This window comes from Terribacillus saccharophilus (genome assembly GCF_046592595.1).
GTDB classification, from domain to species: Bacteria; Bacillota; Bacilli; order Bacillales; family Amphibacillaceae; genus Terribacillus; species Terribacillus saccharophilus_C.
Window position 1 is genome coordinate 230,686 of the sequence record NZ_JAWVPF010000007.1, and the last position, 45,747, is coordinate 276,432.

Sequence of the window (45,747 nt, forward strand, 5' to 3'; positions counted from 1 at the left end):
TTAATAAGAACGAATCCTTCTTTGATCGTTGGACGCTCAACTAGTATTGGCATTAAATCTTTAGCTTCACATTTTTCCACCAATTTAATGGCCATCATTTGTTTTTGTTTCATATTCTTAATGCCTACTTTCTTTTTTAGCTTCTACGGAAATTTGATAGTTCTTGACTTAAATTATCTAAGATACGTTCAAGATAAAAGTTACTCCTTTTTTTTATTTAAGTGCCAGTTTTTGATAGATGCTAATCTATCTTTAAATCTTTTTTCTGATCCTTGTTCAGTCGGTTTGTAATATTCTCGACCAATAAGTGAATCCGGCATGGACTGCATGTTAGTAATCTTGTCTTTATAATCTTGCGCATGTTGGTATTCTTTACCGTATCCAAGGTCTTTCATTAGTCTTGTTGGTGCATTCCGTAGTTGCAAAGGTACAGGTTCGTTGACAGAATGTAATGCATCCTTTTGAGCTTTTTTATAGGCTGCATAGACAGAGTCAGATTTAGGAGCAAGTGATAGGTAAATTACTGCCTGTGTTAGATGTACATCGCATTCCGGCATACCAAGAAATTGACATGCTTGAAATACACTCACACTTAATTCTAGCGCTCGACTATCCGCTACACCGATATCCTCACTTGCAAATCTTACTAGACGTCTGGCTATATAAATAGGGTCTTCTCCTGATTCAAGCATTCTGGAAAGCCAATAGATCGCAGCTTGCACGTCACTATTTCGCATGGACTTATGAAGAGCGGATATGATGTTGTAATGTTCCTCGCCGTTCTTATCGTAAAAGAGGGCTTTTCTTGTAATAAGCTGCTTTATAACATCTTCATTAATCTTTACATGTTCTCCATCCCTCTCTGCATTCAACACACACATTTCTAAAGTATTTAATGCAATTCGAGCATCTCCATTAGCAAATTTTGAAATGGTCATCAACATATCGTCGCTGATTTCGACTGTTTCTGTAAAACCTTTTTGAATGGAATTCTTTAAGAGTTTTACAATATCCTTAACGTCTAAAGGGTTTAATACAAAGACCTTACTTCTCGATAATAAGGCGGAATTCACCTCAAATGATGGATTTTCGGTCGTGGCACCTATCATGATGATACTACCTTTCTCAACATAAGGTAAAAAAGCATCTTGTTGAGCTTTATTAAACCGGTGGATTTCATCTACGAAAACAATAGTCTTTTCACCGAATTGACGATTGTACTCCGACTCATCCATTACTTGCCGTATTTCTTTTATTCCGCTTCTTACTGCACTAAAAGTAATAAATTCAGCCTTTGTTTTGTTTGCGATAATCTTAGCAAGGGTTGTCTTCCCAACACCTGGAGGTCCCCAAAATATCATGGATGATACCTGATCGTTTTCAATTAATTCACGTAGAATCTTTCCCTTTCCCAATAGATGTTTCTGACCAATGAACTCGTCAAGATTTTGTGGTCGCATTCTACTAGCCAAAGGTCTGCTTTTATCATTGTCGTCTTCAAAAATTGAGCCTTGTTTCATTAGAGTACTCTCCTTCCTCGTTTGTACCTTATCAATCACTTTTTCAACTACATTAATCTCATCCTCTTGATAAACAAGTTTAATGAGTTTTATGTTATACAGTACCCGTTATAGTCTTCTTCGAGAATACCGACTTCAATCTAAAGTTCAAAAATCGTATTCAGTGTTTTGTTACAAGATGCTATTATGTCTCCAAATCTCCCAACTTCTGCTTCTGCTTCTTACTCATCTTATTAAGTTGAATTGTGAATCGTAAAATTTAGCAAATTTAATGATTCCTTGTCTTGTAATTTTTTACGAACTGTTTTGAATGTCTGCCTTATATTAAATGACTACATTCCATTATTTTTGACTATTGCTTTAAATATAATTATGAATTGTACTGTTGATGTTTTAACCAAAAACAGGACGGGTAGCAACATTATACAATAACTACCTAACGTTAGGTAGTTATATCATATATAAGGAGGAATAGTAAATGAATGTCCGAGATATGTTTGATTTAACCAATAAAGTAGCCGTCGTCACCGGTTCAGGGAGTGGATTAGGGGCGCAGTTATCAATAGCGATGGCTGAAGCTGGTGCAGATGTTGTTTGTGGCGATGTGAACGAAAAAGGGAACCAAGAAACTGTTCAGAAAATCAAAGCAATGGGTCGTAAAGCATTATCGGTTCTATGTGATGTCTCTGACGAAGAACAGGTTGCTAAATTGATCCAAGTAACTGAAAAGGAATTTGGACAGCTTGATATTGCTATTGCTGCAGCTGGTATATCTGACCCTAATTCCGTATTAACCGATGAATATACCACTGATGGTTGGAAAAAAACATTAGATATAAATCTTAGTGGTGTGTTCTATACTAACCGAGAAGCATTAAAAATAATGAAAAAACAAAAAAGTGGTAAAATCATCAATATCTCTTCTATGTGGGGATTGGCAGGTACGTCTGGAGTATTTCCTGGTACAGCGTATAGTGCAACTAAAGGTGCAGTTATAAATCTCACAAGGGAACTTGCGCTTCAATATGCTCCATTTAATATTCAGGTTAACGCGATATGTCCTGGTTACTTCAGTACTAATATAGGAAACGGTCTTTTTGATGATCAAGAGTTCATCAAGCAGGGAGAAAAAGTTATACCTATGAATCGTATTGCTAATGCCGAAGAAATCAAAGGGACTGGACTATATCTTGCTTCATCAGCATCCGATTATACTACCGGTCTTATGCTAGTTACTGATGGCGGTTACTTAGCACAATAGCATTATTATAATGATGGATAGAGATTTGAAAAATGGGGGATATGATTTATGACGGGAACGAAATTAGTTGAGGCAGCTTTAATGCAGTTTGCCCTTCATGGCTATGAGGGAGCCTCTTTATCTTCAATTGCTGGAGAGGTAGGTATTAAGAAAGAATCAATATATTCTCATTTCAAAAGTAAAGAGCATCTCTTTAAAAGTGCTTTTGACTATTCTATATCGAAAGAGATTGAGTTCATAGATAATTTCTTTTCTCGTGCGGAAAATGGTACTCTTATTGAAAAACTCAGAAATTTTATGACTGAGTATATTGACAGGTATGAAAAAACAACTAATACACGTTTTCTGATTAGAAACGCATTCTACCCTCCAGCAAATATTAAGGAAGAAATTATTCTAAAATCCTATGACTTAACTGAAAAATTAGAGAGTATGTTATTAAATGAAGTAGAGTTAATAATCCATAAGATAAGTAACAAATTACAGCCTGAAGAAGTTGTAATGACTTATATAACTATACTAGATGGTCTATTTGTAGAAATGTTGTACGGCGGAAAATCTGAGCGCCTTTCAAAGAGAAGGCATTCATCTTGGAAAGTTTTTGTTGAAGGAATTGGATACAAACACTAAAAATTTTAATATGGAGTCGATTACTAATGGAGAACAGACAAGAGGCTATAAACTATTGTAAGAAATATAAAGATGTTTATGAAGACGAACCATTTCGAGACGATAATTGGACACTTATTAGACATAAGGATAATGATAAAACATTTGCTTGGATATTTGAGAGGGAGAACAAGATCTGGATTAATGTAAAAAACGAACCTGGTATGAATGAACAACTTAGAAATGAATACGACTCAATAGTACCCGCTTACCACTTAAATAAAGAACATTGGAACTCTATAATATTAGATGGTTCTGTTCCTGAAAAAGAAATCCAAGAATTAATTAGAACAAGCTATGATTTAACAAAAGATAAGTAATGTAAGAAAGACCCTTTGGGATAAAGGGTCTTTTTGAGCATTTGGGTTTCATATCAATCAGGCAGACCTATTATAAAAGCTTTCAACTTATTAGCATATACTTAAAAAATGCAGGAACTCCAGAAGGTGCTAGCGGACGCATTGCTATGGCCGTTGCTGGTGATAATGTAAAATAAACAAATAATCATGGATGTAGTGAACCAGATTGGTTTTGATACTGTTGATGGCGGTTCTTTAAGTGATTCCTGGAGACAACAGCCAGGAACTCCCGCATACTGTACAGAGCTAACACAATATGAACTAACGAAAGCATTGGAAAGGGCAAATAAAGAAAGAGCAACACTATTACGTGATAAGGTAATAGAGATGTTATCAGTTTCTAACCCAAAACTTCTCTCCAAAAAAGATATTGTGAATATGAACAGGGAAATATATAATTCCTAAAACAAAAGATGCACTCATTTAGATTGCCTCTTTCAGTTCCTCCATGTCTTAATAAAGTATGGAGAAACGATCTTTTGTTATAATTCTCTGTATCCTTTTAGAAACAGTAAGTTGTACTTTATCGAACAATCTTGGTATATGAATTATGACATTCAATAACAAAGTTATTCTATGGCAAAACAATGTTGATTCTTTCTAAATCAAGTAACCAGGCTTTTCTTTGGATACCCTCTCCAAAGCCCCCTTAGCCTCAATCGCTCTGGACATGGAATAATTAATAGCTCCATTGGATCTCGCTACAGCACGATATACTGTTGGGCTGCTACAAGAACTTCCAATTCTTTATAACTTTTGGTACGATCCCGGGAAAAAAGCTTGAAACTCTTATGATCCAAGGATTCCAAGCTTTTTTAGTTAGTGATTCCGACTGGACTTGAACCAGCGACCCCTACCCTGTCAATTTTGTTATAAGCGTAAATAGCGTATTTTAAGGGGTTTTTCTGTCCATATAGTCTATTAATTCCGTTAAAATCAGCTCAAAAAAATAATTTCGTTAGCATTGACGTTAGCAAATGGTGATTAATTCATCTGTATTAGTAATTTATAAAAAACAAAACTAATACAGAGATCAAACACTTCATCGCTACATCTAAATAAGGCGGCTAGTGTATCTCTCCTCTGAAGGCAGCCAATTTATTGGACGCCTCCGCCTTTTATAAATTCAACTACTGCCTCATTTTTTGTACAATTAATTTACTATTTTCTTCCTCATCCTCATATGGATTAATACCTAACTTCTCCTCTACATAAAATATTCCTCGCTGAGTTAGACTGACATAGTTTAAAGGGTATGCGGTTGTCTTAGTATAGTGAACTTTACTGAAATTTCGACTCAACAATGACAGGTTCAATTTTCAGTTGTACACTAACTAATAAATTATCTATCACAGTTGCTTGCTCCGAGTGCGCCTTCGCTGAAAGGATCGCGCTCTAAAAGGCTGTCCATTAATAGAATTTCTGAATCAGGAAATAATACACTCCTATCTGTTTTTTAAAAATACTACAGTGTTTAGACCTACCATCTAGAGTAACTCATCATCTCGTTTATTTATTCATCCTTTTTCATTTTATAAAATATACTTCTCAAATTAAAAACCGACCTATTAATTTGTCAAGGTCGGTTTTCAATCATTTAAAAGCCTTCACGTTCCCCTTCAACTGGCATATTAGAATAATGAACGTGAATAAGAACCCATTGAGATTCTTCATTTCGAATATATACTTGTGATTCTCTGCCTTCTGTTCTTAACTGATCTCCATCTTTAAAAGTTGCATCAAATTGCCAATAAAATTCAGTGATTACAGTATCTCCAAATACTTGAATAGAAATATTATATATATTTAATTTTCTTTTAATAAACCAATTATCCATTGTTTCCCCATAGAAGTTCTTTTTTATCTCTTCCCATCCATGCTCATGTCCTCTCGGATGAATAAATGAGACTTCAGGAGATTTCAGCCAGATTTGTGATGCTAAATTTATATCTGAAGCGTTGTCAATAGATTGTGCGTATTTCGAAATTAAATTTTTAATCTCTTTTTCTATATCCTCTTGATTGTGCTTATTTAGGCTCATTTGTGTTACCTCCGATTTTACTTGATTTAGAATAAATAAGTTATATTAACTCAATCCTTTATCAGTTTTTCCTTTAATAAGAATTCTCTTGCTACTGATTCAGGACTCTTATCTTCTACAGCCACATCGTAGTTCATCTTTCTCATTTCATCGTCGGTTACTTGTCCAGCCAGCTTATTTAGTGCTGAGACGATTTCTGGGTGTTTTTTTACAGTTGCATCTCTTAACAGCGGAGCTCCTTGATATGGTGGGAAAAAGTGCTTGTCATCTTTAAGTACTTTCATATTATATTTCTCTAATTCACTATCTGTGGAATAAGCATCAACTAAGTTAATCTCGCCAGAATTGGCGGCATTATATCTAATAGTAGGCTCCATTGTAACCAAAGAGTTGAATTTCAGACCATATGTTTCCGTCAAACCTGGATAACCGTCTTCTCTGTCAGTAAACTCACGGGTAAAGCCGGCTTTTACTTTATCTTGCACAGCAACTAAATCAGTCATGCTTTCTAATTTATACTGTTCTGCAAAATCTTTTGTAACAGCCAATGTATAGGTATTGTTATATTGCATAGGTTCTAATAGTGCCATATTAAATTTCTCTTCCATACCTTGTTTTGCTTGTTCATAAACCTTACGGCTATCTGTACTAACCGGAGTTTCTTTCACGAATTCTGCTAGTACCGTTCCTGTGAATTCAGGGTATATGTCAATATCGCCGGAATTTAAAGCGTTATAAACAAATGACGTACCTCCGAGACCAGGTTCTAAATCAACCTTTAATGAAGTTTCTTCTTCTATCAGAATTTTGTACATATTAATTAGAATCTCAGGTTCTGTACCCATTTTTCCACCAATGATAATATGTTCGCTATTCCCTGCTCTGCTTAACAAAGGAGCAGCCAATATCAGCATAGCAATTATTACAAATACTGTAGAAGACACAATCACTTTTTTGAAAGAAATCTTTTCAAGCTGGCGAAGCAATATATCAAATAATAAGGCCAAAAGTGCTGCTGGTATTGCTCCGATTATAATAAGCGCATAGTCGTTTCTATCAATACCTAAGAGAATTATATCCCCTAATCCACCAGCGCCTATAAGGGCTGCAATTGTTGCAGTACCTATTATAAGTACTGTTGCTGTCCTTACACCCGCCATAATAATTGGCATTGCTAAAGGAAGCTCTACTCTTAAAAGTCTTTTCTTGCTGTTCATTCCCATTGCTTCAGCCGCTTCTAATAGTGATGGATCTAGCTCCTTAATTCCTGTGTACGTATTTCGTAATAGCGGAAGCAACGCGTATGCTACTAATGCAATAATTGCTGGTACTTCTCCAATACCAAATAGCGGTATCAATACGCCCAAAAGTGCTAATGAAGGGATTGTCTGTAATATTCCAGTGAACCCTATATAATACTCTGCAGCTCGTTGTTTTCGAGTCAAGTAAATCCCTACCGGCACTGCAATAATCACTGCAAAAAATAGTGCAATTATTGATATTTGAATATGTTCTAAAGTAGCGCTGAAGAGCTCTGCTTTTCTTTCCACAAGTACATTAAATAAATTATCCAAGGAGTTTTCCTCCGTCCTTTAATGATTGAGCGATATATTGTAAAACATCTTGTCTGCTTAATAATCCAAGTATTTTACCGTTTTCTTCTACTGGTAAGGAATCTTCAGAAGAAAGTTGCTCTAAAACTTCATATAAAGGAGTGGATAAACTTAGCGGATTTTTTTCTGGATTAGAAGTTTCTATTTTTATAAGTGGAATATCTAAATCCTTCAATCTTTTCTCCGCATGATGGGTTTTACCGAAGAAGTCCTGTACAAATTCGTTAGCAGGTGAATACAACAATTCTTCAGGGGTGCCTATTTGTACGATTTCCCCTTCATTCATGACACATATCCGATCTCCCAATTTGAGTGCTTCTTGCATATCATGTGTAACGAATACAATCGTTTTCTTTATTTTTTGCTGCAATTCCAACAAATCGTCCTGCAAACTTTCTCTACTGAAAGGATCGAGAGCGCTAAAAGGCTCGTCCATTAAAAGAATTTCCGGATCGGCAGCTAACGCCCGTAAAACACCTACTCGTTGCTGCTGTCCACCAGATAATTCATTTGGTTTTCTGTTCTTATATACTTCAGGATCCAGACCAACCATCTGGAGTAATTCATCAATACGTTTATCTATTTTATCCTTCTTCCAACTTCTTAGTTCAGGTACAATTGCGATATTTTCTGCTATTGTCATGTGAGGAAAAAGAGCTATCTGTTGAAGTACATATCCAATGTTCCAACGAAGTTCGTTAATATCGTATTCATTGATTTTCTTATCATTAATCAGTACTGTTCCCTCTGTCAGGCTAATAAGCCTATTTATCATTTTAAGCGTCGTAGTCTTTCCTGACCCACTTGGACCAATAAGTACCAGGAATTCACCTTTTTTTATTTCCAAATTTAAGGACTGAACTGCAAAAGTACCATTTGGAAATATTTTCGCAACCTGTTCAAACTTAATCATCTTTATTTCTCCTCATGAAGGCGGGTAAGATAACTTGCCAGTTCTTCTGGTTTTTGGTTTGTAGTTTTTTGATAATCATCAGTTACTTCACCCATCAAATCTTTTTCTGCAGCCACATAAAGAGAAACCAATACTTCGCCAAACCCTTTTGGTTCATCGTAGGTAGCGGCAAATTCCTCTACGCTCATTGGATCATATTTAATTTCTGAATCACTTACATTACTGAGGATTGCTGCTAATTCTGGCATGGAGTACGCTTTTTCACCTGTAAGTGTATATCTTCCACCATGCAGTTCGGGTCTTACTGCAATCTGAATAACTGATCTGGCAATATCATCTCTTGAGATGAATGATATTTTCCCCTCACCGACAGGATAAAGGAGCCGGCCTCTTTTTATTAATTCAGGTAGATATGGAACTAGTGGATCAGCATACATTGCATTACGCACTAGTGTGTATTCTAAGTTGCTGGAAGCTAGTCTCCTTGCAGCATAACCAAAGAATGGGCTCATTTTAAAAGGGTTATTTTCTTGGTCGGCGACAAAACCTATAAAAATAACATGTTTAACGTTCGCTTTTTCAGCAGCTTGAACAGAATTTTCAAATTCAGCGATTCTAACTGTACTCGGAAAAGAAATACTTGGGATGTAAATCAAAACATCTGTTTCCTTAAAAGCCTCAACAAGTTCTTCGAAATTATTGTAATCTGCTTTTCTTGCTGTGATACCTTGTTCTATAAAGGCCGAGGCTTTGTGGGGATTGCGTACCGTTATTGCTATATTTTCTGGTGATATATTTTTCAAGGCTTCTTTTGTTATCTTAATTCCTAGATGTCCTGTTGCTCCTGTGATATTTATCTTCATTCAATACTCTCTCCTTTGCTTTATCTACAGTTATCCTTATTAATGCATTTTGTATTACTTTTTTTAGCTCGCGTTAGTAATAAGCTTTTTTTTAAAACTTTTAGTCAACTTCTTTCATGCTACACATTAATACATTAATAGTAACCAAGTCTATTACAGGTAATCGAATTGATTACAAGTACCGAGTATAGATACAGTTCTTCTATTAGTCAAGTCAAAAATCAAAACAAATTTACAGCAAAAATAAAAAACGCATTGATCAATGCGTTTTAATTAATATTGCTTATCCCTTCTTTTTTTATAATATCTAGTACTACATCTTCAATTGTGACGTTTTCTAAAGCTTTCTCTAATGCCACTTGTACAATAGAGAACAACGGAAGAATTGTATCTTGGATATTTCTCCCTACTGGACAATCTGGATTTGGATTGTTGTGTACGCTAAATAATTCATTTTCTTGAACAACATTAACTGCTTTATAGACATCCAATAAGGAAATCTCAGATAAATCCCTTGCTGGTTCTGCGCCCGCAATTCCCGGTCTTACTTTTACTAAGTCGGCGTTTTTAAGCATTCCGGTAATTTTTCTGATTACTGCAGGATTAGTATTGACACTGGAGGCAATATATTCGGAAGAATTAACGCCTTCTTTATTTATCTCAAGGAGTGTAAGGATATGGATTCCTACAGCAAAGCGACTACTGATCGACATATTTTATCACCTACTTTCTTAACAATGAATGATACACAATACTTCACATTATAGCTTAAAAAATATCATTTTTTTAAATTTATGTTTGACAAATCGCTCCTTGTAACTTAAATTATTACATGTAACCACTAAAATTACAAGTGGTGCAAATTATCTTATTGGGAGGTTTTAATATGAAAATCGGTATAATTGGTGCAAGTGGTAAAGCAGGTAGCCTTATTCTTAAGGAGGCTACCACTAGAGGACACGAAGTAACAGCTCTAGTAAGAAATAGAGCTAAAATTCAAGAACAAAACGTGGAAGTTGTTGAAATGGACATTTTCAATATCACTGCAGAAGACATCAATAAATTTGATGTTATTGTTAATGCTTTTAATGCTGCTCCTGGTGAAGAACATCACCATATAGAAGCTGGAAGGATTTTAAACGATGCTTTAAAAAATGCGACTAATACTAAGCTACTTGTTGTAGGCGGAGCTGGCAGCTTATATGTGGATGAAGAAAAAACAATTCAAGTAAAAGATACACCAGACTTTCCAGACGCATTTCTCCCTACAGCTACAAACATGGGAAAAGCTCTAGAAGAATTACAAAATACATCAGACTTCCAATGGACATATATAAGCCCTGCAGGAATGTTCGATCCTGAAGGAAAACGTACAGGTTCTTATAAAAAAGGTAAAGATCAATTGATTTTGAACTCAAAAGGTGAAAGCTACATCAGCTATGCCGATTATGCAATCGCTGTACTAGATGAAATTGAGAATCCCCAACACCTTAACGAACGTTTTTCTGTAGTAGGTGAAGCAGAATAATAGAGCTTCGATTTGAAGCATAATCTACTTAAGCATACCTATAGCTATAGGTATGCTTTACATATAAGGAGGAAATGAATATGTCTCAATTACGTTTAGAGAATTACAGCTCTTTTATAAATCTAATGAAAGAATACAAACCGTCTACCTTATTTCTAAATCGTAAAGAGGAAATCGTTGATAGACTTTTACTAGATTTAGATCAAGAAAGCGGAGATATGGATTATAAGAAAATACCAAGAGATTATATTACCAAAAGAAATATTCTTCGCGGATCGCTCAATCAGAGGGATACTAAACCATTAGATGAGCATTTCTTAAAAAGATTGGATTCTCTTCTGCAAACAGAACTTGAGGAGAATGGTATTACTGAAATTAATAGCCTAAAATCTGTTTCTGAAGAATTTCCTGAAAATAATCTTGATCAGTCAAATAAGTTAGTTCTTTGGCATGGCGATATAACTCTATTAAATGCTGATGCAATCGTTAATGCTGCTAATAAGCAAATGCTTGGATGTTTCTTACCTCTTCACAAGTGCATAGATAATGCGATACATTCCGCTGCAGGTCCACAACTAAGGGAAGATTGCAATACAATTATGTCACTTCAAGGCGAACCAGAGCAAACAGGGCTAGCAAAAATCACACGAGCCTACAATTTACCCTCTCGCTTTGTTTTGCACACAGTCGGTCCCATTGTACCGAAAGGAACTACACTTACAGAGTTACAAAAAAAACAACTCAAAAATAGTTATATATCATGTTTAGAATTGGCAAATAAAATAGACGTTATTAAATCTATTGCATTCTGTGCTATTTCTACAGGCGTTTTTGGTTTTCCAAAAGACGAAGCAGCATATATAGCAATAAGTACAGTCAACGAATGGTTGTCTAATCACAATAATCATTTCGAAAAGATCGTTTTTAATGTATTTACCGAAGCAGATAAAAATGAATATATTAACGCAATAAAAACCTTGCATTAAGGAGGCAGCAGTAAATGAAAACTAGTTTAAGTTTTCGTCTGGACAAAGCCGCTGAAGCAATAAATGAAGCGGATTATGTTTTACTAGGTGGTGGAGCAGGTCTATCGGCCGCCGCTGGGATTGAGTACAGTGGTGATAGGTTTACAGATAATTTTCAGCCTTTTATAGAAAAATACGGATTAACTGATATGTACACATCAGGATTCTATCCTTTCCCTACTCAGGAAGAGAAATGGGCGTATTGGGCAAAACATATAAGCATGAATCGGTATGCGGTTGGTGCTACCAAACTCTACATGGATCTATTTCAACTCTTGAGAGACAAGAATCATTTCGTTATTACAACAAATGTTGATAGTCAGTTTGTTAAATCGGGATTCTCGAAAGAAAAGGTGTTCGAAGTCCAAGGTAACTATGGGTACTTACAATGTGCGAAGGGCTGCCATGATAGACTTTACAATAATGAAACGTTGGTAAAAGAAATGGTAGAGGAAACCGTTGATTGTATGATACCTTCTGAGTTGGTGCCTTCTTGTCCAGTATGCGGCGGTAAAATGGAAGTCAATGTACGAATAAATCAGTACTTTGTACAAGATGATACATGGCACCGTCTGAATCAATCTCTTACTAAATTTATTAAAAAAATACAGGATAGTAAAGTTGTATACCTAGAGCTCGGTGTAGGGTACAATACTCCTGGTATTATACGTTATCCATTTGAGAAGTGGACTTACAATAATCAAAATGCAAAATTAATCCGTTTTAATAGAGACAATCCTGACGGACCGAAAGAAACGAAGAATCAATCAATTTCATTTATCGAAAATATGCAAGATATAACTTCAACACTACTCAATAAATAAAAAAGAAGAGCTTGCTTTTCAGCAAACTCTTTTTTTATAAAAACATTCAGATCCATCTCAATAGAGTCTGTAACCTTCTTTAACCAATTTTCAGGATTGGTTTCAATGCAACTCCTGCCTTCGAATCAGCAAATGCTTCATTGATTTTATCGAACTCATAGAATTTGATGAGCTTATCAAATGGAAATAAGCCTTTTTTATAGTATTCAATTAATTTTGGAATGAATAGTTTCGGTACTGCGTCACCCTCAATGACACCAATCATTGCTTTTCCCTCTGCCATAATATCATTATGCACATCAATTTCCATTGTAGGTGTTACTCCTACCACGGCACTTACACCCAGTGGGCGAAGTGAGTGCAACGATTGGCGTACTACTGGTGGAACACCAGTAGTATCGATTGCATAATTTGTACCGCCTTTAGTAATGGCTTTGATTTCTTTTACCACATCGACTTTTGTACCGTTGTACACATCGGTTGCTCCTAATTCTTTGGCTAACTCCAACCGGCTGTCATGTACATCGACAGCAATTATACGTTCACAGCCAGCTATTTTAGCAGCCATTATAGCACTTAGACCGACTGCTCCACAACCAAAGATGGCGATGGTTGAACCAAATTCTGGTTTCAATTTATTAAAAACGGTACCGCTGCCTGTTTGAATACCGCAACCAAGCGGTCCAAGTAGTGCCAAGTCAACGTCTTTATCTACTTTAACAACATTACGCTCATTAACGATGGCATATGTACTAAAGGAAGATTGACCGAAGAATGTAGAAACCTCATGATCATGCTGATGTAATCTATGCGTATGATCCTCCATTTTTCCGTCAAAATTCAATTCGTTAAATCGAACACAAGCAGCTGGATGGGCTGAAAGACAATTTGCACATTCTCCACAGGATGCAAATGATAAAACTACATGATCTCATGCTTCGATAGTGTTCACACCCTTGCCTACTTTTTCAATTATACCGGACCCCTCATGTCCCAATACTACTGGAAAAGGAGACAATCCTGCATCTCTTGCCACTGCATCTGTATGACATACACCTGTAGCTATAATTTTGATTAATACTTCATTTGCTTTTGGTTCCTGCAAATTCACCTCTTCAATTTTAAAATCTTCTCCCTGTCCGTGTGTAACTGCAGCTGTGATTTTCATAAAAAAGCCCCCTAAACTTTCAAATATTGAAACACCTAAAGTAATATATGATAAAAAAGCATTATAACCTGTAACAGAATTAATTACAATATTGATATATTTTTTCAGATTATGGTAGCATCTCCTATCTTACCGGGTATACACCTGGGCAATTCAATCTATCTATATTTGTACAACGCGTAGAATGTGGATGGTAGTCAATAATTCTCCAATAATTTACCGCCAGATAAAACAAGCGCAACAGTCTTTCCTCCGAATTTCTCTCTATTAAAAAAACTGCAGCACAGCTAGCTAATTTAGTACTTCTATTTGCTCAGCAATAAAGCTAACTGGTCTGGCAAGAGATTCTTCTAATACAGCATAAAGTCATCGACGTATTTTGGGCTCTCATTGTTGAGCTTCCCCCGTCACTATTAAGAGCGTAGCAAATTGGTTTGTCTTAAATAGATTTTTACTTTTTCCAGACCTTCTTTGTCCGCTTTCCTAGAGAAGCCTTTTAGATTAGTCACTCTCTCCTACTAAATGGTCTTCTACATAAAAATAGATTTAGTTTGAATTTCTGCATAGTTACTCGCAATCTCTTCATATGAATATCCGGATTCGTGCAAATGGAACATTAATTCAGGTGTTATATTGGTAGCTAATATAGTGGAGGTTAAGTTAATATCTTTTATACTTGCTTCCTGCTTATCAACGGCTTCTTTTAGAATACCTTTTATAATTTCTTTAACAGATGTGTAAAAACAAGAGTTATACATTGCCCTACTAGATTCTTCAAGGTTCCCGGAAATAGTCAATATCCTCATCCAATCTAAGGATTCCCCTATCATAAGGTTTGTTTTTATTAGTACATGCTTTAATCTTTTATTAGTATTTAGCTCCCTTATTTCTGCTAAGTCCTCCTTTAGATTTTTTATGAATTCATTATATTGTTTCTCCATTAATGCCATGCATAATGCGCTTTTATTGGAATAACGGCGATACAATGTTCCTTGTCCTACTTCAGCAGTTTTAGCAATCCGGTGCATACTTACGTTCTCAATACCAAACTCATTAAAAAGTGCTCGAGCAACAGTTAATATTCGTTCATTCACTTGATCCTCGTCTTTCTTTATCATCACTATTCTTTTATCCTTTCGCTATTTATTTTCGTCCATTACTTTATCATAAAAAGCAACTTTCACGGTCTATTATACATATATTTGACAGAACGGACAATTGTCCGATATTATAAGGACAATTGTCCGTTCTAATTGGATAATCTAAATAAGGAAAGTGGGGATATTACTATGAAAGCACTTGTATTGGAAAAACCAGGTAGCATTGATGGTCTGAAAATCGTATATGATCGGGCAATACCAGAACCTAAGGAAGACGAAATTCGTGTGAAAGTTCACGCTGCTGCATTAAATCCTTCAGATTATCAAGTAGCTTCTCATCCAGATTTACCGTCTGATGAAAAACGAGTTTTAGGTCTAGATATATCAGGAGTAGTAGATGCAGTTGGTAGCAAAGTTTTAGATTTCAAAGTTGGAGACCGAGTGTATTATATTCGTAGTATTACAAATACAAATGGTGGTTTTGCAGAATATGCTTGTACACCAGCTCATACTGTAAGTAAACTTCCTTCTTCCATACCTTTTACAACTGCAGCCGCTGTGCCCGGAGCTGGATTTACAGCGTATCAAGCTATCATAGACAAACTAAGGCCTCAAAAAGGAAAAACTATACTTATACATGGAGGAGCTGGTGGTGTAGGAAGTTATGCTATTCAGCTAGCAAAAATGAGTGGCTTAACAGTTTTAACTACATGTTTAGGTAAGGATTTTGAATATGTAAAGAGTCTTGGCGCAGATAAAGCTATTGATTTTCAGAATGAAGATGCTCACAAAAGAGTACTGGAATTAACGAATAATAGAGGAGTTGACTATGTCCTAAATACTGTAGGTTCAGAGATTGCAACAAAGGACATTGACATACTTGCTTTTGGAGGAGAACTGGTAGTAACTGCAGGATTCCCTGATTTTAATCGTCTTCGTTTCTATGAAAAAGGACTTTCCTTGCACGAAATAGCATTTGGTGCTGTCTTTACTGAAGGAGATTACTACGCGCAAGAAAATATTTCAAAGATAGGTTACAAATTTGCTCAATTAATCGCTGACAGCAAAATTTCTTCACCAAAAATTACGATTATAAAATTAGAAGATATTCCTGAATATCTATATAAATTGAGGGATGGGCAAATATCGGGAAAAGTCATTGCTCATATAAAATAATTAATATTTTTTCAACTTAGATTATACCATTAATATGGAATCACTGGTTTTGAGCTCTGTCATATTAAATCAACCCTAGCGAAATAACCGCTAGGGTTGATTTGTATACCTAATGGGGTCTTCTCTAACTACAAGCCAATGGAGAACTGATGATGAAACACATTTTTAACGATAGACCGCTATGTTAATTAATATTTTTTATAATTACGATTAGTGTATTTAGTCTAAACTTTCTCCGTTGCTAGCAATAACTTTTTTATACCAATGGAAGGATTTCTTCTTGATTCGGCGCTTAGTACCTCTTCCCATATCATCTTGATCTACGTAGATATAACCGTATCGTTTACTCATTTGATTAGTAGATGCACTTATCATATCAATACAGCCCCAGCTAGTATAACCAAAGACATCTACACCATCTTTGATAGCTTCTTTAATTTGCTCTATATGGTCTCTTAAATAAGATATTCTATAATCATCTTGAATGATATCTCCTTCTTCCAACTTATCAACAGCACCTAACCCATTTTCAGCTATAAATAATGGTTTTTGATAGCGATCATACAGTTGATTTAGAGCCGTACGCAAGCCCTTAGGATCTATTTGCCAACCCCAATCACTTGTAGGTAAATAAGGATTTTTAATTCCTCCTGTAAGAAGGTTCCCTACTGCTCCCTCCAGCTTTTCGGGATATGCACTTATGGCACTAGACATATAATAGCTAAATGAAACAAAATCTACCGGGTATTCTCTGAGTATATGTTCATCTTCAGGCTGAGTTTCTAACACTACATTTTTTTCCTCAAACATACGCGCTGTATAAGCTGGATAGTATCCCCTTGCTTGTACATCACTAAAAAACAAAGAAGTACGTTGATTATCTACTGTAGCTTGGATATCATCTGGATTACAGCTGTATGGAACAAGAAGCTGGTAACTAATCATACAGCCTACCTTGGCGTCTGGGTTCCATACTTTGCATTCCTTTGTAGCAAGTGCGCTTGCAACAAATTGATGATGGGCCCCTTGATACTTTGCTTGTTCAATATGGGGATGTCCTTCTTCAATCACCCCTAAACTAACATAAGGATGATGTTTAACACAGTTTATCTCGTTGAAAGTCATCCAGTAATTAACCTTATCTTTGTAACGTTCAAAAACAGTAGTAGCGAACCGTACATAAAAGTCTATTACTTTTCTATTAACCCATCCGCCATATTTTTTACATAAGTGAAGTGGCATTTCATAATGGGATAGTGAAACAATAGGTTCAATACCATGCTTATTTAGCTCATCGAATACGCGATCATAAAACGCCAATCCTTCTTCATTGGGTTCTACTTCATCTCCATTTGGGAATATGCGAGTCCATGCAAGAGACATTCGATAGCACTTAAAGCCCATTTCTGCAAATAAAGAAATATCTTCCTTGTAATGATGGTAAAAATCAATACCATTTCTTTTAGGATAGTACCTACTAATGGTAGGATCCATAGCTTCTTCCACTTGTTTATGAGTCATCATATGCCATTGGTCAGTCCAATGTTCTTTTGGGATGTTTTCATCAAATACATAAACATCTGATAGTGAAAGTCCCTTTCCACCTACATCACTTGCCCCTTCAAGTTGATTTGCTGCTGTTGCTCCTCCCCATAAAAAGTCTTTTGGAAAAGTAGTTTGTAATTTAAACATATTAGTAACCTCCATTTTTTTAATAACTTCACAGAATTTTTTAACTTGAAATTAGACAATTAGTGATATTAATTCTTGTTTTTGTACTACCTGTTTTTGATCAGTAGGAAAGACATCTAAGAATTTATCTGAATTGGTTACCACTATTGGTGTCGTTATGTCATAGCCAAGATCTTTCAATTTTTGTATATCGAATTCAGCAATTAAATCGCCTTTTCGGACCTTTGCTCCCTCCTTCACATGACATACAAAGCCTTCTCCGTTTAATTGAACTGTATCTAGCCCAATGTGTACCAATAACTCTGCACCAGCCTCTGATGTGAACCCGTATGCATGTTTTGTTGCAAAAACTAGAGTGACATTCCCGTCTATTGGGGATACTAACTTTCCTTCTTCAGGAACAATGGCTATGCCTTTACCCATGGCACCTCCTGCAAAAACAGGGTCGTTAGTTTCTGACAAAGCTATAGCTTTCCCTAACAATGGACTGCAGATTTTTTCATGTGTAACTAATGACTTTTCAGCCGCAATCTCTTTTCTTGAGGAGGAGTGTCTGTTTTCATTCTTTTCTTCATTCTCCTCTTTAAATCCAATTAGAATAGTTAAAATGCATGCAGAAATTAAAGCGAAGAAATACGCAATAATGTAGCCTATCATGCCATGCGCAACGACTGGAATAGTTAAGATACTTTTTTGTACTTGTGCTATGGCAGCAGAACCAAAACCACCAACAATACCACCTCCAATAGCACCTACAGTACAAGCAATTATAAATGGTGTTTTTAACTTTAATGTAACACCATAAACAGCGGGCTCTGTAATACCCATTAATCCCGAAAGAAAGGCAGATAAAGATAAACTTTTCATTTTTTTATTTTTGGTCTTAAAGAATACTCCGAGAGCTGCACCAGATTGAGCAGCAACGGATGGACCATTCATGGCTGTAATTGGATCTCGTCCATATATAGAAATATTATTAAGCATAATCGGAACAAATCCCCAATGCAGGCCAAAGATAACTAGTATCTGCCATAGTGCGCCAATAATAACCCCTGTAATAATCGGACTTAGATTATAAACAAACAGAGAGGCAGAAGCTATGATAGAACTTGAATATGTTGCTAAAGGTCCGATTATAATCAATGTTAATGGCAACATAATGAGCAGAACAAAGAATGGTGACAATAAGTTTCTGATACTTTCATGAAGTCTCTTCATGAAAAATCCTTCAATGTACTTTAATACCCATACTGCTAGGATAATTGGTATGACAGTACTACTATACTTTGCTAAAACAACAGGAATACCCAAGAAAGTAAGAGACTCACTTGCGTTTAGTGCATTTACTAAATCTGGATAAATTAATCCACCCGCCAAAGCTACTGCAATAAACTGGTTTGTTTTAAATTTCCTGGATGCCGTAATAGCAAGTATCAACGGCATGAAGTAATAGAAACTATCACCTGCTGCAGCTATAATTCTATAAGTCCCACCTTCTGTATCAAGGACTTCGTAATTACCTAAAACAAAATTCAGACCTTTAATTAATCCTGAAGCTGCCAATAAGCCTAAAATAGGGCTGAATATACCAGAAATCAAATCAATAAATTTCGAGAACAAATTTCCTTTAGATGCTCCATTATCATTATTGTTCTCTGATGTACTTGAGGATTCTATTCCAGTCTGTTCTATTATCGCATCGTGTACACGAGCTACGTTATTTCCAATGACAACTTGGAACATTCCTCCGCCCTTTGTGACTGTAATAACACCATCTAAATTTTCAATTGCGCTCTTGTTTGCTCTTTCATCATTTTTTAAAGTGAAACGCAAACGAGTTGCGCAGTGATATAAGTCAGCTATATTTTCTTTTCCACCAATATTCTCTACAATATCTTTACCAAGATTTTGAAATTCCATTTAAAACACCCCCTAATAATAAAAAAGACTCGGCTATAACTGATATAATTGTCCATGACAACCTTTCAGTTATATCCAAGTCTAGCCTCCCGAAGAGTAACAAGTTTGAATGCAATATTTAATTATCTTTTCTTTCCATTAACCGCTGAATATGAATAGTCAGGTAAGTTGCTTCCGTATCAGATATCTCGTAAGCATACTGTGTGATGATATGTTGCTTTATATTTTGCGTTATTTCAAATGCCTTAGAATATCTCTTCCTTACCATATCGAATAGAACTGGATCATCAACACTTTCATTCATTTCATTGGAAAAGATTCTATTAGCAAAGAATTTTAAATGCGTAATAAATCGAAATACATTCAAGGATTCTTGATTGATTGGTGTTCTAAGACGGTAAGTTACAATATTAAGAATCTCTTTTGTGAAATCAGTTATTTTTGTAACCGTATTCATATGTCCGCCTAACTGAGCGTTTACGAAATGAAAAGCTATGAAGCCCGCTTCATCTTCTCCAAGCCCAACTTTAAATCTCTTATTAATCATTTCCACAGCCTTTACTGCGACAGAATATTCTTCTTTATACAGCTTTTTTATTTCCCAAAGTAACCCATTCTTAACGTTAAGTCCTTCTCTAATTCTCTTAATTGCCAAGTTAATATGATCCGGCAGTGATATATATATACTTTCATTTAAATCTTTTTTCAGGTCTTTCCTAGCTAAGCTAATTATGTCATCAGCTACATTTATTTCTTCCATAGATACTTCTTGCAATAACTTTTTGAATTTCGAATACAATCCTTTATCCTCTACGTAGAATTTTTTCTCTATTCTCTTGGAGTCGACTTCATCGCCTTTCTTTTTGTTAAATGCTAACCCCTTGCCAATAAGAATTATTTCATCTCCTTGGGAATCTATACTTATGGCAATGTTATTGTTAATAACCTGATGTATCACCATATATTACATCCCCTTTCTTCTAAAAACTAAAAAGGCAAAACTCCAACAAAACATAAAATGAATAACATTTCATGTTTAGTTGAAGTCTTGCCTGATTACCAGTAACAATCTTCAAAAAGATATTTATTTTATACTTATAATACATTAAAGCCCCAAAAATGTAAACCCTTTCTTAAGAATAATAACAAGCGGTCCTAGACGGTTTGAAATTGATTTTTCAGTCAAGCACTGTAATTATCGAAAGTATCAACTGAATTTTATAAACGAAGTATAACTCCAAGTATTAGTGCTTATTTATGTATTAGACAGCAACTATTTATTTTAAGAGCTGTTGGAGCAATGGTATTAGTGTTTAACTAAGAATTATTCTAGCTACAATACAAGTTATAAAGGCTATGTATTAATTCGGTAATATGAGCAACAGAAATTTTCAAATTCGGCAATACAAGTGTCTTAGAATAGCTGAGGATATTCCAACAGCTGTTGCAGAAGTGCGGCCACATAAAAATAAAAAAGTACCCGTTGCACGAGTGGTTACTAGAGAACCTATCGAAGTTTCTTGCTTTGTTAATATGACATTCTTTAATATAAATTCACTCAGAGAACAAATTATTTAAATGAAGAGTTCTCTAATCCAATCGATGAAGATATTAAGTATCTCGATTATCTTCCCACTCAATATGTATCAGCTTGCAAAGAATCTAGGAATTGAGGGATTCGCTACAGTAGCTCACTAGAAAAAGGATTTAATATCCGTATTTTTGCTAAGGATAAAGTGGATTTAGTGATAGCGGCTTAGCTAAAGTCTCATCTGTTAATTTATCGATTAAGAAGCCTGAACTTTTTGATATATAAAATTATACAACTTCGATTCTTACAACCTTAAAAAGAAGGCAGATTAGCAACAGCTTCTCCGCCCATTAACTATCTATACTCTCTAAATTAGAAACGCTAAATTTAATTTCAAGATAAATTATATTCAAATCTTTTACCGCTATACATATTCTTAACTAGATACTGATTATATATAATTCTTCACCAAGAATAATTGTCTTTAAAACATTAATTCATACCTACAATTTAAATTATAGTTACAGCAAATGAATAACTAAAAATACGATAGGAGGAACTATTAACGATGGTAGAAGATTTATTGTATTGAACTTCTTAATTCCTAATATCCCAAAACCAGCTGCCATTATTAGTATACCTCCTACAATAGTAACCTCATTTAGAAGATCATTATTTATAGAATTCTCCAGCAAAATCGCAATTAAAAATATTGAACTTTGCCAAAAAAATAATACTACTCCAGCAACTGCTATTCCAATGCCAAATGTGGATGCTAATACAATTGAAGTAATTCCATCTAAGATACCATTCGCATAGAGATACGTATGATCCCCCTTTAGTGCAGCTTCTACAGGACCTAATATAGATAAAGATCCAATACAGAATAATAAGATGGCCGTTGATAATCCCTCAGCTAAATTACCTTTTGAATATCTATTCACTAAAGAGTTGAATTTAGATTCCAAATTAAGTCTTTGGCCAAGCAATCCTCCGGCAGCTAAACTTACAATAAAAAGCACCGGATATTTGCTCAATGGTAAATGTTGAACCACTGCATTTATCCCTAATGAAATAGCGACTAATCCCATAGATTGCATTAAGATGTTGTGATATTGTTCTTTGATTCCTTTTTTTAAAAAACTCCCCACAATGCTCCCAATAATTATCATCATTGTATTAAATATTATTCCTAACATAATCAACCTCCTTAGACAGTTCTTAATCAAAAATATAGACCCTCCAGTAAGGGGAGGGTCAATACTTTATTGGTATTTGGATTTCTGTCAGGTGGTCTTCTTCTTTTTCAGAGATATAATGGTTAATTATTGTTCTTTCAATTGAGTCTCCATTTACTTGAAGGCCATTATTTTGAATGTAATCAAGTGCGGCTTTGTAATAAAGGGGTGAATCGCTGTGACTTCCATTATAAGATACACATACATATTCACCTTCAGAAAGAGTGGTTCCAAAAGTACTTTGATTCTCTTCTTCATATAAGATAAATATTGAGTTATATTCGTCGAACTTTCTATCCTTAAGATTCTCTATGCTAACCGTAAGTCCTACGCCGCCAATAAAAATGGAAGAAGTCATTTGAGACAAGTTCTCTAACTGCTTCAAAGAAATTTCCAGCTCAGGCTCAGAAGTGATCTTATACATTAGCCTTACTATCTTTCTTTCTTTCACAAACCTTATTTTTGGGACTCCTAAGTCCTCCAATTGTCGTGCTGAGTTGATGTCCTCAATCCTATTCTGAAACCTGAGTTTTATTTGTTCTAATTCGTTAATTTTTATTTCTGTTAATTGTTTTTGTTTCTCTAACAAGTTTAGAAAACCATCTATATCTCTATGTTCTAAATGTCTCATAATTTGCTTTAAAGAAAAACCTAACTCTTTTAGATAGTGTATAGTGTTAAGTTGTTCAAATTGTTCCGTTGAATAATACCTATATCCGTTATTTGGGTCAACTTCAACAGGCTTCAGTAATCCAATCTCATCATAGTACCTTAATGTTTTTATCGTTGTATTATGGAGCTTTGCCATTTCACCTATAGATAATTTATTCTTCATTTCTATCTTCCCTTTAAAATCCGCATTTTCTCAAAAATACTTCATTTCCTTTCTCTTGTTAAACTTATCCCCACATAAACAAAAGTTTATTTATTACATATTCATTTGTCTGCCCTCCCTAAGACACAGTACTTGCTCCTGTCATCTCATACAGCATCAAGTACTGTCTCTTAGCCCATAAACGAATATTCGCAAATGAGACTGTTCTCTAATATTATGTTAGCAAGATGTTAGCATTTGCCTCTCCACCGCCCTTAGATCATCTTGTATCAGAAAAACCAAAAAGCCTGAAACCCTTATATACCAAGGGTTCCAAGCTTTTTTAGTTAGTGATTCCGACTGGACTTGAACCAGCGACCCCTACCCTGTCAAGTATTCGGTCTATCCTCCGATACCCTAAACGGAAAGTCAGTCGTCAATTCATGCGGAAAAACAACGCAGTATGTAATTTTCGCTCGCTCCGATAGGACAAGTATACGATATAGCACCGCAACCCCGCAAGCATGATTCAGCAATACCCAACATTAATCCGCCACTGATATAAGTATGAGCGCTTTCTCTTCTTCGGCCATCTTTCGGAGCTTCTTCGCCCGTGTCTCCGATATAGTCACGTAGTGAACTGCCGGAGGTTCCTTCGATCCCTGTCGGTGTAAATGCTGCAGAAGGGCGTATGCTTTCAGCTTCTCGCGATTGACCGTCATTCTCTGCGTTCGATCTATCTCGACGAAGTGATGCCGAATATTATCCGTATACATAGCATCGGGTACTATCCGATATCTTGCGAACTTTATCGGTTGCTCTACCTGCCAGCTTGCCGGTCGCCCCAGGTCTAGCCACGCCTGCCCCCGAAGTAAGATATGATGTACGTACGGCTCCCTCGAGTGCTTCAAATCGTCTATTCCGATCATGCCCGCCCCTTTCTTCGTGAGCGTATAGACTTTCTTTTCTCGCCGAAATGATCGTATGAGATTATCGGATTCTAGTCGGCCGAGTATCCGGTTTGCATTGCGTTCCCCGCCGAGATTAAGCGCATCTTGCATCATTGGTCGCGTAGCATATTCGAACCTAGCCAAACGTAATAATATCTCCTCCGTCCGCTTGCGGAATCTCTCTGACTGGACGTTCATATTCGATAACCCCTTTCGGCAGCTTCAATCGCTGGATCATTTCATCATCGGATATATACGGCGCCTGCGCTTCGATCCGTTCGTGTGTCCGATAAATCATGCGCCCTGGCTGCGTCAGCTTCTCCGCGCCCTGCTCGTCGATAGCAACCCGCGAAGCTATTTCGGTCGGCAATCGGAAGGATATCTTAGCATCGCTATTCTGCTTTATTTGCCGAGGAAGTACGTCGGCTGTCGGGTATTGAGTGGCGTAAATAAGCCGGTATCCGAGCGCTCCTGCTACCCGCGTGACCTCCGATAAGATATCGATGCACGATTGCTTCAGTGCCTTTATTTCGGATCCATCGCTCTTATCCGGTGCTAGCTGCGCAGCTTCATCGACGATAATAAACTTCCGTTCCTTAACGGTTGTCTCCACGATATTCGTATAACCTAGTCGTCGGAATCGCTTTAAATCCGCTTCGAATTGGCCCTGCAATGCGGTCAGAAGGTAATAAGCCTCGAAGACGTCTGACGCCACGGATTCGCAGTTATTCAATGGCGATAACTTGCCGAACTCGAGCCCGCCCTTCATGTCGATAAGATATAGCCGGGCGCTGTCTCCATACTGTTCGGTGAGGTAAGTTATAACGGACTTTAGGAATACCGTTTTACCCTGACGAGTTGCCCCGGCGACCGTCATATGCGGTGTCTTATCGAAGTCATGCGTTACAGCGCCGTCGAGCGACATACCGATCGGTACTGAATAGCCTTCGCATGGCTGCGCCATATCGGAATATGTTACCTTATTCGGAATCGTCTCCCGATAAAAGCGTATTACTAGCTGTCCTTCTGATCGGGTTACTAGCGTAGTCTCTGCGAAAGCCTGCTCGATACTACTGGCGAGCTTTTCCGTTACCGTCAGTCCTAACGGAATTGTATAACGATACTCTTCGAATCGATCCGTCTTTTCTTTGCCGCGATATGCCGGCAGGAATATGGACTTGCCTACATGCCTTACGAAGTTGTTCCGCCGAAATATAACGTTCAGCTTACGGCGACGAGCCATCGGCAGATAATGCGCTGCTTGTATGACCGAGGTCGCCAGCATTGCTGCGCCGATCTCTGCGATCATCGTACATGCTCCTTTCGTATAGTCTCCGGATTATTCGGATGTGTCTTCCGAAGGAGAATACACGAACAGTATATTCAGTTTCGCGTCATTGTTTCGTTATTTCGTCATTTCGTTACTGCTGTTTCTTCGTTACACTTATCTATAAGTACCCCTTTACTTTCCACTTCTCTTTCCCCCTCTTCGGCGCAGCGTTGGAAACAAAAAAGAGACCCGCATTATCGCGGGTCTCTTTTTTCGATTTTTATTGTAACTTTGTAACGCATTATTAAATGCCAAATAGCAGATGATACTACGTTAGTCACAATCGCAAGTAGAACTGCCGACATATTAACCTCCAGTCAGTCCTCTATACGTAAGCATCTCTTCTTCTGTATGGTGATCTGAGAAGATACTGTTATTCTAATAATATTGTAACATTCTGTCAGAAACTTATCAATAAACAAAAAAAGAGGCGAAGCAGCCGTAGCCACCTCGCCTTATATTCCGATAATTTCTTTTTTCTTAACGGTAAACTCTTCCTCGGTAATTACTCCGGAGTCCCTTAGCGCGACCCATTTCGCTAACTCATCTGCATCACTAGTCGCTGCTACAGCTACTTTAGATTCGCTCGGCGCGTTCATATATTCTTGAATAACCCGTTTACATTCCAGAAAATCCTTATAATACTTCTTCGAAATCATAAGCGAGTTTTCGTTTTTTGCCGCATCTATAGCTTTCCGTCCGCCAGCTTCAGTTCCTCCACTAAAAAGAATGGAAATATGCCCGGCTATAAGTCGCCCTGGCTCTTTTAATTCAATGCCACTTATAGACTTAATTTGGATATCTTTTTGTTTACCCCCGTGATATGTGCCCTTCTTATGCTGAATTGTAACCGTCGTCGGAGTAATCGTTATGCTGCCTGTTCCACACTCGAAATAATGATCTGACATCGCGTATCTCCTCCATTTTCTTTTAATATAAATATATCTTATTTTTAAATTACATAATATACGAATATGTAATAGGAAGGGTTTCCCCTTCCATAAAATTAATATCTATCTATCTTTCTTCGATCCCAGGCATTATTTTGATTCACATATGTTCTTATACCTTCTCTTGCCATTGCAGAACGGTATTCTCTATCCATTTTCTTCATAACATAAGCTGACATTTTATCCATCTCTTCTCTTGTGGCCGGACCATGATATTCGATAGGAACTGTAATATTGACTGATCCGCCCCCAACGATAGTCTGCCCATTTACTGCCGCAGCCCTCGACCTAGCAAGACTCATACTGCCCTCGTACCCATTAACATTCGGCATACCTAGTGCAGCCGCAGATGTAATTCTAGAAGCCATGTTTTTAGCTGTTTTAATAGCTGTTCCAGTGGCATCCACCATACCGTCTGCAATACCTAACGGTAGCCATTTACCAACGTCTTTGTTCATAACGCGAGATGGCGAGTTGATATCGAAGAATCCAGTAAACCCATCTTTAATACTTTTTCCGATACCTTTAACCGCATCCCAAACGGCTCCACCCATACTGGAAATACCGCTGATAAGTCCATTAATAATGTCTTTACCGATTTGTAACAAGTCAATCCCTTCAAAGGTTGAAACGATGTTACCCATGATGTCCTCTACGATGCCCATTACTGCATTAAATGCTGCGTCCCAATCGCCCTGGAATACTGCAGCGAATGTTTGGACTAATCCAGAAATAACATCTATTACAGAGGTAATTATCGTCTTAATAAGCGCGAATGAAACTTGTACTAAACCGGATACAATCGGCATAACAGCTTGGAATAATCCGCTTATAAACTGTAGGCCGCCTCTAATGATGTTCATTACTAGCTGCATAACCGACTGGATTGTCGTCGAAATGTATTGGAACGCAGCACTTACAACCGCCATTATCGTCGACCCGTTTGTTTCCCAGAACGCTTGTATTTTCGATAGAACTGCCTGGATGACTGATGCAGCAGCGTTAATGTAAGTCGTGATATACCCTTTAATGGAATTGTATATTGTCATTACATGAGACATAATAGCCGCACCGTGAGTCGCCCACAATTGTTGTGCATACGTTAGAATTTGTTGAATATACGTATTAACGAAAGATAGAACGGTCTGTACGGCTGTACTTATTGCATTTAGAGCTGTCGTCCAAATCGTTTGTATCGATGCCCATGCCGCGTTCACGAAGTCCCTGAACCAACCAACTTTGTTGTATGCAACTACTAAAGCTATTCCTATGCCGGCTATTGCCGCTACCCATAGACCGATGGTTAGAAGGCCGGCCATTAGTGCCGCAGATGTTGTCCCTAAAATAGCAGCAAATGCTCCGAACCCTGCGACAATCCCCGGAAGGAACGATAACAGAATTAAGAATCCGGATCCCAACAATCCAATCAATGGAGCCGCAATTAATGTCACTGAAATAAGCGTCTGGATTCCGCTAGGTAACGAGCTAAACCATTCACCTAATGTCTGCATCTTCTGCGACATAGCCGCAAAAGCATCCGATAAAGGTTGGAATATCGGAGTTGCAATCGCAGATGCGAATATTTGAAAGTTTTCCTTCAAGTTCTGAAGCCTTCCGCTGAATGTATCAGCTTGGGCAGCCGCTTGACCCCCGAAGGTTTCATCGAACCCTTTTTGTAGGGCCGGTAGCGCATCATCGGCTAAAAGCTTGCCCTCTTCGGCCATCTTCATTAATTGCCCCGGAGTCTTGTCCATCTGATCACCGAGAAGTTTCCACGCTGGAATACCTCGCTCGGCAAGCTGGTTCATTTCTTCCGCCGATATTTTCCCTTTCGCCTGTATCTGACCTAATGCCGTTACTACCCCGTCAAGTTCCGCCGTTCCTCCGCCAGTGGCTGCCACAGCATCTGCAACTGATTTCACGAACCCTGTTGCCTCGTCTGCTTCCATTCCCATCGCTGCTAGTCGTCGAGTACCGTCGAGCATGGACGGAAAATCGAACGGTGTTTTTGTTGCAAAAGATTGTAGGTCTGACATGATTGACTTCGTTTCTTCTGCCGAATCAGTGAATACGCCTAGTCCGATCTCCGCCTTTTCCATATCGGCAAGATAGTTCGCTCCAATACCGATTGTCGCACCAACTGCAGCCGTAAATGCAGCACTTGCCGCTGCTCCTGCCTGCCCTATTGCGCCAATATGACTGGATATACTTTCGATTTTATTTGAAAAGTTGACCATAGTTGTCGTGAAATCATCGATGGCTCTTATTCTAAAACTAATACCTTCTTGTGCTGCCATGACTATCACCAAGTTTCCTATTCATATCTCTATACATCTAATTGACCCCCAGTTTTTAGTTCAGACCGCTTCTGATTCTCTTTTTAATGTCATCACGAAAAGCTGATCTGTTTCCGAATAGCGACTTACGAAAGAAACCTTTACGACTGACGTGCGTGTATTCTTGGACGATTGCATATGGTAACGGTGAACCGATAAGCCACGACATAATCATTTCCTGCTGCGGGCTGGATGCGATTGTATTCGCAAGCAAACCAGTATCAACCGGCGCCGTCTCTGCTGCTTCCGATGCAATCTTCCGAGCGTAATATTCAGTGGATTCCTCTAATTCATTGCGAAGTTTTACCGCAGCTTTAGCGCCTAATCTGCGCTCTAACTCTTTAGCTCCGGTAATTGTGCCAACGAACCCTTTGCCTCTTCCCATCTACTCCCCTCCTTTCAAGGCATACAAAAAAGCCCGCCGGCAATGGCGAGCCTTTTGGTGTACACATTTACTTCAAGAAGTTTTCGCAAGCTTTCCTAAAGTCTTCGTTTGCTTTACTGACTAACAACGCTTGTTTTTCTGCATACGATTTTCTATCAATCAAAATTAAACGGATTACATCAATCGTAAGCTCGTAAACTTTTATCTGCTTATTCCTTATTTCTTTTGTTTGTTTTGTCTGAGGTAAGCGTTTTAGTTTTGTAAGGCCTTCTTTAATATTCTTTCTCGCCGACTTCGCTACTTCTTTGTCATTCTCTAATGTTTGAAAATCATTGGTAATATAATGATCTAGGTGAATTCTTTGCATTTCTTCTGTTATCTCTGATAATTTCATTTTTGTCCCCCTTTTTATTCTTCGTCTTTTTTCTGCGCCAATTTCGCAAGCTTTTCGAGTTCCGCTTCGTATTCCTCCTCGGTGAATGCTTTCCTAGTAGTAGGCTTGTCTGAGAAAAACATTTCGTGACGTTCTGCAAGTCTCCCACTAAGCTTATAAAAGAGCTCCAAAGCTTTCATACTAGGCAGTCCGTTGTTCTGCGCATCTCCGCGAATTGCTTTCATTAGCTGCGAATCAACCATTGGCTTATGGATAGCTAACTGTTGCTCTGATAAAGCATCCATGTACCTAATGAAGTCCCCGTTTTTCTGCCAGTTATGGATGCTTTGTCTACTTACACCAACCTCTGAAGCAATTTCGTCCATTGTCTGTCGTTCGTTTTTTAATCTAAACTGATTCTCCACTAGTAACCGCGCAGCTTTCGCATGCGTTGGGTCTAGTGCTTTTTCATAATCCTTTAAGCTTGGCATTTTTATTACTCTCCTCTAATAGCGGTTCAATTTCGCGATACTTTTCGCCAACTTCCCGCATTTTTTCGTTTAGGTATTCTTCGTCGTTTAACAATCGTTCGACTTCCGCTTTATGCGCTAGCCTTTCTTCGTGCGTATATTGCTTACGCCACGGGTCGAATGTATGCCGATTATCACTTTTCAAGAAACGACCGGCATAAAAAGCCATCGTTTTAAGATCGTCGATATCGTAATATTCGCCATCTTCTAAAGCTGCGTTACACTTCTCCATGACGCCCATTGCTATACGGATCCCCATATGTCTTCCGTGCCTTCCCTCTTTGCAATAATGCAGAAGCGTTAAGGGCAGCTCGCAGTCTTCGAAAACATCCATATCCATCGGTATCGGCCGATTAAACTTGTGCAGCATCGTAATATATTTCGCAACTATCGGAACAATGTCGTCCAGTTTAACGAAAGCATACTCGCCTAGCGTGGCCGGTACGATATGATAGTCCGGAGCTTCTTCGGGCAATCCCGCTGCAATGCGCCGTTTCCGTTCCGCTTCACGATGGATTCTAAGGCGTTCCCGCATTTCTTCGATATCCGTTACCATTCATCGAACCCCTTTCATTTCATAATAAAAAGCCCGCCGAGATTGGCGAGCACTGTATTATAGTTTCTTTAAAGTTTCTTCTATGTGCGGGACATAAAAAAGTTCATAACCCGCTTCATTAGGATGAGTTCCCGTATCGGTATACATATTCTTCATTACATCGATAAACGTGTTCAATCCACCATAAGAGTACAGATCAACAACAGGAACACTCCACTTTTTCATAACTTCTATAGCCGCATCGTGATAGCGACCTTGAGTAACTTGATTTCGGGACGACATTTTATGAGCAGTAATAAATGCTATTTTAGCTGCTGGAAACCTAGTTTTAAGGTCCTTAACAATATACTCCAACCCTCCAAAGTAAGTTGTTCTATCCAGTTCATCGCTATAACCAGAAGTAATCGAACCTAAGGTTGAGTAAAGAACGTCATTTGTACCTCCTTCAATCAGTATATAGTCAGGACTTACAGAGTTATTTTGACTAAGGAATTGTTCTATTTTTTGTTGTAGATTAGACCGTGTAGGGTCGCTTGCTGAAACATCTGCGACTGTTGATCCGCTTTGTGAATACTTATATAGAGCCATGCCGTTCCGATTAGCTATAATATCAGAGTAGCCGACGTAATTGTTGTAAGCACCAAAAGCAATGCTATCACCTAAGTCGAGCAATGACTTACCGAACAACGGATTTTTTTGGTCCGTATTGTCAGGGTTAGAGTAAGTGAATTCCGTGTAATAAGGTTCGGTGGGAGTTGAGGTCTCTCCTTTTTCCACTTGCATATCCAATTTCTCACTTACTGGGTAAGATACTCGGATATATCCATCTTCACTAGGTGTTATAATGTACTGTCCATTACTTGGGACATCTATAACTTCCTTCAGCTCTTTGTAAATAGTGTATACAGCTACTTTACGAGTATATTTTGACACATACGAGGTTGAGGCAGTAGTAGCTATAAAGTCACTAGTTTCATAAGTTTGGCTACTGGTATTGATTGCTCCTGAGTTATCTAGGTATCCAATAACGGATTTATCTAAGTTAAATAAATTTTTTCCAGTAGTTATATACTTATTTAATGGTTCTCCCGTATCAACTCCGAATTCAATTAGTGTCCGATTAAAACCCATATCAAAAGCCTCAATAGCTTCTGTTACACTCCGAATATGCGGAGTCATGTCTATATCACTTTGGGTGGAAAGTATGACAAGTCTGTAATACCCATCTGAAGCGAATTTGTATACCCCACTTTCTGGCATAACGGAAGACCCTTTTAATGTTTTATCTGGATTATAGATGTAAAGTGTGGCACTAAAACCTGATAGCTTAAATCGTACATAGTCCCCTATAGAGTTTTTTATAAACGTACTTCTTAACCGGGTATTGGTCTGTGCTGAACTATCCTGTCCCGTTGAACCGCTGATGGTACCCAACTCTAAACTTAGTACCTTCTTCGGTGTATTCAAATTATCAGCCAATAAGCTATCAATTTTTTTCGCTGTTACAGAATTGTCTTGTGGAATTGAAAGCAAATTAAAAGTAGCTTGCCCGCTCATTGCACCTAGTGTATCACTTGATAAATCGGTTAGTTCTATCTTTGTATCTTTCCTTCGTACATCTACAGCATCTGCTTTTGACTCTATTTTCTTCTCTTCTGCATCTACTCTTGCTCCTAAGGTAGAGTATGTGTTTCCATTCGCGTCAGTTCTGGCTGCAACAACTTCTGGGCTGCTATCTCCGTTCTCCAAGATAAGGTTGTCTACGGTCTGCGCTGTCTTATTTACTGCCTTTCGAATGTCACCTAAATTATATCCTACTGGATTTGCCACTTATATATCCCCTTCCGTTTTCTTCTCTGTAGAATTTCTCTGTAGAATTGCTCTGTTCCGCCGCCTGCTTCTGCAGCGCTTCGATCTGCGCATCTTTTATCGCAACATCTACGGAAAGCTTCGCAACCTGCTCCGATAGATGCTTAATTACCGCCTGTGCATCGATATTCTGCCATTTAAAAAGCTCGCCGATTGGCGAGAATTTACTTAATCGGTTTTCCTCCATTGCCTAAGTGGACAACGTAATAATTTTTTACCTTTATGGGATCTGTAGTTTTTCTTTCGACCATTCCGGAACGCGAATAACTTGAACCCGCATAAGAGTCAAACTCGTAAGTTTCTCCCGGCTCGTATCTGTAATCTACTGTTGGAATATCCATCCGTAGTATCTCGTATTCATCTTCATTCTTCGTGAGCCATCGATCCATATCGGACTTATTCGAAAAACGAATTAAGTACGTATGCACTGAAAATTTAACCTGCAACTGGCCATCCAGGAATTCCATCCTCTGAACTTCAGAATGATCCGGGTTGCTGCGCTTAAACTCTTCTAACTCCTGGGCGTTATTGAAATTGTGAATCGGAGAATGAGAAGTTGATTGCGATAAAATTTCGTTCAAGTTAGCCATAAGTAGTATTAGTCCCCCTTGCTACAAAGTAATGGCGAGCAGTTAGTTTATGGGTCTTCCTCCGTTACCTAGTCGTACTACGAAAAGGCCCCGTTTGCTAGTTCGTTTTTTGGGCGTTTGACCAGTTGCTCTGCGAGAATAATAACCATTAAACGGCTCCATATTGTACGTTTCCGTTGGTTGTGGAGTATTATCGATTGCTGGAGGTTCTGTGATTTGTAAAATATTGTATTTTCCTTCGTTCTCCTCTAACCATTTTTCCATCTCTTCTTTCTCTAGGAAATTAATCATATGATCTAGGATAGAATAAGCAACTTCGATTGATCCGTCTGGATGTTCGGCTGTTGAATTAACAGAATGATTAGGATTCTTCTGGAAGTGTTCATCCATCTCTTTAGCTGACTTGAATTTCATGCTACCGCCGTAACCTGTTGAAGTTGATGTGATTGTATTTAAAATCGCCATTTCATTTATCCCCTTTTATAGCGAAACGCCGGTCAGCCTTCTTGCCGTTTCCCTGGCGCCGCCTTTTTTATTTTGTCGTTGTTTTTCCGTTACTTCCGTTAACGTTCGCAGCATATATGCTTCCCAACCGGCCCGGTCGTTAGGCTTTTTCCGAATAAGGTTATCTCGCCTCGGTCGAAGCGAATGATTCTTCCTGCGCGACAGGCTCTTCTTCCTCCGTATTAGTATCGAAGTTATCGACATGCTCGTATCCCGATTCGCGAGCCATATCATACGCCGCTTGCTTCGTAACTGGAACAAGCAGTATGTCCGGATAGCCTTCGTAGATTCGACTAAATAGGCAAGCCGTTTCGACTGTCTCCGAGTCTACAATGCTGATGCTGACAAGTGTTGCCGGGCCATTAGGGTAGTGTCGGTGAATAACCTTGCAGCGTTTTATATGAATCACTCCTTTAGTAATAGTTATTTGTTCCGATGAATGACTCGGTTACGTACCGGATCATCGGCGTTTTTTGTGCGAATAGCACCGAATAGTTTTTAAGTTTCTTCTTGAATACCGAGCCTCGGACGATTGTTTGACCGAAGATAGTATCGTTAATTCCATCGTTTTCGAAATACGCAACCGTAACACCGTAGTCCACGTATATACCTTCGACCTGGTACGGTTCCCATTTGCCGGTATCGCCGTTTAGCGCTATGCAATAGCCTGCGTGAATGATTCCGTTAGGAAACTTTGTTGCATCGAGCGTAACTCCGACCTCTTTAAACTGTACGTGCTCGCTGGCCAGTATCGGGAATAGATCGCGATAGGACATTTCCTTCATTTCCAAGCGCCGCCCTTGCCGCGATGCAATGTCTTCTTGTAAGTCCCCATAAGCTCCGCTAAATCCTTCGCCGTCAACTTCTCTGTCTTTTTACTCATTTCGAAATCTCCGCCCTCTCTCCAATCAACTCCGTTATAGTTGTCTTTCGTTTAATTGCATCCTCCGCAAGCTCGCTAGCCTGTCCTAGTTTCGAATGATTGTATACTTTAACCGCCATATTCTCGACGCCGAGCTTTCGTTTTGCTACTCGTACGTGCTGGCTATAACGGTAAAATGCGACGTTAGTCCGGACTACCTCCGGAATGCTTCCGTATTCCTGCTCGATAAGCTGCATGGCGTTAATAAAGCATGGCTTCAGTCCGGTTTCTTCCGAAATGTAGATGCTTCCGATATAAACGTCGGTTTCCGATTCACCTTCAATTCGAGTAACTGATATGCCTACTCCGATGCCTTCCTCGCTCTTTAGGACTGATATAAGCGCTCTGTCTATATAATTCTTGCTTCCGATTGTTGGTTTTTCCAATTTTCATCATCCTTTAATAACAAGTTCTCGGCTTCTTCCGTTGTCATTCCGCCAAAGTGGGCGATATGCCATATAACAACCCTTAAATTACTTAAAGGAACTCTTCCGCTGGATCCGAAGAAATCAACGAATGATTTACTTCCTTTCATGGCATTACACGTCGGACAAACGAAAACATTATTCGATAAATGATTCCTTCCGGATCTTGCTAATGGAATTATGTGTTCGAGATGGAAAGTTCTCGTATCTTCTTTCTTAGATTGACCACAATACATGCACTTCGTATAAGAGTCGTACATAACAGCTATATCTTCTTTGGCAACCTCTACCGCTATTTGATACTTAGGATAACGATCATGCAGCCGATAGTAAGCTTTGGCTCCCTTATGAATGTACTTCTTCTTGCAGTCATAACAACGATGTGTCCTGCTGTCTTCCGCTTTAACCCTGGCATCCTTTTCGAATTGATCGATAGGCTTAGGCTTCCCGCATGTTTTACAGAATCGCAAGACTGTAGATTCCTCAATAGTTGCAGTCTTCATTTTTATTTTTCCTCCTATAAGACTTGATAATTGAATTTTAATGTGGTATTATGAGATTAGGGAAAATATAATCTAATTTATATAAGAAGCACAAAAAAATAAATGCTACTCAGCAAGCCGCTTGCGGTTGCTCTTAAAAGCCAGGTAATCATCTGTTACCTGAAACTTTTTAGAAATTTTAGCTATAGTCGCAGCACTTACATTACGTTGGCCTCTTTCCATGAAGCTAACACTCGCTTCGCTGATCCCCAACATTTCCGCAAATTGCGCTTGCGTAAGCCCCATGTACAATCTAACCACTTGAAATTCTTCACCAGTCATACATACCCCTCCTTTCTTAACAATCCGACCAAAAAATAACGGGTCAAAGCCCTCCGTGGTTGGGCTCGACCTCTTCACTAATACGTGAAATTTTCCCCCAATAAATGGCTTTAAATCGCTGATTTTCCAACTTTTTCGTCTTCATAATCGTCCATATTTTCTATAGGAATTTCCCATTTTTCCATCTCTCTTCTTTCGTGGTCTTCCGTTGTTGTTTTGTAAGCGTAAACCGGTAAATATGTGCCGTTTTCGTATATCTCACTTGTCCTTCTGAACTCCTTATTTGCGTCCATCTGCATCTGTTTACAACCAGCCGTGCAATACAGACTATCAGACCGCCGTACTCTCTTCCGAATAAACATCGATCCCTCTTCGATAGGAAAGTAGTTAAGGCAGAATTTACATTTACACTTACGCAATTTCTTTCGTTCCCTCCGATAATCCACCCACGTTAGCGCGCTACCAGGAACTTCCATCGCAGTCCTGAAGTCGTCGTAAAAGTCCATTATCGTATAATCCGCGCGCTTGACGTACTCCCGCTCGAGCATACGCCATTCTTTAGCTGACCTTGATTCGATTTCAAAATCCTCGTATCGGGCGAGCAGCTGCATTGCATTATAGTCGATAAGCCATGTCGCACCTTCTAACGTGGTTAAAGGCGGCCGCTGCAGATTACCTTCTAATACGTTAGCACTAGGAGACATATCGCTCGGCTTCTCTTTGTTGAACCCCTCCGTATACGCTACAGGATGCGTCGCTCTCATTCTCTCGGGATAGTAACCGTTAGCATCGAAATACCGTTCCAATTCTTCGTCAACTTGCTTAACAAGCTCGTCATATTTCAGCTGTGATTCTTCGATAGTCAGTCCCTTATGCGATCTGTTGTTCAATCTTGCCATTTGATCCATTCTTCTTCCGAAAGCTGCTTTTGAATATCCCCTCATATAAGTTGTACCCCCTATAGGTTATAAGTTGTTAAGAGCGATGTTCTGAAGCGGGGATAATAACTAAGCGCAATTATCTTTGTAATAGGTTAGCCAACGGTTAGTAAACTCGGTTCGCTTAACGTAATTTCGGACTTCTTTTTTGCTGCATAGTTTAGTTGCGATCTCTAAGAATGAATCATCGATAGTCACTTCCAAATATGGCTCGTCCTCTTTCGGTTCCGAAATTAATAGCTTATACATATTGGACTTATATCGAACGTGTCCGGCATACTGCGTCCAAATCCAGTCAACTTCGCCCTTTCGTACATATTCAATAAATCCCCCGCCGACTAGCCTTCGGATTGTTCTCCCTACTGTATCCTTCGAGTTTGTACCGATCATCTGTAAAGCCCTCGCCTCGGGAAAGTAAAATATTTTCCCTTCATGTTTGCTTGTGATTAACATCGCATAGAGCGCTTGTTTGATTTTGAACGGGCCAGCCTTTAGTATCTCGATAACTTCTGACTTGAACACTTTGACCTTCTTTTTACCGTCCATAAGACTCCTCCCCGTATAACCGATATTCCGCAAGTTTATTTTCTATAACGGAAGCATCACGAAAGACAAAAACTAGCCTTCCCTTTAACCTTTGCGATGGCTGTACGTCAATAATTTTACAACCGTCAGAAAGCAATTTCCTGGCGATACGGAGACTCATAATGTAATCGCTCATATACCTCAACCTCCTAATCTTTTATTCTCCTTCTTAAGACGCTCTATCTCTTTTTCCAAACGATCATATTCGGCTAATGATGCCTTTTGAAGAGTTTTGTAAGCTATCTCTAAGTTTTCGTAATCCGAATACAAAGCAATATACTCGTCGTATTTAACAAATTTTTCTTCCATGAAAATTCCTCCTTGATAATTCGATGATTTTGTAGTAACGTTATTTTTGAAGAGCTGTACCCAAGATACAATTTTAAATAAATTACAGCTTATACTCTGACCACTCACGCAGTACGCGACGCATTCTCGATGATGGCAAGTAAAGCTGAATAGGTTGTCCGTTTCTAATCTGCGATCGATATACCCACTGTAGAAGGTCGCTGACGGCTAGTAAATCTTGGTTGACTGTTACGCCGTTATCCTGGAAGAACGCCCTCTCTAATGGGTTCATATAGCGATTAAAGACATATGCCAATGCTCTCCGATCACTGTATTCGTTAGTTGCTCGAGCGTTACATTGTAAGAATGAACGTGTATATCCCCTACCGGATAAACCTGCCTTTGCTTTTTTCACGGTTGTCCATAGGTTTTCTTTAGATTTAGCCTTAGTTATATTTCGGAAATAGTTGTAGATATTATTTCTGATTTCTTCTTCTTTTTCTGCGCTCATATTACCTAGATAAGTTGAGCTAAAAGCATTCTCTACATCTCCGACATCATTCAAATTTCCTTCGTACAAATCAATTAGATTAAAAAGCTCCTTTCGATTTTCTGAAAGACGATCATAGTCCGTAAGAGTATAACTGCCGTTTTCTTTCCGAACAGAATGATACTCGTATTCGAAATCATAAAGGTCAAAATAATAGCGCTGTATTTGTGCGTCGAAAAGGTAAGTTAGAATAAAGGCGCTATTAAAGGCATGAAATACCTGCGGCGGAAACGCCCAAATTAAGAATTGGCCGCGATGATAAAATAAATTATTAGAGTTTGCTAGTAACTTAATGTCTAAGTATCGACCCTCTACATATTCGTCACAATTCCAAACGACTTTATTTTCGAGTATCTGTATATGTCCTAGTCGCTGCAGATCGGTAATATCCCGCTTCGTTACGTTAGCTTTTTCGATTACGTCCATTACTTCATCGAGAATTAAGGTATAGCCCGCACCGGTGAGTAGATCGATTAATTCTTCGTCGGCTGCCTGGAATAAAGAGTGCGTCGAAACTATATCGCACCCACTAACGATAAGCTCTTTAAGGCTGCGTAACTTACTCCCTTCGCTATTATTGTTGTTCGGCGCAATAAACTCGCGGGTACTTTGTTTTTGAATACGGTCAACTTCGGCAAGATACGGTGTAATGTAGATAAATTTATTCTGCTTGTCCGATTTGTTCATATACTCGATTGCCCAGCTGGTTTTACCGCTACCCATAATTGAATCAACTACATTAATTGTCATTAAATTCCTCCTTTAAATGGCCCTCTATATGTTAATAGGGTATTTTTTAGTTAATCGTGCCAGTTTCGGTAAAATTTCCGTTACTTATAGTACCCACGCCAACCCTCGAAAGAGCAGCCGGGTGTAAAAATACCTTATAACTGTATAGACGAAATCCAAACCGTATTGGCGCGCATAAAAAATAACTTACATAAAGAAATACGCATCATTTGAGCGCTCAGGCGCGATAATTGCTAAAAATTCCATGATATCTCACAAAATGAATCTATTTACCTACGTTAAACAGTAATTTTTTATATCTGCCCACGATTTACGCTTATAAAGACTTTCATAATATAGTACCCCGAGGATGACCATATTTCTCATTCTTCTACCATAATTAATACAACGCTAGCAAAACCCATCTCGCTCAAATTAGCTTTCAAAATATAAGACGGACCCTAGCAGGAAATTATACTTCCGAAAAAGTATTTCTTAAGAAAGAGTACGTTTCCCGATTGAATTCTGCGCACACTTAACTTAAAACGGCTTCAATCGTAATCGTGGCGTTCAAACTACGAGCAACTTCTTCGCCCTTCTTAACACGCCGCTTGTACTCGCGTTCGACCTCCGATATATGACGGCGTAGGAGGTCGTGAGCTGGCTGCAGTTGTACTAATTCGCTCTTGATACATCGGCGGCGCTGCAGTACGTCTTTAAGTTCGCGGGCATATTGGAAGCCTTCCGATTCATCGAAATCATGCTTTTCGATCTCGTGGTATATTGCACTTACCTGCTTGTCCGCTTCGGATTGCATCTTGTTCAGCATGTCGAAGTTATCGGCTATTTCTGTATGTAGCTCTTTGAGGCGTTCGAAATAATGAGAGGCGAGAGTCATGCGATCGCCCCCTTTACAGCAGTCTCGACTTCTTGTCCGAAGATAGCAATTAAGCAGCCGGCAGTAATCATATCCGAAGTAGACTCGACGTATCCTAACGGCTTTTCATGCGGGTATAGCTCGGCATACTGTTCCGGAGTCATATTGGCGAGGTAAGTATGGCCGTTTGGCGCCTGGTACTTCACTGTAATACTTCCGGCAATCCGGACGAAATGCGCAAGGTACAATTCGGATTCGAAAGAATCTGCGCTGATCCATTTTAGTGACGGCTCGACCGCTTCTGCTTTCGGGAAATCTCCGAAGATATCATGTAACTCCGCATCCAGTTCCGGACCAAAGATATCCGCAAGAACTTCGACATACACGCAAAGCACTCGGCTATCCTGCGACTCTTCAAGTGGATCCGTTGGGAACATGCGGTCATAGTCCGCGATAGATACAGCTCTGCTACGATTGAACCCTTCGTCGCTGAATCGAAGTTGTACACGATCATCTACTCGCGTAGCTTTCAAGAAGAACTCCTCGACGTCCACTTTGCGCCATTTTACGTAAGGGCCGGCGGGCATTTCTCCGGCTACGTCCGGGATATTATGCTGTAGACGGACTGCATCGAATAGTTCATTTACATCGTCCATTTCATCGATACTAGCGCGACAATGTTCGCGTATAGCTTCCGGCATGTTGAATCCTGCGAAATAAAGATCGGCTAACTTTTCGAATGCCTCTGCAGACACTTCCGGACGGACTTGCGGATGACCTTGTACCTTAATCGCTTCGATGATTTCGTTTCTATTCATTATTTTTCGCTCCCTTTTAGGCGTTTTTTAGTTTGTTCGATACCTTGACGGACAACTTCGAGAAGACTATCGGACCGAAATACGTTGACGATGGCGGCTGCGCCTGCGGCATCCAGTGTCGGAAATGCTAGCGCGAATGTTTCGTTTTCCTCTGATATGACGATTACTTTATCGCCGATGCGGCGGCTAAACCGATAAAACGTGACTTCCTCCGGATCGTGCGGTACCATTACGATATCCTCCGATAGTGTGCTGCCTGCGACTGTGACGGCTTGTTGCTTACGGTGCTCGTCCATAAAGCGGATTTCTACTTTAACTTCGTTCATGTTCCGGCTCCTTTCATTATAGGGCGATGATTAACGTGACATAGACAAAGGCGAGAGTGACGGCGAAAAGTATCGGGAAAGCTATTTTCGGATTCGTAATTTTAACCATCTACAATTCCGTTATTTCGTAATTCTTAACTTGATTATAATTACGTTATTTCGTAATGTCAATACATATTTACGTAATTTCGAAATTGTTGTATAATCGGCGTAGGATAAAATGAAGCGAAGCGAGGGAATGTCCGTGAGGGTTATCGAAGTAAGATTAAAAGAAATATTAGAGGCTAGGAAAATCACACAAAAAGAACTTGCGGATAAGACGAACATAAGAGCAGCTGCGATAAGCGAGTTGTATAACAATCAGCGTAAAACGATCAATAAGGAACATATTACGAAGATTGCCGATGCACTGGATATAGACGATATATCGGAGCTATTCGTAATTAAGAAGGTATAGGCGCCAGGTGGGCGTCTTTTTTATTGCCTAAATCCCGTTAGTGGGAATCGGGTAAGCTACGTCAGCCCCCGAGATAAAAAATTATGGCGCGAAATTTTTCAGCCCCTGAGGTAGAAATGAATTCGCTGACCGAAGGATTACCAGAAGGCATTGGTAAATTTTAGGATACCCCCCAGCATAAAAAAAGAAGCCGACCATCATGGCCGACCTCAATCATAGCGAGAAATCTACGAGACTTGCTTCGATCTCTTCGTCTGTTATTCCGATATACTTTAATGTTATTGAAGGCGCCGAGTGATTGAAGAGTGTTTGCAATGATGCGACGTCCTTCGTGCGCTTATAGTAATGATAACCGAATGTCTTACGCATTGTGTGCGTGCCTATGTCGTCGCGCTCTAGCATCGCAGCAGCCTTCGTAAGTACCCGGTATGCCTGCGTTGTACTGATAGGAGCCGTACCCTTACGGCTAGGGAATAGGTACTCCTCTTCGCCCATACCCGCTGTATACTCCGCTATCTCCTCGCGCAGCTTGGCGTTCATAAAGAAGCGGCGTGGCTTACCCGTCTTCTTCTCGCGCTGGATAACGTGCTGCTTATCCCGTACATCTCCGACCTTTAGCGGTACAATATCGCTTACTCGTAACCCCGTATTGATTCCGAATACGAATAGGAAACGATCACGCTCGGTCCCGAATCTTCTTAGCGCCCATTTCATCTCTTCTATTTCCGCCTGTGTCCGTAGCGGCTGCACGTTCTTCTCATTCATTTTCATACCTCCAATGTACGTTATTGTATCGTTATCCTTAGTTTACGATAAGAATACCGGAAAATCAAGGTTTCGAAAGTAAGAAAATATACAAAGTCGTACATTAGGATAAGTGACGGCCGATCATGCGGAGTGCTGCCGGGTTGCCGATGTTCCTAAAAAGCAGAGTAATTTCGGTATATATCCTAAAAGGCAGACTATCTCGTTTAAACGTGAGCCCCTGAGTTTCGGCGGCCTCTCGCCCATGAAGCCTGCGCCTGGTAAATCGGGCTTTCGTAAACCGAAGTAAAGATAACGGATCCCATTCGCTACCACTCCGATATAAGCTATAAAGCGCATGGCTGTGCGGTTCGTGGCGTGTTATTGCCGCCAGTGCCAACGCTATGTATCGGCATACGGCTACTTTACACGGGAAATATTTCCCACGATATGTACTACTACACTACCGACCCTTTCGGACAAAGAACGTCCTCAGCAGGGAAAGATCGCCCTGCAGATTACTTTACTCCGAATAATATCCCTATCGATGTAATTAGATGGCATGAGGTACGGTTTTTGTACCGATATGCAGTGCTTGTCTTTTAGCACTTCTATATACCTCTCTATAAGGGGAAGGCGCTACAACCCGCAGTATATCAACGTTTTCGGCGGCATTTAGCACATTCATTCTGCTAAACGGAATGTAGTAGTAATTATCAAGGTATTTGCCCAGTATCCATAACGGTACTTTGCCAATATACAAGTTCCGTAAATTACCGTTAGGTATTCTTATCAATCGCTCCCTTTCCAGTAATCTCCTAATCTATCCGACTATGTTTCCGTGATAAAATAGTATCGAGGTGGTACGTATGTTTATTTCGCCTATGCTATTGCATAAATCGGACGAGCCGTTCGATGATTCTGGTTATCTTACCGAATTGAAACTCGACGGCATCCGCTTAATATATTCGGTAGGTCCAGACGGCAAAGTCCGCCTGTATACCCGCCACAAGAACGAAGTTACCGCAAGATTCCCCGAACTCCATGCCGCTGATCTGCCGCCTGATACGATACTCGACGGCGAACTAATCGTCAGCGATTCCGAAGGCAAGCCGGACTTTGAGGCGATGATGAGCCGGTTCATGTCCCGCAGAGATGATAGATATGCAACGCCAGTCCATTTCGTAGCTTTCGATATCCTGCGCTACAAGGGCGAAGATGTTCGCAAGCAGCCGCTGCTAGTCCGCAAAGCGTTCCTTGCCGATGCCTTGCCGGAAGATACCGACGTCATATCCAAAGTCCGCTATATCGAAGGCAACGGACCGGCGTACTATGACGTCATTAAGTCGCAGGCGCTCGAAGGTATCGTCCTAAAACGGAAGGATTCGCATTATGAAACGGGCAAGCGCAGTCATTCGTGGCTGAAGGTCGTAAATTACCGCTATGATGACGTATTTATCGTCGGCTACCGTAAGAAAGAATTCGGCCTGGCGCTAACTTTCGGTGATGGCCGTTATGCTGGCGTTATGGAGCTCGGTGTGTCTCCGGAAGTGCGTCGTCAGATGTATCGGACGCCGACCGTTAAAGAGTCGAAGGGCTTCGCCTATTTCGATAAGCCGATCGGCGTGCGCGTCAAGTGCCGTAACCTAACTAAATCCGGGCTGCTTCGGTTGCCTTCGTTCGTAGAGTTCGCTTAATCGACGGGCTCTTTTTTATATAGTAATAATATCCCAAAAAATACACTAATATTCTAAATTGTATTTACATTGTTAATTATTGCAATTATAATACATTCATTACATAAAAATTGGAGTGAATTGCATGAAAAAATTTTTGGGAATTCTTTCTATTACCGCTTTACTATTATCAGGAGGATCTTTCTTAGCATCTAATGTATCAGCTGCCAGTGCAGTTACTGACACTGGCGGAACTAGCAAAAAATGTTTTGCGTATGATTATGCACGTAAAAAAGGCTTTTGGTATGACTGCTGGAGACATTAAACAAAGTTTACCCCCCTGCTATTTAAAAGTAGGGGGTTTTTTTATTGCACAACAGAATTATTTATCTCATTTGTTGATTAAACAGAGTATAATAAGAACAAACGTTCTATTTAGGAGGTGAAGAATATGAATGAGCGCGGATCAATCAAATGGACCTCGTTAATGTTGCCGGAGCATATCCAGGAATTAAAACGATTAAGACAACGTCAGTATGACGTCAATCAGCCGGTATTATCGGAGGATCAACAAGAGGAAATACAGCGGAAGGTTCGTGAAGCTTACGAAAGTCAAGCGCCTGTTACCGTAGAGTATTACGAGAACAAGCGCATGCATTCCGTGAGTGGTACGATCGATAAAGTCAATCTAACCATGAGACGAGTAGAGATAAGCAGCCGGACTGGATTAGATTATATTACTTTTAATAAAATCAGTAATATAATGTTTAAATAATGAGGTATAATGGAAGTCGAATAATTAGTATTAGGAGAAGTAAAAATGAATATTATTGATGTAATAGGTGCTTATGTCACTATTTCTGCCCTTCTAAGTCCCTTGATTGTCTTCTTAATAAAAAAATATATTGAAGCCAAGGTAAAGCACGGATTTGATAAGGGCTTAGAAGATCACAAACATGATCTTCAGCTCCTAACAAAAGAAGTTGAGTACGACTACCAACGAAGAATACATGACTTTAGTTTATTCAGTTCTAAAAAACATGAAGTTTATCCCCAATTGTACTCATTGATTAGCGACTTACACATGAAATTTGAAATTGCTTCCTCTGCTTATAAGGAATACCCCGACTTTAGAACAGATACTAAATTTGATAGAATTGAAGAGTATCTTAAAAAGCATGAGGTTTCAGATGATAGTATAGAACAAGTCAAAACTGAATGGTTATTTGATAAACAAAAAGGAATTCAAAAATTCCAAACATCGTTAGATTTTCAGGAAATCCTAGTTACTGATAAGAAAAGAGTAGAAGCTTATAAAGAGTTCCTGAATAAGGAATTATTTACAGGATCAGAATTATCGGATTTGATTAAAGAGTTTTTAAATGATATTAGAATGGTATTAGTTGAAGAGACAGATAAAGTATTGTACGGAGAGTATGAGGGTAATAGACAAGAATATTATAAAAAGCTCCGTCAAAAACAAGAAGATATTAGAGGAAAAAAAGATAAAATTAAGGTTATGATTCAGAATGAATTAAATATTGATAACAATAAAGAAATGGCAAAAGACACAAATTCTAAATGACAGTGTCTTTTGCCATTTCTTTGTATATAGATGTATGCGTATGATGTTTAAATATTTCTCACTACTTTCCTTCTATAAAAATCCTTACTAGGTGCAAATTTTTCATGTGCAGCCACAATGTCTTCCCTCGAAAACTGAAGATAATTCTCCGTTGTTTTTAACGATGAGTGGCCCATTATCTTGCTCAGAGTCATTATGTCTCCACCCTTTTTTAAATACTTAATTGCAAAAGTATGACGGAACCTCCCTGGTTGTATCTGCGACAATCCTGCCCTTTTGGCATACCGGTGAAATAGTCTGCGGATAGCATCGGGCTTTAACGGATCCCCAAAAGCCGATAAGAAAATATACTCACTCTCTCCGAAGAATTTCTCG

51 protein-coding genes and 2 pseudogenes (1 of these 53 only partly in view) are annotated in these 45,747 nt (G+C 38.9%); 13 read left to right on the plus strand and 40 right to left on the minus strand.

Going from position 1 to position 45,747, the window contains the following annotated elements; genetic code table 11:
* On the minus strand, window positions 1-113 hold the start of the coding sequence (locus tag SFC25_RS13715) for a zinc-binding dehydrogenase (protein WP_411215814.1). The gene continues 877 nt to the left of window position 1, outside the view; 113 of the gene's 990 nt are visible here — the first part of the coding sequence; its start codon is at window positions 111-113; its stop codon lies beyond the left edge, outside the window.
* Between the two features lie 87 nt (window positions 114-200).
* On the minus strand, window positions 201-1,520 hold the full coding sequence (locus SFC25_RS13720) for a replication-associated recombination protein A (RefSeq protein ID WP_411215815.1): 1,320 nt from the start codon (window positions 1,518-1,520) through the stop codon (window positions 201-203).
* A 478-nt stretch (window positions 1,521-1,998) separates the two neighbouring features.
* On the opposite strand from SFC25_RS13720, the gene SFC25_RS13725 reads away from it, so the two are divergent.
* The 4 genes and pseudogenes from SFC25_RS13725 to SFC25_RS13740 form a co-directional block, all read left to right on the plus strand.
* A complete protein-coding gene (locus tag SFC25_RS13725; RefSeq protein WP_411215816.1) occupies window positions 1,999-2,781 on the plus strand; it encodes an SDR family NAD(P)-dependent oxidoreductase in 783 nt (260 codons plus the stop codon).
* A 48-nt stretch (window positions 2,782-2,829) separates the two neighbouring features.
* Window positions 2,830-3,411: a TetR/AcrR family transcriptional regulator gene (locus tag SFC25_RS13730; protein WP_411215817.1), complete on the plus strand. Its 582-nt coding sequence runs from the start codon at window positions 2,830-2,832 to the stop codon at window positions 3,409-3,411.
* Between the two features lie 26 nt (window positions 3,412-3,437).
* The gene (locus tag SFC25_RS13735) at window positions 3,438-3,770 is read left to right on the plus strand and encodes an MmcQ/YjbR family DNA-binding protein (protein ID WP_411215818.1); all 333 of its coding nucleotides are present in this window, start codon (window positions 3,438-3,440) and stop codon (window positions 3,768-3,770) included.
* A 36-nt stretch (window positions 3,771-3,806) separates the two neighbouring features.
* Window positions 3,807-4,214, plus strand: a pseudogene (locus SFC25_RS13740) (NADPH-dependent F420 reductase); the annotation flags it as partial.
* A 1,192-nt stretch (window positions 4,215-5,406) separates the two neighbouring features.
* Here SFC25_RS13740 and SFC25_RS13745 read toward each other — a convergent pair.
* The 5 genes from SFC25_RS13745 to SFC25_RS13765 form a co-directional block, all read right to left on the minus strand.
* A complete protein-coding gene (locus SFC25_RS13745) occupies window positions 5,407-5,850 on the minus strand; it encodes a YybH family protein (protein ID WP_411215819.1) in 444 nt (147 codons plus the stop codon).
* A 50-nt stretch (window positions 5,851-5,900) separates the two neighbouring features.
* The gene (locus SFC25_RS13750) at window positions 5,901-7,424 is read right to left on the minus strand and encodes an ABC transporter permease/substrate-binding protein (RefSeq protein ID WP_411215820.1); all 1,524 of its coding nucleotides are present in this window, start codon (window positions 7,422-7,424) and stop codon (window positions 5,901-5,903) included.
* Window positions 7,417-8,376 carry an osmoprotectant update ABC transporter ATP-binding subunit OpuFA gene (gene opuFA / locus SFC25_RS13755; RefSeq protein WP_411215821.1) on the minus strand — a complete coding sequence of 320 codons (960 nt, stop codon included), beginning with the start codon at window positions 8,374-8,376 and terminating at the stop codon, window positions 7,417-7,419. The genes SFC25_RS13750 and opuFA overlap by 8 nt, the downstream gene beginning before the upstream one ends.
* 2 nt (window positions 8,377-8,378) lie before the next feature.
* Complete coding sequence (locus tag SFC25_RS13760; protein WP_411215822.1) at window positions 8,379-9,239, minus strand: SDR family oxidoreductase; 861 nt, start codon at window positions 9,237-9,239, stop codon at window positions 8,379-8,381.
* 269 nt (window positions 9,240-9,508) lie between these two features.
* Window positions 9,509-9,952, minus strand: a complete 444-nt coding sequence (locus tag SFC25_RS13765) for an Rrf2 family transcriptional regulator (protein WP_411215823.1) — start codon at window positions 9,950-9,952, stop codon at window positions 9,509-9,511.
* A gap of 173 nt (window positions 9,953-10,125) precedes the next feature.
* On the opposite strand from SFC25_RS13765, the gene SFC25_RS13770 reads away from it, so the two are divergent.
* The 3 genes from SFC25_RS13770 (at window position 10,126) to SFC25_RS13780 (ending at window position 12,616) form a co-directional block, all read left to right on the plus strand.
* A complete protein-coding gene (locus tag SFC25_RS13770) occupies window positions 10,126-10,767 on the plus strand; it encodes an NAD(P)-dependent oxidoreductase (protein ID WP_411215824.1) in 642 nt (213 codons plus the stop codon).
* An 80-nt stretch (window positions 10,768-10,847) separates the two neighbouring features.
* A complete protein-coding gene (locus tag SFC25_RS13775; protein ID WP_411215825.1) occupies window positions 10,848-11,753 on the plus strand; it encodes a protein-ADP-ribose hydrolase in 906 nt (301 codons plus the stop codon).
* 14 nt (window positions 11,754-11,767) lie between these two features.
* A complete protein-coding gene (locus tag SFC25_RS13780; protein ID WP_411215826.1) occupies window positions 11,768-12,616 on the plus strand; it encodes a Sir2 family NAD-dependent protein deacetylase in 849 nt (282 codons plus the stop codon).
* 79 nt (window positions 12,617-12,695) lie between these two features.
* Here SFC25_RS13780 and SFC25_RS13785 read toward each other — a convergent pair.
* A pseudogene (locus tag SFC25_RS13785) lies at window positions 12,696-13,784 on the minus strand (NAD(P)-dependent alcohol dehydrogenase).
* 530 nt (window positions 13,785-14,314) lie between these two features.
* Window positions 14,315-14,902: a TetR/AcrR family transcriptional regulator gene (locus tag SFC25_RS13790; RefSeq protein WP_411215873.1), complete on the minus strand. Its 588-nt coding sequence runs from the start codon at window positions 14,900-14,902 to the stop codon at window positions 14,315-14,317.
* A 171-nt stretch (window positions 14,903-15,073) separates the two neighbouring features.
* Between SFC25_RS13790 and SFC25_RS13795 the strand changes: the two genes are divergently transcribed.
* Window positions 15,074-16,060 (plus strand): zinc-binding dehydrogenase, encoded by a 987-nt coding sequence (locus SFC25_RS13795; protein WP_411215827.1) that lies wholly within the window; start codon window positions 15,074-15,076, stop codon window positions 16,058-16,060.
* 219 nt (window positions 16,061-16,279) lie between these two features.
* Here SFC25_RS13795 and SFC25_RS13800 read toward each other — a convergent pair whose 3' ends face one another.
* The 29 genes from SFC25_RS13800 to SFC25_RS13940 all read right to left on the minus strand — a co-directional run bounded on the left by SFC25_RS13800 (window position 16,280) and on the right by SFC25_RS13940 (window position 40,910).
* A complete protein-coding gene (locus tag SFC25_RS13800) occupies window positions 16,280-17,752 on the minus strand; it encodes a glycoside hydrolase family 1 protein (protein WP_411215828.1) in 1,473 nt (490 codons plus the stop codon).
* Window positions 17,753-17,803: 51 nt separating this feature from the next.
* Window positions 17,804-19,672: a beta-glucoside-specific PTS transporter subunit IIABC gene (locus tag SFC25_RS13805; protein ID WP_411215829.1), complete on the minus strand. Its 1,869-nt coding sequence runs from the start codon at window positions 19,670-19,672 to the stop codon at window positions 17,804-17,806.
* 118 nt (window positions 19,673-19,790) lie between these two features.
* Entirely contained in the window at window positions 19,791-20,633 is an 843-nt protein-coding gene (licT, locus tag SFC25_RS13810; protein ID WP_411215830.1) for a BglG family transcription antiterminator LicT, read from the minus strand.
* Between the two features lie 1,091 nt (window positions 20,634-21,724).
* The gene (locus SFC25_RS13815) at window positions 21,725-22,402 is read right to left on the minus strand and encodes a DUF554 domain-containing protein (RefSeq protein WP_411215831.1); all 678 of its coding nucleotides are present in this window, start codon (window positions 22,400-22,402) and stop codon (window positions 21,725-21,727) included.
* A 58-nt stretch (window positions 22,403-22,460) separates the two neighbouring features.
* Entirely contained in the window at window positions 22,461-23,276 is an 816-nt protein-coding gene (locus SFC25_RS13820; RefSeq protein WP_411215832.1) for a MerR family transcriptional regulator, read from the minus strand.
* Window positions 23,277-23,800: 524 nt separating this feature from the next.
* Window positions 23,801-24,403 (minus strand): replication-relaxation family protein, encoded by a 603-nt coding sequence (locus tag SFC25_RS13825; RefSeq protein WP_411215833.1) that lies wholly within the window; start codon window positions 24,401-24,403, stop codon window positions 23,801-23,803.
* A complete protein-coding gene (locus tag SFC25_RS13830; protein ID WP_411215834.1) occupies window positions 24,342-25,514 on the minus strand; it encodes an FtsK/SpoIIIE domain-containing protein in 1,173 nt (390 codons plus the stop codon). The genes SFC25_RS13825 and SFC25_RS13830 overlap by 62 nt, the downstream gene beginning before the upstream one ends.
* A gap of 476 nt (window positions 25,515-25,990) precedes the next feature.
* Entirely contained in the window at window positions 25,991-26,443 is a 453-nt protein-coding gene (locus SFC25_RS13835) for an SHOCT domain-containing protein (protein WP_411215835.1), read from the minus strand.
* Window positions 26,444-26,541: 98 nt separating this feature from the next.
* Window positions 26,542-28,782, minus strand: coding sequence for a tape measure protein (locus tag SFC25_RS13840; RefSeq protein ID WP_411215836.1), 2,241 nt, complete (start codon window positions 28,780-28,782; stop codon window positions 26,542-26,544).
* Between the two features lie 55 nt (window positions 28,783-28,837).
* Window positions 28,838-29,206 carry a hypothetical protein gene (locus SFC25_RS13845; protein ID WP_411215837.1) on the minus strand — a complete coding sequence of 123 codons (369 nt, stop codon included), beginning with the start codon at window positions 29,204-29,206 and terminating at the stop codon, window positions 28,838-28,840.
* A 67-nt stretch (window positions 29,207-29,273) separates the two neighbouring features.
* On the minus strand, window positions 29,274-29,600 hold the full coding sequence (locus SFC25_RS13850; protein WP_411215838.1) for a hypothetical protein: 327 nt from the start codon (window positions 29,598-29,600) through the stop codon (window positions 29,274-29,276).
* A gap of 14 nt (window positions 29,601-29,614) precedes the next feature.
* Window positions 29,615-30,070 carry a phBC6A51 family helix-turn-helix protein gene (locus SFC25_RS13855; RefSeq protein WP_411215839.1) on the minus strand — a complete coding sequence of 152 codons (456 nt, stop codon included), beginning with the start codon at window positions 30,068-30,070 and terminating at the stop codon, window positions 29,615-29,617.
* The gene (locus SFC25_RS13860; RefSeq protein ID WP_411215840.1) at window positions 30,048-30,665 is read right to left on the minus strand and encodes a hypothetical protein; all 618 of its coding nucleotides are present in this window, start codon (window positions 30,663-30,665) and stop codon (window positions 30,048-30,050) included. The genes SFC25_RS13855 and SFC25_RS13860 overlap by 23 nt, the downstream gene beginning before the upstream one ends.
* A 57-nt stretch (window positions 30,666-30,722) precedes the next feature.
* Window positions 30,723-32,495: an SGNH/GDSL hydrolase family protein gene (locus SFC25_RS13865; RefSeq protein WP_411215841.1), complete on the minus strand. Its 1,773-nt coding sequence runs from the start codon at window positions 32,493-32,495 to the stop codon at window positions 30,723-30,725.
* Entirely contained in the window at window positions 32,473-32,721 is a 249-nt protein-coding gene (locus SFC25_RS13870) for a hypothetical protein (protein WP_411215842.1), read from the minus strand. The genes SFC25_RS13865 and SFC25_RS13870 overlap by 23 nt, the downstream gene beginning before the upstream one ends.
* Window positions 32,699-33,124 carry a hypothetical protein gene (locus SFC25_RS13875; RefSeq protein ID WP_411215843.1) on the minus strand — a complete coding sequence of 142 codons (426 nt, stop codon included), beginning with the start codon at window positions 33,122-33,124 and terminating at the stop codon, window positions 32,699-32,701. The genes SFC25_RS13870 and SFC25_RS13875 overlap by 23 nt, the downstream gene beginning before the upstream one ends.
* A gap of 42 nt (window positions 33,125-33,166) precedes the next feature.
* Window positions 33,167-33,589 (minus strand): hypothetical protein, encoded by a 423-nt coding sequence (locus SFC25_RS13880; protein WP_411215844.1) that lies wholly within the window; start codon window positions 33,587-33,589, stop codon window positions 33,167-33,169.
* 160 nt (window positions 33,590-33,749) lie between these two features.
* Window positions 33,750-34,037 (minus strand): hypothetical protein, encoded by a 288-nt coding sequence (locus SFC25_RS13885; protein WP_411215845.1) that lies wholly within the window; start codon window positions 34,035-34,037, stop codon window positions 33,750-33,752.
* Between the two features lie 4 nt (window positions 34,038-34,041).
* The gene (locus SFC25_RS13890; protein ID WP_411215846.1) at window positions 34,042-34,413 is read right to left on the minus strand and encodes a hypothetical protein; all 372 of its coding nucleotides are present in this window, start codon (window positions 34,411-34,413) and stop codon (window positions 34,042-34,044) included.
* Between the two features lie 94 nt (window positions 34,414-34,507).
* Complete coding sequence (locus SFC25_RS13895; RefSeq protein WP_411215847.1) at window positions 34,508-34,936, minus strand: hypothetical protein; 429 nt, start codon at window positions 34,934-34,936, stop codon at window positions 34,508-34,510.
* Window positions 34,900-35,478, minus strand: coding sequence for an HNH endonuclease (locus SFC25_RS13900; protein WP_411215848.1), 579 nt, complete (start codon window positions 35,476-35,478; stop codon window positions 34,900-34,902). The genes SFC25_RS13895 and SFC25_RS13900 overlap by 37 nt, the downstream gene beginning before the upstream one ends.
* A gap of 105 nt (window positions 35,479-35,583) precedes the next feature.
* Complete coding sequence (locus tag SFC25_RS13905) at window positions 35,584-35,799, minus strand: helix-turn-helix domain-containing protein (RefSeq protein ID WP_411215849.1); 216 nt, start codon at window positions 35,797-35,799, stop codon at window positions 35,584-35,586.
* 110 nt (window positions 35,800-35,909) lie between these two features.
* Entirely contained in the window at window positions 35,910-36,743 is an 834-nt protein-coding gene (locus SFC25_RS13910) for a hypothetical protein (RefSeq protein ID WP_411215850.1), read from the minus strand.
* Window positions 36,744-36,806: 63 nt separating this feature from the next.
* On the minus strand, window positions 36,807-37,283 hold the full coding sequence (locus SFC25_RS13915; RefSeq protein ID WP_411215851.1) for a hypothetical protein: 477 nt from the start codon (window positions 37,281-37,283) through the stop codon (window positions 36,807-36,809).
* A gap of 180 nt (window positions 37,284-37,463) precedes the next feature.
* The gene (locus SFC25_RS13920; protein ID WP_411215852.1) at window positions 37,464-37,631 is read right to left on the minus strand and encodes a hypothetical protein; all 168 of its coding nucleotides are present in this window, start codon (window positions 37,629-37,631) and stop codon (window positions 37,464-37,466) included.
* 82 nt (window positions 37,632-37,713) lie between these two features.
* Entirely contained in the window at window positions 37,714-38,910 is a 1,197-nt protein-coding gene (locus tag SFC25_RS13925) for a hypothetical protein (protein WP_411215853.1), read from the minus strand.
* 514 nt (window positions 38,911-39,424) lie between these two features.
* Window positions 39,425-39,787, minus strand: coding sequence for a hypothetical protein (locus SFC25_RS13930; protein ID WP_411215854.1), 363 nt, complete (start codon window positions 39,785-39,787; stop codon window positions 39,425-39,427).
* Window positions 39,784-40,584 (minus strand): hypothetical protein, encoded by an 801-nt coding sequence (locus tag SFC25_RS13935; RefSeq protein ID WP_411215855.1) that lies wholly within the window; start codon window positions 40,582-40,584, stop codon window positions 39,784-39,786. The genes SFC25_RS13930 and SFC25_RS13935 overlap by 4 nt, the downstream gene beginning before the upstream one ends.
* Window positions 40,584-40,910, minus strand: coding sequence for a hypothetical protein (locus tag SFC25_RS13940; RefSeq protein ID WP_411215856.1), 327 nt, complete (start codon window positions 40,908-40,910; stop codon window positions 40,584-40,586). Before SFC25_RS13940 ends, SFC25_RS13935 begins: the two co-directional genes overlap by 1 nt.
* 220 nt (window positions 40,911-41,130) lie before the next feature.
* Here SFC25_RS13940 and SFC25_RS13945 point away from each other — a divergent pair, with 220 nt between their 5' ends.
* Complete coding sequence (locus SFC25_RS13945; protein ID WP_411215857.1) at window positions 41,131-41,367, plus strand: helix-turn-helix domain-containing protein; 237 nt, start codon at window positions 41,131-41,133, stop codon at window positions 41,365-41,367.
* 213 nt (window positions 41,368-41,580) lie between these two features.
* Here the strand turns inward: SFC25_RS13945 and SFC25_RS13950 are convergent, their stop codons facing one another.
* Window positions 41,581-42,132 carry a site-specific integrase gene (locus SFC25_RS13950; protein ID WP_411215858.1) on the minus strand — a complete coding sequence of 184 codons (552 nt, stop codon included), beginning with the start codon at window positions 42,130-42,132 and terminating at the stop codon, window positions 41,581-41,583.
* A gap of 848 nt (window positions 42,133-42,980) precedes the next feature.
* Between SFC25_RS13950 and SFC25_RS13955 the strand changes: the two genes are divergently transcribed.
* The 4 genes from SFC25_RS13955 (at window position 42,981) to SFC25_RS13970 (ending at window position 45,372) form a co-directional block, all read left to right on the plus strand.
* Window positions 42,981-43,808 (plus strand): ATP-dependent DNA ligase, encoded by an 828-nt coding sequence (locus SFC25_RS13955; RefSeq protein ID WP_411215859.1) that lies wholly within the window; start codon window positions 42,981-42,983, stop codon window positions 43,806-43,808.
* Between the two features lie 124 nt (window positions 43,809-43,932).
* Window positions 43,933-44,112: a hypothetical protein gene (locus SFC25_RS13960; RefSeq protein ID WP_411215860.1), complete on the plus strand. Its 180-nt coding sequence runs from the start codon at window positions 43,933-43,935 to the stop codon at window positions 44,110-44,112.
* A gap of 126 nt (window positions 44,113-44,238) precedes the next feature.
* The gene (locus tag SFC25_RS13965) at window positions 44,239-44,562 is read left to right on the plus strand and encodes a YolD-like family protein (RefSeq protein ID WP_411215861.1); all 324 of its coding nucleotides are present in this window, start codon (window positions 44,239-44,241) and stop codon (window positions 44,560-44,562) included.
* 45 nt (window positions 44,563-44,607) lie between these two features.
* Complete coding sequence (locus SFC25_RS13970) at window positions 44,608-45,372, plus strand: hypothetical protein (protein ID WP_411215862.1); 765 nt, start codon at window positions 44,608-44,610, stop codon at window positions 45,370-45,372.
* 47 nt (window positions 45,373-45,419) lie between these two features.
* Here the strand turns inward: SFC25_RS13970 and SFC25_RS13975 are convergent.
* The coding region (locus tag SFC25_RS13975) for a tyrosine-type recombinase/integrase (protein ID WP_411215863.1) at window positions 45,420-45,747 on the minus strand (328 nt) is incomplete at its 5' end.

Coding starts and splice junctions, on each gene's coding strand:
- SFC25_RS13720 (WP_411215815.1), bottom strand. CDS start 1,520: ATGAAACAAGGCTCAATTTTTGAAGACGACAATGATAAAAGCAGACCT.
- SFC25_RS13725 (WP_411215816.1), top strand. CDS start 1,999: ATGAATGTCCGAGATATGTTTGATTTAACCAATAAAGTAGCCGTCGTC.
- SFC25_RS13730 (WP_411215817.1), top strand. CDS start 2,830: ATGACGGGAACGAAATTAGTTGAGGCAGCTTTAATGCAGTTTGCCCTT.
- SFC25_RS13735 (WP_411215818.1), top strand. CDS start 3,438: ATGGAGAACAGACAAGAGGCTATAAACTATTGTAAGAAATATAAAGAT.
- SFC25_RS13745 (WP_411215819.1), bottom strand. CDS start 5,850: ATGAGCCTAAATAAGCACAATCAAGAGGATATAGAAAAAGAGATTAAA.
- opuFA (WP_411215821.1), bottom strand. CDS start 8,376: ATGATTAAGTTTGAACAGGTTGCGAAAATATTTCCAAATGGTACTTTT.
- SFC25_RS13760 (WP_411215822.1), bottom strand. CDS start 9,239: ATGAAGATAAATATCACAGGAGCAACAGGACATCTAGGAATTAAGATA.
- SFC25_RS13765 (WP_411215823.1), bottom strand. CDS start 9,952: ATGTCGATCAGTAGTCGCTTTGCTGTAGGAATCCATATCCTTACACTC.
- SFC25_RS13770 (WP_411215824.1), top strand. CDS start 10,126: ATGAAAATCGGTATAATTGGTGCAAGTGGTAAAGCAGGTAGCCTTATT.
- SFC25_RS13775 (WP_411215825.1), top strand. CDS start 10,848: ATGTCTCAATTACGTTTAGAGAATTACAGCTCTTTTATAAATCTAATG.
- SFC25_RS13780 (WP_411215826.1), top strand. CDS start 11,768: ATGAAAACTAGTTTAAGTTTTCGTCTGGACAAAGCCGCTGAAGCAATA.
- SFC25_RS13790 (WP_411215873.1), bottom strand. CDS start 14,902: ATGATAAAGAAAGACGAGGATCAAGTGAATGAACGAATATTAACTGTT.
- SFC25_RS13795 (WP_411215827.1), top strand. CDS start 15,074: ATGAAAGCACTTGTATTGGAAAAACCAGGTAGCATTGATGGTCTGAAA.
- SFC25_RS13800 (WP_411215828.1), bottom strand. CDS start 17,752: ATGTTTAAATTACAAACTACTTTTCCAAAAGACTTTTTATGGGGAGGA.
- SFC25_RS13805 (WP_411215829.1), bottom strand. CDS start 19,672: ATGGAATTTCAAAATCTTGGTAAAGATATTGTAGAGAATATTGGTGGA.
- licT (WP_411215830.1), bottom strand. CDS start 20,633: ATGGTGATACATCAGGTTATTAACAATAACATTGCCATAAGTATAGAT.
- SFC25_RS13815 (WP_411215831.1), bottom strand. CDS start 22,402: ATGTTAGGAATAATATTTAATACAATGATGATAATTATTGGGAGCATT.
- SFC25_RS13820 (WP_411215832.1), bottom strand. CDS start 23,276: ATGAAGAATAAATTATCTATAGGTGAAATGGCAAAGCTCCATAATACA.
- SFC25_RS13825 (WP_411215833.1), bottom strand. CDS start 24,403: ATGAACGTCCAGTCAGAGAGATTCCGCAAGCGGACGGAGGAGATATTA.
- SFC25_RS13830 (WP_411215834.1), bottom strand. CDS start 25,514: ATGATCGCAGAGATCGGCGCAGCAATGCTGGCGACCTCGGTCATACAA.
- SFC25_RS13835 (WP_411215835.1), bottom strand. CDS start 26,443: ATGTCAGATCATTATTTCGAGTGTGGAACAGGCAGCATAACGATTACT.
- SFC25_RS13840 (WP_411215836.1), bottom strand. CDS start 28,782: ATGGCAGCACAAGAAGGTATTAGTTTTAGAATAAGAGCCATCGATGAT.
- SFC25_RS13845 (WP_411215837.1), bottom strand. CDS start 29,206: ATGGGAAGAGGCAAAGGGTTCGTTGGCACAATTACCGGAGCTAAAGAG.
- SFC25_RS13850 (WP_411215838.1), bottom strand. CDS start 29,600: ATGAAATTATCAGAGATAACAGAAGAAATGCAAAGAATTCACCTAGAT.
- SFC25_RS13855 (WP_411215839.1), bottom strand. CDS start 30,070: ATGCCAAGCTTAAAGGATTATGAAAAAGCACTAGACCCAACGCATGCG.
- SFC25_RS13860 (WP_411215840.1), bottom strand. CDS start 30,665: ATGGTAACGGATATCGAAGAAATGCGGGAACGCCTTAGAATCCATCGT.
- SFC25_RS13870 (WP_411215842.1), bottom strand. CDS start 32,721: ATGGAGGAAAACCGATTAAGTAAATTCTCGCCAATCGGCGAGCTTTTT.
- SFC25_RS13875 (WP_411215843.1), bottom strand. CDS start 33,124: ATGGCTAACTTGAACGAAATTTTATCGCAATCAACTTCTCATTCTCCG.
- SFC25_RS13880 (WP_411215844.1), bottom strand. CDS start 33,589: ATGGCGATTTTAAATACAATCACATCAACTTCAACAGGTTACGGCGGT.
- SFC25_RS13890 (WP_411215846.1), bottom strand. CDS start 34,413: ATGAAGGAAATGTCCTATCGCGATCTATTCCCGATACTGGCCAGCGAG.
- SFC25_RS13900 (WP_411215848.1), bottom strand. CDS start 35,478: ATGAAGACTGCAACTATTGAGGAATCTACAGTCTTGCGATTCTGTAAA.
- SFC25_RS13905 (WP_411215849.1), bottom strand. CDS start 35,799: ATGACTGGTGAAGAATTTCAAGTGGTTAGATTGTACATGGGGCTTACG.
- SFC25_RS13910 (WP_411215850.1), bottom strand. CDS start 36,743: ATGAGGGGATATTCAAAAGCAGCTTTCGGAAGAAGAATGGATCAAATG.
- SFC25_RS13915 (WP_411215851.1), bottom strand. CDS start 37,283: ATGGACGGTAAAAAGAAGGTCAAAGTGTTCAAGTCAGAAGTTATCGAG.
- SFC25_RS13920 (WP_411215852.1), bottom strand. CDS start 37,631: ATGGAAGAAAAATTTGTTAAATACGACGAGTATATTGCTTTGTATTCG.
- SFC25_RS13925 (WP_411215853.1), bottom strand. CDS start 38,910: ATGACAATTAATGTAGTTGATTCAATTATGGGTAGCGGTAAAACCAGC.
- SFC25_RS13930 (WP_411215854.1), bottom strand. CDS start 39,787: ATGACTCTCGCCTCTCATTATTTCGAACGCCTCAAAGAGCTACATACA.
- SFC25_RS13935 (WP_411215855.1), bottom strand. CDS start 40,584: ATGAATAGAAACGAAATCATCGAAGCGATTAAGGTACAAGGTCATCCG.
- SFC25_RS13940 (WP_411215856.1), bottom strand. CDS start 40,910: ATGAACGAAGTTAAAGTAGAAATCCGCTTTATGGACGAGCACCGTAAG.
- SFC25_RS13945 (WP_411215857.1), top strand. CDS start 41,131: ATGAAGCGAAGCGAGGGAATGTCCGTGAGGGTTATCGAAGTAAGATTA.
- SFC25_RS13950 (WP_411215858.1), bottom strand. CDS start 42,132: ATGAATGAGAAGAACGTGCAGCCGCTACGGACACAGGCGGAAATAGAA.
- SFC25_RS13955 (WP_411215859.1), top strand. CDS start 42,981: ATGTTTATTTCGCCTATGCTATTGCATAAATCGGACGAGCCGTTCGAT.
- SFC25_RS13960 (WP_411215860.1), top strand. CDS start 43,933: ATGAAAAAATTTTTGGGAATTCTTTCTATTACCGCTTTACTATTATCA.
- SFC25_RS13965 (WP_411215861.1), top strand. CDS start 44,239: ATGAATGAGCGCGGATCAATCAAATGGACCTCGTTAATGTTGCCGGAG.
- SFC25_RS13970 (WP_411215862.1), top strand. CDS start 44,608: ATGAATATTATTGATGTAATAGGTGCTTATGTCACTATTTCTGCCCTT.